This window comes from Altererythrobacter litoralis (assembly GCF_036324225.1).
Taxonomy (GTDB): Bacteria; Pseudomonadota; Alphaproteobacteria; order Sphingomonadales; family Sphingomonadaceae; genus Erythrobacter; species Erythrobacter litoralis_A.
This window is the reverse complement of the sequence record NZ_JAZDQV010000003.1, coordinates 17,501-72,399: the sequence shown is the minus strand read 5'-3', so window position 1 is coordinate 72,399 and position 54,899 is coordinate 17,501. Positions and strand designations below refer to the sequence as shown.

57 protein-coding genes and 1 tRNA gene (2 of these 58 running past the window's edge) are annotated in these 54,899 nt (G+C 62.3%); 30 read left to right on the top strand and 28 right to left on the bottom strand.

The window, feature by feature from the left end; genetic code table 11:
- Together VRS74_RS03990 and VRS74_RS03985 are read left to right on the top strand one after the other, a co-directional pair.
- Window positions 1-295: the end of an ABC transporter permease gene (locus tag VRS74_RS03990; RefSeq protein ID WP_354143950.1), read on the top strand. The gene continues 2,069 nt to the left of window position 1, outside the view; only the last 295 of its 2,364 coding nucleotides appear in the window; its start codon lies beyond the left edge, outside the window; its stop codon occupies window positions 293-295.
- Entirely contained in the window at window positions 295-1,452 is a 1,158-nt protein-coding gene (locus VRS74_RS03985; protein WP_354143949.1) for an efflux RND transporter periplasmic adaptor subunit, read from the top strand. The genes VRS74_RS03990 and VRS74_RS03985 overlap by 1 nt, the downstream gene beginning before the upstream one ends.
- Window positions 1,453-1,458: 6 nt before the next feature.
- On the opposite strand, the gene VRS74_RS03980 is transcribed toward VRS74_RS03985, so the two are convergent.
- From VRS74_RS03980 to VRS74_RS03965, 4 genes are read right to left on the bottom strand one after another with little or no spacing between them, the layout of a single operon-like run.
- Window positions 1,459-1,896, bottom strand: coding sequence for a DUF6691 family protein (locus VRS74_RS03980; protein ID WP_354143948.1), 438 nt, complete (start codon window positions 1,894-1,896; stop codon window positions 1,459-1,461).
- 4 nt (window positions 1,897-1,900) lie between these two features.
- Window positions 1,901-2,338, bottom strand: a complete 438-nt coding sequence (locus VRS74_RS03975) for a YeeE/YedE family protein (protein ID WP_354143947.1) — start codon at window positions 2,336-2,338, stop codon at window positions 1,901-1,903.
- 17 nt (window positions 2,339-2,355) lie between these two features.
- A complete protein-coding gene (locus VRS74_RS03970) occupies window positions 2,356-3,288 on the bottom strand; it encodes an MBL fold metallo-hydrolase (protein WP_435521366.1) in 933 nt (310 codons plus the stop codon).
- On the bottom strand, window positions 3,285-3,689 hold the full coding sequence (locus tag VRS74_RS03965; RefSeq protein WP_354143945.1) for an ArsR/SmtB family transcription factor: 405 nt from the start codon (window positions 3,687-3,689) through the stop codon (window positions 3,285-3,287). Before VRS74_RS03965 ends, VRS74_RS03970 begins: the two co-directional genes overlap by 4 nt.
- Window positions 3,690-4,088: 399 nt before the next feature.
- Between VRS74_RS03965 and VRS74_RS03960 the strand changes: the two genes are divergently transcribed.
- Window positions 4,089-5,219 (top strand): sensor histidine kinase, encoded by a 1,131-nt coding sequence (locus VRS74_RS03960; RefSeq protein WP_354143944.1) that lies wholly within the window; start codon window positions 4,089-4,091, stop codon window positions 5,217-5,219.
- Window positions 5,206-5,823 (top strand): response regulator transcription factor, encoded by a 618-nt coding sequence (locus VRS74_RS03955; protein ID WP_354143943.1) that lies wholly within the window; start codon window positions 5,206-5,208, stop codon window positions 5,821-5,823. The genes VRS74_RS03960 and VRS74_RS03955 overlap by 14 nt, the downstream gene beginning before the upstream one ends.
- A gap of 3 nt (window positions 5,824-5,826) precedes the next feature.
- Here the strand turns inward: VRS74_RS03955 and VRS74_RS03950 are convergent, their stop codons facing one another.
- Window positions 5,827-6,954: a L,D-transpeptidase family protein gene (locus VRS74_RS03950; RefSeq protein ID WP_354143942.1), complete on the bottom strand. Its 1,128-nt coding sequence runs from the start codon at window positions 6,952-6,954 to the stop codon at window positions 5,827-5,829.
- Window positions 6,955-7,032: 78 nt separating this feature from the next.
- Between VRS74_RS03950 and VRS74_RS03945 the strand changes: the two genes are divergently transcribed.
- The 4 genes from VRS74_RS03945 (at window position 7,033) to VRS74_RS03930 (ending at window position 10,453) form a co-directional block, all read left to right on the top strand.
- The gene (locus VRS74_RS03945; RefSeq protein ID WP_354143941.1) at window positions 7,033-7,671 is read left to right on the top strand and encodes a murein L,D-transpeptidase catalytic domain family protein; all 639 of its coding nucleotides are present in this window, start codon (window positions 7,033-7,035) and stop codon (window positions 7,669-7,671) included.
- A 126-nt stretch (window positions 7,672-7,797) separates the two neighbouring features.
- Window positions 7,798-9,123, top strand: a complete 1,326-nt coding sequence (locus VRS74_RS03940) for an erythromycin esterase family protein (RefSeq protein ID WP_354143940.1) — start codon at window positions 7,798-7,800, stop codon at window positions 9,121-9,123.
- The gene (locus VRS74_RS03935; protein ID WP_354143939.1) at window positions 9,120-9,782 is read left to right on the top strand and encodes a dienelactone hydrolase family protein; all 663 of its coding nucleotides are present in this window, start codon (window positions 9,120-9,122) and stop codon (window positions 9,780-9,782) included. Before VRS74_RS03940 ends, VRS74_RS03935 begins: the two co-directional genes overlap by 4 nt.
- Entirely contained in the window at window positions 9,779-10,453 is a 675-nt protein-coding gene (locus tag VRS74_RS03930; protein WP_354143938.1) for a phosphoribosyltransferase, read from the top strand. Before VRS74_RS03935 ends, VRS74_RS03930 begins: the two co-directional genes overlap by 4 nt.
- A 7-nt stretch (window positions 10,454-10,460) precedes the next feature.
- On the opposite strand, the gene VRS74_RS03925 is transcribed toward VRS74_RS03930, so the two are convergent.
- The 4 genes from VRS74_RS03925 to VRS74_RS03910 all read right to left on the bottom strand — a co-directional run bounded on the left by VRS74_RS03925 (window position 10,461) and on the right by VRS74_RS03910 (window position 14,816).
- Window positions 10,461-12,065 (bottom strand): MBL fold metallo-hydrolase, encoded by a 1,605-nt coding sequence (locus tag VRS74_RS03925; RefSeq protein WP_435521371.1) that lies wholly within the window; start codon window positions 12,063-12,065, stop codon window positions 10,461-10,463.
- Window positions 12,062-12,955, bottom strand: coding sequence for a ribose-phosphate diphosphokinase (locus VRS74_RS03920; protein WP_354143937.1), 894 nt, complete (start codon window positions 12,953-12,955; stop codon window positions 12,062-12,064). Before VRS74_RS03920 ends, VRS74_RS03925 begins: the two co-directional genes overlap by 4 nt.
- Window positions 12,955-14,439 (bottom strand): thymidine phosphorylase family protein, encoded by a 1,485-nt coding sequence (locus VRS74_RS03915; protein WP_354143936.1) that lies wholly within the window; start codon window positions 14,437-14,439, stop codon window positions 12,955-12,957. The genes VRS74_RS03920 and VRS74_RS03915 overlap by 1 nt, the downstream gene beginning before the upstream one ends.
- A 176-nt stretch (window positions 14,440-14,615) precedes the next feature.
- Window positions 14,616-14,816: a hypothetical protein gene (locus VRS74_RS03910; RefSeq protein ID WP_354143935.1), complete on the bottom strand. Its 201-nt coding sequence runs from the start codon at window positions 14,814-14,816 to the stop codon at window positions 14,616-14,618.
- A gap of 68 nt (window positions 14,817-14,884) precedes the next feature.
- On the opposite strand from VRS74_RS03910, the gene VRS74_RS03905 reads away from it, so the two are divergent.
- Both VRS74_RS03905 and VRS74_RS03900 read left to right on the top strand, forming a co-directional pair.
- Window positions 14,885-16,000, top strand: a complete 1,116-nt coding sequence (locus VRS74_RS03905; RefSeq protein ID WP_354143934.1) for an APC family permease — start codon at window positions 14,885-14,887, stop codon at window positions 15,998-16,000.
- Between the two features lie 9 nt (window positions 16,001-16,009).
- Window positions 16,010-16,177 (top strand): hypothetical protein, encoded by a 168-nt coding sequence (locus VRS74_RS03900; RefSeq protein WP_354143933.1) that lies wholly within the window; start codon window positions 16,010-16,012, stop codon window positions 16,175-16,177.
- A 16-nt stretch (window positions 16,178-16,193) separates the two neighbouring features.
- Here VRS74_RS03900 and VRS74_RS03895 read toward each other — a convergent pair whose 3' ends face one another.
- Window positions 16,194-17,438 (bottom strand): serine hydrolase domain-containing protein, encoded by a 1,245-nt coding sequence (locus tag VRS74_RS03895; RefSeq protein WP_354143932.1) that lies wholly within the window; start codon window positions 17,436-17,438, stop codon window positions 16,194-16,196.
- A gap of 155 nt (window positions 17,439-17,593) precedes the next feature.
- Here VRS74_RS03895 and VRS74_RS03890 point away from each other — a divergent pair, with 155 nt between their 5' ends.
- Window positions 17,594-19,279 (top strand): class I adenylate-forming enzyme family protein, encoded by a 1,686-nt coding sequence (locus VRS74_RS03890; protein ID WP_354144142.1) that lies wholly within the window; start codon window positions 17,594-17,596, stop codon window positions 19,277-19,279.
- 91 nt (window positions 19,280-19,370) lie between these two features.
- On the opposite strand, the gene VRS74_RS03885 is transcribed toward VRS74_RS03890, so the two are convergent.
- From VRS74_RS03885 to VRS74_RS03870, 4 genes are all read right to left on the bottom strand, one after another.
- Window positions 19,371-20,435, bottom strand: a complete 1,065-nt coding sequence (locus VRS74_RS03885; protein ID WP_354143931.1) for an acyl-CoA dehydrogenase family protein — start codon at window positions 20,433-20,435, stop codon at window positions 19,371-19,373.
- A 15-nt stretch (window positions 20,436-20,450) separates the two neighbouring features.
- Window positions 20,451-21,659 (bottom strand): acyl-CoA dehydrogenase family protein, encoded by a 1,209-nt coding sequence (locus VRS74_RS03880; RefSeq protein ID WP_354143930.1) that lies wholly within the window; start codon window positions 21,657-21,659, stop codon window positions 20,451-20,453.
- A 242-nt stretch (window positions 21,660-21,901) separates the two neighbouring features.
- Window positions 21,902-23,629: an N-acyl-D-amino-acid deacylase family protein gene (locus tag VRS74_RS03875; RefSeq protein WP_354143929.1), complete on the bottom strand. Its 1,728-nt coding sequence runs from the start codon at window positions 23,627-23,629 to the stop codon at window positions 21,902-21,904.
- A gap of 326 nt (window positions 23,630-23,955) precedes the next feature.
- Complete coding sequence (locus tag VRS74_RS03870) at window positions 23,956-24,672, bottom strand: IS6 family transposase (protein ID WP_354143928.1); 717 nt, start codon at window positions 24,670-24,672, stop codon at window positions 23,956-23,958.
- Window positions 24,673-24,910: 238 nt separating this feature from the next.
- On the opposite strand from VRS74_RS03870, the gene VRS74_RS03865 reads away from it, so the two are divergent.
- The 5 genes from VRS74_RS03865 to VRS74_RS03845 all read left to right on the top strand — a co-directional run bounded on the left by VRS74_RS03865 (window position 24,911) and on the right by VRS74_RS03845 (window position 27,174).
- Window positions 24,911-25,351 carry a hypothetical protein gene (locus VRS74_RS03865; protein WP_354143927.1) on the top strand — a complete coding sequence of 147 codons (441 nt, stop codon included), beginning with the start codon at window positions 24,911-24,913 and terminating at the stop codon, window positions 25,349-25,351.
- 7 nt (window positions 25,352-25,358) lie between these two features.
- Window positions 25,359-25,964 carry a hypothetical protein gene (locus tag VRS74_RS03860; RefSeq protein ID WP_354143926.1) on the top strand — a complete coding sequence of 202 codons (606 nt, stop codon included), beginning with the start codon at window positions 25,359-25,361 and terminating at the stop codon, window positions 25,962-25,964.
- A gap of 205 nt (window positions 25,965-26,169) precedes the next feature.
- A complete protein-coding gene (locus tag VRS74_RS03855) occupies window positions 26,170-26,649 on the top strand; it encodes a thermonuclease family protein (protein ID WP_354143925.1) in 480 nt (159 codons plus the stop codon).
- Between the two features lies 1 nt (window position 26,650).
- Window positions 26,651-26,833: a hypothetical protein gene (locus VRS74_RS03850; RefSeq protein ID WP_354143924.1), complete on the top strand. Its 183-nt coding sequence runs from the start codon at window positions 26,651-26,653 to the stop codon at window positions 26,831-26,833.
- 149 nt (window positions 26,834-26,982) lie between these two features.
- Entirely contained in the window at window positions 26,983-27,174 is a 192-nt protein-coding gene (locus tag VRS74_RS03845; RefSeq protein WP_354143923.1) for a hypothetical protein, read from the top strand.
- A 282-nt stretch (window positions 27,175-27,456) separates the two neighbouring features.
- Here the strand turns inward: VRS74_RS03845 and VRS74_RS03840 are convergent, their stop codons facing one another.
- From VRS74_RS03840 to VRS74_RS03820, 5 genes are all read right to left on the bottom strand, one after another.
- Entirely contained in the window at window positions 27,457-29,454 is a 1,998-nt protein-coding gene (locus tag VRS74_RS03840; RefSeq protein ID WP_354143922.1) for an AAA family ATPase, read from the bottom strand.
- Window positions 29,451-29,621: a helix-turn-helix domain-containing protein gene (locus VRS74_RS03835; RefSeq protein WP_354143921.1), complete on the bottom strand. Its 171-nt coding sequence runs from the start codon at window positions 29,619-29,621 to the stop codon at window positions 29,451-29,453. Before VRS74_RS03835 ends, VRS74_RS03840 begins: the two co-directional genes overlap by 4 nt.
- Window positions 29,622-29,720: 99 nt before the next feature.
- Entirely contained in the window at window positions 29,721-30,149 is a 429-nt protein-coding gene (locus VRS74_RS03830) for a hypothetical protein (RefSeq protein WP_354143920.1), read from the bottom strand.
- Complete coding sequence (locus VRS74_RS03825; RefSeq protein WP_354143919.1) at window positions 30,146-31,348, bottom strand: tyrosine-type recombinase/integrase; 1,203 nt, start codon at window positions 31,346-31,348, stop codon at window positions 30,146-30,148. The genes VRS74_RS03830 and VRS74_RS03825 overlap by 4 nt, the downstream gene beginning before the upstream one ends.
- A 138-nt stretch (window positions 31,349-31,486) precedes the next feature.
- Window positions 31,487-31,577, bottom strand: a tRNA-Ser gene (locus VRS74_RS03820).
- A gap of 208 nt (window positions 31,578-31,785) precedes the next feature.
- Between VRS74_RS03820 and VRS74_RS03815 the strand changes: the two genes are divergently transcribed.
- The 4 genes from VRS74_RS03815 (at window position 31,786) to VRS74_RS03800 (ending at window position 37,824) form a co-directional block, all read left to right on the top strand.
- A complete protein-coding gene (locus VRS74_RS03815) occupies window positions 31,786-32,610 on the top strand; it encodes a DUF1134 domain-containing protein (protein ID WP_354143918.1) in 825 nt (274 codons plus the stop codon).
- 83 nt (window positions 32,611-32,693) lie between these two features.
- Complete coding sequence (locus VRS74_RS03810; RefSeq protein ID WP_354143917.1) at window positions 32,694-33,869, top strand: amino acid aminotransferase; 1,176 nt, start codon at window positions 32,694-32,696, stop codon at window positions 33,867-33,869.
- A 34-nt stretch (window positions 33,870-33,903) separates the two neighbouring features.
- Window positions 33,904-34,410 (top strand): GNAT family N-acetyltransferase, encoded by a 507-nt coding sequence (locus tag VRS74_RS03805; RefSeq protein WP_354143916.1) that lies wholly within the window; start codon window positions 33,904-33,906, stop codon window positions 34,408-34,410.
- Between the two features lie 87 nt (window positions 34,411-34,497).
- The gene (locus VRS74_RS03800; RefSeq protein WP_354143915.1) at window positions 34,498-37,824 is read left to right on the top strand and encodes a S41 family peptidase; all 3,327 of its coding nucleotides are present in this window, start codon (window positions 34,498-34,500) and stop codon (window positions 37,822-37,824) included.
- Window positions 37,825-37,836: 12 nt separating this feature from the next.
- On the opposite strand, the gene VRS74_RS03795 is transcribed toward VRS74_RS03800, so the two are convergent.
- The 6 genes from VRS74_RS03795 to VRS74_RS03770 form a co-directional block, all read right to left on the bottom strand.
- Complete coding sequence (locus VRS74_RS03795) at window positions 37,837-38,454, bottom strand: riboflavin synthase (protein WP_354143914.1); 618 nt, start codon at window positions 38,452-38,454, stop codon at window positions 37,837-37,839.
- Between the two features lie 17 nt (window positions 38,455-38,471).
- The gene (gene ribD, locus VRS74_RS03790; RefSeq protein ID WP_354144141.1) at window positions 38,472-39,416 is read right to left on the bottom strand and encodes a bifunctional diaminohydroxyphosphoribosylaminopyrimidine deaminase/5-amino-6-(5-phosphoribosylamino)uracil reductase RibD; all 945 of its coding nucleotides are present in this window, start codon (window positions 39,414-39,416) and stop codon (window positions 38,472-38,474) included.
- Window positions 39,417-39,443: 27 nt separating this feature from the next.
- Window positions 39,444-39,917, bottom strand: coding sequence for a hypothetical protein (locus tag VRS74_RS03785; protein WP_354143913.1), 474 nt, complete (start codon window positions 39,915-39,917; stop codon window positions 39,444-39,446).
- Between the two features lie 66 nt (window positions 39,918-39,983).
- A complete protein-coding gene (locus VRS74_RS03780) occupies window positions 39,984-40,706 on the bottom strand; it encodes a M48 family metallopeptidase (RefSeq protein ID WP_354143912.1) in 723 nt (240 codons plus the stop codon).
- Window positions 40,703-41,146 carry a YcgN family cysteine cluster protein gene (locus tag VRS74_RS03775; protein WP_354143911.1) on the bottom strand — a complete coding sequence of 148 codons (444 nt, stop codon included), beginning with the start codon at window positions 41,144-41,146 and terminating at the stop codon, window positions 40,703-40,705. The genes VRS74_RS03780 and VRS74_RS03775 overlap by 4 nt, the downstream gene beginning before the upstream one ends.
- Window positions 41,134-41,739, bottom strand: coding sequence for an SCO family protein (locus tag VRS74_RS03770; protein WP_354143910.1), 606 nt, complete (start codon window positions 41,737-41,739; stop codon window positions 41,134-41,136). The genes VRS74_RS03775 and VRS74_RS03770 overlap by 13 nt, the downstream gene beginning before the upstream one ends.
- 85 nt (window positions 41,740-41,824) lie before the next feature.
- Here VRS74_RS03770 and VRS74_RS03765 point away from each other — a divergent pair, with 85 nt between their 5' ends.
- Genes VRS74_RS03765 through ssb form a run of 5 tightly spaced genes read left to right on the top strand, consistent with a single transcriptional unit; the run spans window position 41,825 to window position 45,816 of the window.
- Window positions 41,825-42,445 carry an ankyrin repeat domain-containing protein gene (locus VRS74_RS03765; protein WP_354143909.1) on the top strand — a complete coding sequence of 207 codons (621 nt, stop codon included), beginning with the start codon at window positions 41,825-41,827 and terminating at the stop codon, window positions 42,443-42,445.
- Between the two features lies 1 nt (window position 42,446).
- Complete coding sequence (locus tag VRS74_RS03760; protein ID WP_354143908.1) at window positions 42,447-43,124, top strand: COQ9 family protein; 678 nt, start codon at window positions 42,447-42,449, stop codon at window positions 43,122-43,124.
- 51 nt (window positions 43,125-43,175) lie between these two features.
- Window positions 43,176-43,415 carry a FeoA family protein gene (locus tag VRS74_RS03755; RefSeq protein ID WP_354143907.1) on the top strand — a complete coding sequence of 80 codons (240 nt, stop codon included), beginning with the start codon at window positions 43,176-43,178 and terminating at the stop codon, window positions 43,413-43,415.
- 8 nt (window positions 43,416-43,423) lie between these two features.
- Window positions 43,424-45,280, top strand: a complete 1,857-nt coding sequence (gene feoB / locus VRS74_RS03750) for a ferrous iron transporter B (protein ID WP_354143906.1) — start codon at window positions 43,424-43,426, stop codon at window positions 45,278-45,280.
- 14 nt (window positions 45,281-45,294) lie between these two features.
- Window positions 45,295-45,816, top strand: coding sequence for a single-stranded DNA-binding protein (gene ssb / locus VRS74_RS03745; RefSeq protein ID WP_354143905.1), 522 nt, complete (start codon window positions 45,295-45,297; stop codon window positions 45,814-45,816).
- Between the two features lie 261 nt (window positions 45,817-46,077).
- Here the strand turns inward: ssb and VRS74_RS03740 are convergent, their stop codons facing one another.
- Entirely contained in the window at window positions 46,078-46,611 is a 534-nt protein-coding gene (locus VRS74_RS03740) for a YceD family protein (protein WP_354143904.1), read from the bottom strand.
- Window positions 46,608-47,138, bottom strand: a complete 531-nt coding sequence (locus VRS74_RS03735; protein WP_354143903.1) for a ubiquinol-cytochrome C chaperone family protein — start codon at window positions 47,136-47,138, stop codon at window positions 46,608-46,610. Before VRS74_RS03735 ends, VRS74_RS03740 begins: the two co-directional genes overlap by 4 nt.
- A 177-nt stretch (window positions 47,139-47,315) precedes the next feature.
- Here VRS74_RS03735 and VRS74_RS03730 point away from each other — a divergent pair, with 177 nt between their 5' ends.
- From VRS74_RS03730 to VRS74_RS03710, 5 genes are all read left to right on the top strand, one after another.
- Window positions 47,316-47,774 (top strand): outer membrane protein assembly factor BamE, encoded by a 459-nt coding sequence (locus VRS74_RS03730; protein ID WP_354143902.1) that lies wholly within the window; start codon window positions 47,316-47,318, stop codon window positions 47,772-47,774.
- Window positions 47,775-47,831: 57 nt separating this feature from the next.
- Complete coding sequence (hslV, locus tag VRS74_RS03725) at window positions 47,832-48,392, top strand: ATP-dependent protease subunit HslV (RefSeq protein WP_354143901.1); 561 nt, start codon at window positions 47,832-47,834, stop codon at window positions 48,390-48,392.
- Window positions 48,393-48,406: 14 nt separating this feature from the next.
- Window positions 48,407-49,708 (top strand): ATP-dependent protease ATPase subunit HslU, encoded by a 1,302-nt coding sequence (gene hslU / locus VRS74_RS03720; RefSeq protein ID WP_354143900.1) that lies wholly within the window; start codon window positions 48,407-48,409, stop codon window positions 49,706-49,708.
- Entirely contained in the window at window positions 49,708-50,115 is a 408-nt protein-coding gene (locus tag VRS74_RS03715) for an ACT domain-containing protein (RefSeq protein ID WP_354143899.1), read from the top strand. Before hslU ends, VRS74_RS03715 begins: the two co-directional genes overlap by 1 nt.
- A 154-nt stretch (window positions 50,116-50,269) precedes the next feature.
- Complete coding sequence (locus tag VRS74_RS03710; RefSeq protein ID WP_354143898.1) at window positions 50,270-53,119, top strand: M16 family metallopeptidase; 2,850 nt, start codon at window positions 50,270-50,272, stop codon at window positions 53,117-53,119.
- Between the two features lie 12 nt (window positions 53,120-53,131).
- On the opposite strand, the gene VRS74_RS03705 is transcribed toward VRS74_RS03710, so the two are convergent.
- On the bottom strand, window positions 53,132-54,899 hold the 3' portion of the coding sequence (locus tag VRS74_RS03705) for an ABCB family ABC transporter ATP-binding protein/permease (protein ID WP_354144140.1). 50 nt of this gene lie beyond the right edge of the window; 1,768 of the gene's 1,818 nt are visible here — the last part of the coding sequence; the start codon falls outside the window, past its right edge; it ends in the stop codon at window positions 53,132-53,134.

Sequence of the window (54,899 nt, the reverse complement as noted above, 5' to 3'; positions counted from 1 at the left end):
GACATTGCGCGTGCTGGGCTATCACCGCAGGGAGGTTGCCCTGGTGCTGGTCGGCGAGATTGCCCTGCTGGTGGTCGTGTCAGTACCCTTCGGGCTGCTCATAGGTTACTGGATGGCGCAGCTGATGATGATGATGTTCAGTTCCGATCTCTTCCGCCTGCCCTTTGCGCCGACCAGCGCGACCTATGCCTATTCGGCAATCGTAGTGCTGATTGCTGCCGGACTCACCGCCGTGGTGGTGGCGCGGCGCGTGATGCGGCTCGACATGGTCCGCGTCTTGAAGGCGCGCGACTGATGCGCGAGCTAATCATGAAATGGCGCTGGGCACTCCTGATAGCTGCGCTGCTTGGCGCCGGGCTGCTCTATGGCCTGTGGCCGGAATCGACGCCGGTCGATGCGGGCGAAGTGTCTCGCGGCGAAATGTCGGTCGGCATCACCGACGATGGCGTGACCCGTGCCGAGGAGTTCTACGTCGTGTCGGCGCCCGTCACGGGCTATCTGGAACGGATCGAACTGGAACCGGGCGACAGCGTTGCGCGCGGCGCGCTGATCACAAGAATGACGGGTCGGCCCTCCTCGCCGCTTGACGAACGCAGCCGCGACGAAGCGCGCGGCTCGCTGGCTGCGGCAGTGGCTGCAGAAGCGGGTGCAAGTGCATCCATGGCGCAATCAACCCGCGACCTCGAACGGGCCGAAGCGCTGGCGGAAAGCGGGTTCGTTTCGAAAGCCCAGCTCGAAGGCGCGCGCACGCGGGTCGCCACCGATAGATCGGCAGTGGCGCAGGCGCGGGGCGAAATCGCGCGACTGCGTGCGATGATCGCCAATCCTGACGGGCGCGGATCCGGAGCGCCGGTGCCCGTACGCGCCCCAGCCGGAGGGAAGATCCTGTCGGTCATCAACGAGAGCGAAGGCGTGATCGCAGAAGGCACTCAGCTCGTCACCATCGGCAATCCCGAGGCGATCGAGCTGGTGGTGGACCTGCTCTCGCGGGAGGCGGTGAAGGTCAAGCCGGGTGACCGCGTTTCCGTGACGCAATGGGGCGGCCCCGAGCCGCTGGTGGGCCGGGTGCAGAGGGTCGAACCCTACGGACGGCTCAAGATTTCTGCGCTCGGCATCGAGGAACAGCGGGTCAATGTGATCATCGACCTGGTAGACCTGTCGGTGGCGCAGGCCGCGCGACTGGGCCATGGCTATCAGATCGACGCGACCATCGAATTGTGGCGTGACGAGAACGCGTTGCGGGTTCCGATCGGCGCCCTGTTCCGCGGCCCCGAAGGTGAATGGCAGGTTTTCGCCATCGAAAATGGCCTGGCCCGCGTCAAGTCAGTCGAACTGGGCCAGATCAATGACGAATACGCCCAGGTTCTGGGCGGGCTCGCGCAAGGCGACGAGGTTGTGCTCAACCCCGGCAATACCGTGGAAGACGGCAGCCGCGTCGCCCCGCGCGAATAGGCCCGATCAGATTGCCGGTTGGCCGCGGTGCTGCAAGTCGGACGTCAGCCGGTGGAGCCACATGCCCGCAAGCATCGCCGCCACGAACACCACAGGTTGCCAATTGCCGAACACCAGCCCGGCGATTGCCGGTCCGGGACAATAGCCTGCCAGCCCCCAGCCCGCGCCGAAGATCGCGGCTCCGGTGATCAGTTGCCGGTCGACAATCCGGTTCTCTGGGATGTGGAACTTCGTGTGCATGATGGGGCTGCGCAAACGGCGCGAGAACACATAGGCAATCGCCGCCGGAATCATCGCGCCGCCCATCACGAAGGCGAGCGCGGGATCCCAATTCCCGAACAGGTCGAGAAAGGCAATTACGCGGGCGGGATTGATCATGTCGGACAGGGCAAGGCCGGCCCCGAACAGAATCCCGGTAACAAGAGCGATGATTGTCTGTCGCATGGCGTCAGCCTCCCACCATGAAGCGCGCCAGCGCCACAATGGCGAACCCGGCAAGCATGAAGGTTACGGTTGCCGCAAGCGAGCGCGGCGAGAGGCGCGACACGCCGCATACGCCATGGCCGCTGGTGCAGCCATTGCCCATCCGTGTGCCGAAGCCGACCAGCACACCGGCGGTCACAAGGATCGGGATCGACGAAGTGACGATTACTTCGGGCTGGCGCAGCGAGGCGCTGACCAGCCAGGCGCCGATCGGAAGTCCGACGACAAAGGCAAGCGCCTGTAGGCGCGGCGTGCCGCTATCGGCAATGCCGACTGCGCGTGCGACCATCCCGCTGATCCCGGCGATGCGCCCGGAAAAGAGCAGCAGTACCGCAGCCGCGAGCCCGATCAGCAAGCCGCCCGCAAGGGCAATAAGCGGATCGAGGGGAGCTAATGTAGACATCTGGCCTGGCCCCTTTCTTACAGAGTGTTGAGCGGCAGCTTGAGGTAGCGAGTGCCGTTGCTTTCAGGCTCGGGCATGTGGCCCGCGCGCATATTGATCTGGATCGAGGGCAGGATAAGCCGCGGCATGTCGAGCGTCGCGTCACGGGCAGTGCGCATCGCGACGAAATCCTCTTCCGCCACGCCGTCATGGACGTGGATATTGCCCTCACGCTCGGCCCCGATCGTGGTTTCCCATGCAAACTCGTCTCGCGCCGGCGCCTTGTAATCGTGGCACAGGAACACGCGCGTCTCGGAAGGGAGCTCCATCAGCCGCCGGATCGAACGGAACAGGGTACGTGCGTCGCCGCCCGGGAAATCGGCCCGGGCCGTGCCATAATCGGGCATGAAGATCGTATCGCCGACGAAGGCCGCATCACCGATAAGGAAGGCGAGATCGGCGGGCGTGTGCCCTGGCACGTGGAGCGCGATCACTGCGGTCTCGCCCAGTTCGAGCGTCTGGCCGTCAACGACCAGCAGGCCGAACTGCGACCCGTCGCGCGCGAAATCGCTGCCTTCGTTGAATATCTTCCCGAACACATTCTGCACGGTCAGGATTTCGCGGCCTATCACGATCTCGCCGCCCAGCTTTTCCTGTAGGTAGGGGGCAGCCGAAAGATGATCGGCGTGGGCATGCGTTTCCAGCAAATATTTGATCGATAGCCCGTTGGAACGGACGTAATCGATCAGCTCGTCGGCAGACTCTGTCGAAGTGCGACCGGAGGGCTGGTCGAAATCGAGCACGGAATCCACGATCGCCGCAACCTTGGTAGCCGGGTCATGCACCACATAGCTCGCAGTAAAGGTCGGCTCGTGGAAGAAGCCCTTCACGATCGGGGCCGCACCTTCGCCGCCGAGGACGGCACGAACCTGCTCGATTGCCTGATTGAGGTGGGAATCGTTGCTCATCATTCGCATTCCTGTTCCTTGTTTGGCAATTGGTCGGGGACGGAGCCTGCTTGCGAGATGGAGGCACCCCGCTCGTTCATGGCCTCGGCCGCGTCGCAAAAAATGTCATGCAGAGTGTCGAGCAGGCGCCCTGCCTTTGGGTCTGCAACCCGGTAAAGCAGCGTCTGCGCTTCGCGCCGAAAGGCCACGAGGCCTTCAGCACGCAGCTTTGCCAAATGTTGTGAAAGCGCGGACTGGCTTAGCCCGATGCGAATGGCCATCTCGCCAACCGGCAGTTCGCCGGCCTCGGCCAAATGGCAAAGGATCAGCAGGCGCGGGCGGCTCGAGAGCATGGCCAGATATTCGGCGGCCTTGCCGGCATTGGCGCGCATCGCATCAAAACTGGTGAGGTTGCTCAGCTCCATGCGCTCTATATATAAGTTATTTCTAATTTAGTAAGCTCTAATATATAACGCGACACATGATGCCGCGCGGGCGCATGCAGCAAAGGGTAAGCCGCCCCGGCCTGCCTTGGGGGCAATAGGCCGAGGCGGCGTTGCGGCCAACCAGGTCGCGAGGTCGGCCTTGCAAGAGGGATCGGCGCGGGATCGCTTTCGCACCGATTCTTCCTGCTTCGTGCAATCTAGCGCCGGCCCGCGCCCCGCCGGATACGGAAACCTCCTTACTATCGACCCCGGTGCACGCCTGCTCTGACCGCACCGCGCATGCGGGGTGCTTCCGATTTTGCTAAGTGACTTGCGCTTTGGCCCGACTATTGTGGGAAGCGTGATGCCGCAAACGAACATGACCAATGGGAAGCCAAGATGCCCGGCATGATCACGGAAGGCGAAGGCAACCTTCACGCACTCATAGACACGGTGCCCGACGCTATGGTCGTCATCGACGAGGAGGGCTCCATCCGTACGTTCAGCATCGGCGCAGAACACATGTTCGGCTATGCCGAAGCCGAAGTGATCGGGCAGAACGTGAGCCTGCTAATGGCGCAACCCGATCGCGACCAGCACACTGGCTATATCGAGCACTATCTCGACACTGGCCGGGCGCAGATAATCGGCGCAAGCAGGGTCACTACGGCTCGCCACCGCGACGGGCACAGCTTTCCGATCAATTTGGCGGTTGGCGAACTCAAACGGGGAAGCCAGCGCGGCTTCGTCGGCTTCATGCGCGATCTCACCGAGAGCAGGCAAACGGAACGCGAACTGCTTACTTTGCAGGCAGAGTTGGCACATGTTTCACGTATCTCGTCGATGGGTTCGCTTGCAACTTCGCTCGCGCATGAGCTTAACCAGCCGCTCACGGCGGTGGTCAATTACTCCAATTCTGCCCGCGACCTTCTGGACGATCCGACTTCTGCAAATCTGGATTTGGCGCGTGAGGCGATGGATGAATGCGCTCGCGAGGCAATCAGGGCGGGCCAGATCGTGCACCGGTTGCGCGACTTCATCGCAAGCGGCGAAACCGAGCGACAGATCGCCAGCCTTCGGCGCATCATCCAGGAAGGCGCGGCGCTCGCGCTGATAAACGGGGACGGCAGAGGTGTCGATTTCGAGACCGAGTTCAGCGCTTCGTCCGACAAGGTTCTGGCGGACTCGGTCCAGATCCAGCAGGTGGTCGTCAACCTGCTACGCAACGCGCTGGAGGCGATGTCCGACGCCACCCGCAAGCAGCTGCGCATCATCGTCCGCGATGGCCCTCAGGGCTTGATCGAAGTCGCCATTGCCGACAGTGGCCCTGGCCTCACAAAAAGCGTTGCCGAACGCTTGTTCCGTCCATTCAACAGCACCAAGGCGCAGGGCATGGGGTTAGGCTTGTCAATCTGCCATACGATCATCACGGCGCATGGGGGGAATATCTGGGCCGAGCCTTCGAAGCTTGGCGGCGCTGCATTCCATTTCACCTTGCCGCTGGCGGAGGTCGACGATGGCGACGACTGAACACCCGGTCTACCTGGTCGATGACGACGAGTCCGTCCGCCGGTCGGTCGGTTTCATGCTCAAAACTTCCGGCTTCAAGGTCGAACTCTATGTCGGCGGGTTAGAATTCCTGCACGATGCGCGCCAGCTTGAACCGGGCTGCGTGCTGCTCGACATCCAGATGCCAGAGGTCGGGGGCCTCGAGGTGCAGCAACGGCTGCTGGAGCACGGCCTTGCTTTCCCGGTGATCGTCATGACCGGGCATGGCGATGTGAACGTCGCAGTGCAGGCGATGAAGGCTGGCGCGGTCGACTTCGTCGAGAAGCCCTTCGCCAAGGAAGCCCTGCTGGACGCCCTGAGCGAAGGCTTCGAACGACTTGAGCGCAGCGACCTCAAGACCGCCCGGCGCGAAGAAGCCCGGTTGCGGCTCAACGGTCTTACCGTGCGCGAACGCGACGTATTGGAAGGTTTGGTGGCCGGCCATCCGAACAAGACGATCGGTTACGATCTCGGAATCAGCTCGCGGACCGTAGAAATCCATCGCGCCAATCTGATGCGCAAGCTCGATGTGACCAACCTGTCCGACCTGCTGCGCATCGCCTTTGCGGCCGGGGTCGGTGAATGATCCTCAATCGGGCAAATTGGCTCTGATCGCCCCGTCCCGGTTATAAATGTCTGGCAGGATCTCGACCGCGCCAGCACTGTCGCGCACTGCCGTGAAATAGGTGATGTAGACTGGCACGGGTCTGGCGATTCTGACTGTGGTCGTCTTGCCCGAAGCGACGATGCTGTCCACGTCCTCTCTGGTCTTCACGCCTTCAAGCAGGGTCGCCGCATAACCGATGGCATCGCCTGTGCGGATGCAGCCGTGGCTGAAGGCGCGCACTTCCTCCTCGAACAAATTCTTGTTCGGCGTGTCGTGCATGTAGACCGAGAAACGGTTGGGCATCACCAGCTTCATCTGGCCCAGCGCATTGTTGGGCCCGGGACGCTGGCGATACTGTCCATTGCTCCAGACGTAACCCCGCTCTCGCGCGAGCGCGGGATTTCGCCGTACGAGCGCCCCCACGCTTTCGCGCACGATGCTGGCGGGGATTTCCCACCAGGGATTGAGGATCACCCCTTCGATCATGGCGTTGAACACCGGTGTCGGGGTCGATTTCTTCCCCACGATCACTCGCCATGTTTCCGCTTTCGCTCCGTCGCGCCACAGATCGGCCTCGAACCGCGCGGGATTGACCAGCACATAGTCGCTACCCAGCGAACGGGGCATCCAGCGCCAACGTTCCATATTGCGCGCGATCGCCTTGCGCCGATCCGCATCGGTCTCGTTCGCTAGTGCTGTCTTGAGTGCGGAATAGTCGGCATGCGCCGGGCGCAGCAGGGCGAAGAACGTATCGAGCGTGTCGTCCTCGACGGCCCGTTCGAGCATCGGTTCGAGCGCGATCTCACGGTCGCTGTCGACGATATTCCATCCCGCCCGCTCGGCTTGGGTAGCCGATCCCAGCAGGTGCGCACGCGCCAGCCGCAGCGCCAGCATCGTCGCTTCATCGTCGATCGATTGCTGGTCGCCCTCAACCACGGCGCGGTCGAGCGAAGTGGAAGACATCCTTGGCAAGGCATCGAGCGGGGCCGAATCGACCCAGCGCTTGAGCGTGGTGATGTCGCTGGATGACCATGTGCTGTCATTTACCTGCGCCGATGCGGCGGCAGTCCAGATCAGCAGCGCAATCGTCGCAATAAGGCTTCGCTTCATCCGTGAATCCGTCCCTTTGGCTTGCCGGAGCATAGGTCGGCACCCACATTAACGCAAAATGAGACAAGGGATCGCACCATGAAACTCAACCGACGCTACTTCATTGGCGCCTCGATCGCCATGACGGCAGGGCTAGCTGCGCCATTGACGCGGGCCGCGCCGAACACCCCACCAGCATTGCCGCCGGTGCCTGCCCAGCCCAAACTGGCCGAGCCGCCCGCATTGCTCCAGCAGGCACTGGCCGCGCTCGACAGGCACGGCGCACAGATCGCGCTCCGCGACCGCTTGGGTATCGCTGACTTCTCCGAGCATTCGAAGGAAATGCGTTTCCACATGGTCGACATTGAGGCCGGAAAGATCGACCGTTCCTATCTGGTTTCGCACGGCAGGGGTTCCGATCCGGCCAACACCGGGTTCGTCCAGCGCTTTTCCAACCGGCCTGGCTCGAATGCCTCCTCGAAGGGCAGTTTCCTCACTGGCGACGCCTATTACGGGAAGCACGGGCGTTCGCGCCGCCTTCACGGGCTCGAAGAGCAGAACGACCATGCCTTTGCCCGCGCAATCGTGATCCATGGCGCGAACTATGTCGATCGCGATATGGCGATCGACCAGGGGCGGATCGGGCGCAGCCTCGGCTGCTTCGCCTTTGAGCAGAGCGAGATAGGCGAAGTGCTCGAATTGCTTGGCCCGGGCCGCTTGCTGTTCGCGGCAGGCTGAAGCCAGCGCCACACACCTCTTCGTCGCCGGTAGGGCGATGCGCGTGATTGACCCCGATCAATGCATTTTCGCCTCATTTGGGCGATAAAGTATTCAATGTGATGGGTCGCCGCACGGAGATGAGAGGTGACAGCACACAACCCTATCAGGAAGGTTTCAGCCGACCTACCGGCGATCTTGCGGGCAAATGCCGAGCTATTGCCTGCGCCTGACTCGCGAGAATTTGCGGAGGCATTCGACCGTTTTGGCGATGCCCGGATCGTGCTGCTGGGCGAAGCTACGCACGGAACGCATGAGTTCTACACCGCCCGCGCGCAGATTACCCGTCGACTGATCGAACGCCACGGATTCAACATCGTCGCGGTCGAAGGCGACTGGCCCGATGTCGCCCGGATCGACGATTACGTCCGGCACAATGCACCGCGTCCGCGCAGCGGAGAGCCGTTCACCCGCTTCCCCACCTGGATGTGGCGCAACCAGGAAGTGCTCGCCTTTGCCGACTGGCTGCGCGGCCACAACAGCAAGCTGCCCGAAGCCGACCGCGCGGGCATGTGGGGCCTCGACGTCTACAGCCTGCGTGAGTCGATCCATTCCGTAATCGCCTATCTCGATCGGCATTGCCCCGAAGATGCCGATGAGGCCCGGCGGCGCTATGGCTGCCTGACCCCATGGCAGGACGAACCGCAGCATTATGGGCAGGCGGTGAAATATGGCGGGATGGCCAAATGCGAAGATGCGATGGTGGCCCAGCTCAATGCCTTGCTGGCTAAGCGCATGGAACTGATCGCGCGCGATGGCGAAAACTACCTCGATGCTGAACAGAACGCCCGGATCGTGCGCGCAGCAGAGCGCTATTATCGCGCAATGTACAATGGTACAGTCGAAAGCTGGAACCTGCGCGACCGGCACATGTTCGACACATTGCAGACGCTGATGGCGCATCGCAAGGACGCACGCGCAGTGGTGTGGGCGCACAATTCGCATGTCGGGAATGCCGCCGCGACCGCCATGGGCTGGCAAGGCGAGTTCAACATCGGCGAGCTGGTGCGCAAGTCCTATGGCGACCAGGCAGTGCTGGTCGGATTCGGCACCGATCGCGGCACGGTTGCCGCCGCATCGGACTGGGGCGCGAACATGCATGTCATGAAGGTGCTCCCGGCGCGCGATGACAGCTGGGAAGCCGCCTTTCGATGCACCGGTATCGCCCGCAGCCTCACCGATTGGCGCGGAGGCAAGAAAAAGGAGCTTGTCGACGCGCTCTCCAACGTGTTGCTCGAACGCGCGATCGGGGTCGTCTACCGGCCCCAGACCGAGCGCATGAGCCATTATTTCCAAGCGGTACTCGCCGAGCAGTTCGATGCATGGATATGGTTCGAGGAAAGCCGCGCCGTTACGCCGCTGGGCCCCGAGCATCCGCACGGCGCCCCCGAAACCTGGCCGTTCGGGCTATGAACGCGGCTCTGCCTCAGCCCGATTGTAGCGAAGTGACGCTGGGAGGCACGCTTGGCCTCAAGGCCTTCCTGGGCGTGCCTGCCGGTGCAAAAGGGCTGGTGATTTTCGCGCATGGCAGCGGCAGCGGCCGGATGAGCCTGCGCAACAATTATGTCGCGCAGCGCCTGCGCCATGCGGGTCTCTCCACACTGCTGCTCGACCTGCTTTCGCCGATTGAGGAAGCCGACCGGCGCAATGTGTTCGATATCGGCCTGCTCGCTTCGCGCCTGCGGCTCGCAGTCGACTGGGCCGCTGCCAACCCCACGACATCGGGGTTGAGCCCGGCCTATTTCGGGGCGAGCACCGGCGGCGGAGCAGCCATCCGCGCTGCGGCGGGCGATCCGCGCATCGCAGCCGTCGTTTCGCGCGGAGGCAGGCCGGGCCTTGCCGGTGCGGATGCGCTCATGCAGCTGCGTGCACCCACCCTGCTGGTGGTCGGCAGCCTCCACGGGATAGTGATCGACCTCAACCAGGCGGCAGCGTCCGCGATGCGCTGCGAGCACCATCTCGCGATCGTGCCGGGTGCCGGCCATCTGTTCGAGGAGCCGGGAACGCTCGATCAGATCGTCGAGCTCGCCAGCGCATGGTTCCTCCACCATTTGCGGGAGAATACGTCATGACTTCGAGCCAGGGCTATTTCAACGACCGGCGGGAGGCCGGGCGAAAGCTGGCCGACGCGCTCGCCGTGCTCGCACTTGCGGACCCGATCATATTGGCGCTGCCGCGCGGCGGCGTTCCTGTCGGCTATGAAGTCGCAAAGCAGCTCAAGGCCCCGCTCGACATATTGATGGTGCGCAAGATCGGCGCGCCCGGCCACGAAGAATACGGCATCGGAGCGCTGGTTGATGGCGCTTCGCCGCAAGTGGTGATCGACGAAGCAACTGCCCGGCTGGTGGGCGCGACCCCGGAGTATATCCAAGGCGAGGTTAAGCGGCAGTTGGCCGAAATCGAGCGCCGCAGAGCGGCATTTGGCTCAGGTCTTGCGATCCCCTACGCGGGGCGCACAGTGGTGGTGGTGGATGACGGGATTGCCACCGGCGGCACGGTCAAGGCGGCGCTCAAGGCGCTGCGCAAATCGGGCGCAGGACGGATCGTACTGGCAGTGCCGGTCGCACCGCGGTCCGCCCTGATCGACCTCGAGCCATGGTGCGACCGCATCATCTGCCTGTCCTCGCCAGAACCCTTCTATGCGGTGGGAGCGCACTACGCCGATTTTGGCCAGACGAGCGATACCGAAGTGGTCGATCTGCTGGCGAAGGCGCAAGAATCGAGCGAGGCCGGGGCCAAATAACCGGTAGCTATTTGCCGGTTTTGTGCTTCGCCCGGTGCGCGGCGTAGCTCCGCAGCACTTCCTTCATCTGCACAATGGCCTCGCGGCGATCGCGGTCGCTGCGCAACTCGCCGAGCTGCCGCTTCAGCGAAGTGGCAAAATCGGCATAGGCATTCTGCCAGTCGCGCCCGATGGCCTGCTCAAGATCGGCTCTTCCGGTTTCGGTACGTCGCGCGGCCTTGCCAGCAGCCAATTCGTAGCGCTCTCCTATCTGCGGCAGTCGTACGTTCAGTCCCGGACTGCGGCGTTGAAGCTCGCGGCGCATTCCTTCCATCGAAGAAGCTTCGCCATGATCGAGGAACAGCGTGCCTGCAATGGGCGAACGTTCTTCGATCCATTCGAGCAGCTCGTGCTGGTCTGCATGGGCGGAATAGCTGTCGATCCGCCGGATCTGCGCTCGCACGCGCACATCGGTGCCGCTGATCCGCACCGCCTGCGCCCCTTCGAGTATCACTCGCCCGAGCGTCCCCTCGGCCTGGTAGCCGACGAGCAAGATCGTTGAATCGCGCCGGTGGAGGTTGTGCGCCAAATGGTGCCTGACCCGGCCGCCTTCGCACATGCCGGACGCAGCCATGATGATCGCGCCCGACGTGGAATTGAGTTTGATCGATTCCGCGACGTCGGTCACGAAATGAAACAAGGGATCGTTGAAGATGTTGCGTTGGCCGGTATCTTCCAGCTCGCTCGTATAGCGGGAGAACACTTCGGTTACGCGATTGGCGAGCGGCGAATCCACGAAGACATGCACATTGCGGATCGCTCCGGTTTGCAACAGGGCGTGCAGGTCCAGCAGGAGCTCCTGCGTACGTTCCAGCGCGAATGCCGGGATAACAAGGTTCCCGCCGCGCACCAGCGAGGCTTCGACTTCGGCCTGCAGCAGCTTGCGCCGCTGCTCAATCGTCACCGGCTCACGTGCACGGTCGCCATAGGTGGATTCGCAAATCACGTGATCGAAGCCCGATGGCCCTGCCGGATCGAGCTGGAAGGCCTTGTTCTCCGGCCCCACATCGCCCGAACACATGACATGCACACCGCCCGCATAAAGCTCAACCGAGGCCGAGCCCAGGATATGGCCAGCATTCCACAGCCGCGCGCGAAAGCTGGGTGCAGGCTCGAAATAATGCTCCAGCTCGACCGGGCGGCACTTGCGCCAGGCCGCCATCGCATCCTCGCTGTCATAGACCGGCTCGAACGGTTCATCTCCCGCGCGGTCGCGCCTGCGATTGCGCCGCTCGGCTTCGTTTTCTTGGATCCGGCCTGAGTCCGCCAACATGTATTCGAGCAGGTCGGCCGTAGGCCGGGTGCACCAGATCGGACCTTTGAAGCCCTGTTTGACCAGCTTGGGCAGCAATCCGCTGTGGTCAATATGCGCATGGGTGAGCACCACAGCATCGATCTTACGCGGATCGAATGTGAATTCTGCAAAGTTGAGGCGTTCGAGCGTGCGCGATCCCTGGAACATCCCGCAATCGACCAGGATGGTGCTGTCACCATGGGTGAATTCCATGCAAGAGCCCGTTACGGTGCGCGCCGCACCGTGAAACGCAAGCGAGAGCGCGCCATCGGCCATCATTCGTTCTCCAGCCACCCCTGATCGAGAATTGCCCCAGCAAGCAGCCCGGCAAGCGGGATCGTAGCGGTCGGCCCCTGCACCGAGTCAGTCGAACGGATGCGGTCGATCCCTGAAGCGGCGAGTTCCGCCAACTCCGCATTATTCGACAGGCAGTGCGTGACTATGGCGTCGACTCCCGCCGCGCCCGCTTCGCGCAACAGCCTCGCCGCGCATTGCAGCGTTCGTCCGCTGGAGATGACATCGTCGACCAGTATGGCGCGACGTCCGGTGACGGCGCCAAGGCCTTCAAAGGCGATCGATACGTCGCGATCGCCATGGCGTTGCTTTTCGCCCAGCAGGACGTCCAGGCCCATCGGCTGCGCAATCGCCTCGACCCATTGGCGCGATTCCGCATCGGGGCCGACCAGCACAGGATTGTCGGCACGGTCGATGGCCTGCGAAAGGACCGGCGCAGCCGAGAGGCTTACTGCATCGGTCCCCGACATGACTTCATCGAGCGAGGCGATCCGGTGCAAATGCGGGTCGACAGTCAGCACACCGTCGAAATGCTGCGCCAGCAGCGCACCGATGACCCGCTGGCTCACCGCCTGACCAGGCTCGAAGGCCATGTCCTGCCGCATGTAAGCCAAGTAAGGCGCCACCAGCACCACCCGCGCAGCGCCATTATCGCGCAGGGCGGATGCGGCCAGCAAGATCTCGACCAGCTTGGCGTTAGGATCGTCGAGCGAGCGATAGAGCAGAGCGATCGACGGCGCGCGAGCCACTTGCACCAGGCTTTCGCCATCAGGGAAGCGGTGCAGACTGATTGAGCTGATATCGCAGCCGAGGGCCCCAGCGAGGCGAGCGGCAGGAGCATATTCTTCCGCAAAGGCGAACACCGCGCCCGCCACTAGCCGATCTCGTAACCCGAGTTTTCTTCGGCGCAGTCACAGCCAAAGCCAAGCCCCGCTTGGGAACCGGCGTAAATGCGGTAGAGCGTATCGCCCTTGCTGACCTGCTCGCCGATCTTGTGCATCAAATAGAGCCCCGCACCCTGGTCCATCGGAGCACCGGCCTGCCGAGCCACCTTGGCGATCCGTTCGCAATCGATAGCGACAATCCGCCCTGATCGGTGGGCCTTCACTTCGTGCTGGAACCCCCCAAGCTCGGGCATTGCAGGCTTGCGCCCCTGCGCCTCAATGATCCGCTCCATCGCGGCCAGCGCTTCACCCGAAGCGAGCAGTTCGAGCGCGCGCGAATAGCCCTTCCCGCCTTCGATCGCCGGATCGAAATCGAGCACGTGCCCGGCGAGAGCCACTGCATGGTCGCGCAGGTCCTCGGGCGCGTCGGGCTCGTTGCGCAAGACCGCCAGCACATCGCGAGCCTCGAGCACCGGCCCTACCCCGCGCCCGACCGGCTGGCTGCCGTCAGTGAACACGATCTTGGTCACAAGCCCCATGTGCCGCGCGACATATTCGAACAGCTTGCGCAGACGAACCGCATCGTTCTGGCTGCGGACCTTGGCGGTCGGCCCAACCGGGATATCGATCACCAGATGGGTAGAACCCGCCGCCACTTTCTTCGAGATGATCGACGCGACCATCTGCTCGAATGTGTCGAGCCTGAGCGGGCGTTCGACAGAAATCAGAACGTCATCCGCAGGTGAGAGGTTGACCCGCCCACCCCAAGCCAGAACCGCATGCTCCTTCGCGACAATCTCGGCCATCTTCTCGGCGCTGAGGTTCACTTCGGCCAGCACTTCCATCACATCTGCCGTGCCGCAGGGTGACGTGATCGCGCGGGAGGAAGTCTTCGGGCAGATCAGGCCATGCGCGGCGACGATCGGCACTACGATCATCGAAGTGCGGTTGCCGGGAATGCCGCCAATGCAATGCTTGTCGACCACCAGCGGCGCGTTCCACTTGAGACGGTTGCCGACATTGACCATCGCCCGCGTCAGCGCGAGCGTCTCCGGCGTGCTCATGAACCCGGCACATGCGACAAGGAATGCAGCGATTTCCATCGGGGAATAGCGATGCGCCGCTATATCGCCGATAATCGCACCGACTTCCGCCTCGCCGAGTGTGTCACCGTCGATCTTGCGTCGCACATAATCGAGGCTGGCTGGTGGGCGCGCTTGCGCGATTTCTACTTCGGTACCTTCAGACAGGTTGAGCCGACGATAGGCCTGTTCGCCGAGGCCGATTTCGCCATGCCCGATGATCCCTTCATCATCGACAAGCGCCAGTGTGGCGAGGATTTCGCTGGAACCGCCAGTGACGCGGATCTTGCGCAAAGCCTGGAATTGTTCCGCGGAATAGCCATTGGCGTGACGCAGCAGAAAGGCCGTGTTTTCCGGGTAGGTGTCGATCGGGAGGCGCCGGATGCGGAGCAATGAACCCTCATGGTTTTGGGCGCGCGAAAACGCGGCCATGGTCTAGATAGGCCTACATGCTGTGGCTAGTCTTGTTTCATGTCAAATTTTGTAAGTGCCATAGTTCACCGGCGCCCAATTCAGGTGAATTGGACGCCGTCGCTAATCAGAAGCGAGTTCTTGGTGGGCTCGGGACCCTAAAATTCCTGAGTCAGGCTGACCTCGAATCCGTTCTCGTTGCCCGACCCGCCAATTGCGACCGTCGCGGTTCGTTCTGTACAAATCAAAGAAGTATGTACCGCCTGCGCAGGCGCGGTCAGGAGGAATTGAGGCGACAGTAAGGCGAAGGCCACGAGTACGATCCGCAGATATGCGGAAATTGTCGAATGCAGCGCCATAATTGCCCCCTTCGCACCGATACGCCATCACGCGCGCGACCAGATCAAAAATCGCGAAGGTGATAGGGATGACCATGGCCGGATCTGTGATCGGAGCCGGCATCCTGCGGACTCCCGGCGTCGTCGCGAACGAGGTTCCGGTGTTCTGGATCGCCATGCTGCTGTGGGCGCTGGGCGGCGTCTATGTGTTCCTGTCAGTCAATGTCGCCGCGGAACTGACCGTGGCCCTCCCCAAGGCGGGAGGCATTTATGTGCCGGTGCGTGAAGCCTTTGGCGACAGCATGGGCCTGTTGGCGGGATGGGCGGTATGGGCCGGCTATGCCGCCGGGGGCGCAGCACTGACGCTGGCTTTTGCGGATTTCCTCGGCAGTGTGGTGCCGTTGGTTGCGGCCAACAAGCCGACCGTGGCGGTCATAGCGATGCTCGCGGTGACCCTGCTCAACCTGCCCGGCGTCGAAGAGGGGCGCGTATCGAACATCCTCGGCCTCGCGATCAAACTGAGCCTGCTGGCCTGTGTCGTGATCGCGGCCATAATGGCGGGTCCGGCAGCCCCTGCAACCGGCGATGCGCCTCTCGGCCTCGCCGGGGAGGGAAGCATTATCGGATGGGTCGCGCTGATCACGGCATTCCAGATCGTGCTGGGGGCATATGACGGATGGCAGGGGCCCACCTTCTTCGCCGAGGCAGACGAGAATCCCGCCTGCAACATCCCGCGCGCCTTCTTTCGTTCGGCTGCCATCATCTTGGTCGTCTATCTCGTCATCAATTTGTGCGTTTTCACCGTGCTCGACCTTGATCTGATGCGGACATCGGAATTGCCGGTCGCAATGGTGGTCGAAGGCTTGCTTGGCCCCGCTGGGCACACCCTGACCGGCCTTGCCGCCGCGATCATGGCACTGTTCACGCTCAACGCACTGGTGATGACGCACCCGCGCATTTTGTTCGGCCTGGCCCGCGACGGGCTGTTCCTGCACCATGCGACTTACGTGAACCGCGGCGGCACCCCTTGGGTGGCCATGCTGATCGGCACTGCCATCGCTATCCCGATGATCCTGACTGGCGGCTATGTGTTCGTTTTCAAGATACAGGTAGCTGCAGCGATTCTTGCGTCCGTGCTTTACAATGCAGCCTATTTCACCTTGCGCTGGACCCGGCCCGACCTGCCGCGCCCGTTCCGCGCCTAGGGCCATCCGGTGCTTCCTGGACTGATACTGGCGATCACCGCTGCCCTCCTGGTAGCAGTAATCGTCGCCGATCCGGAGAGCGGATTGTGGGTCGGTGGCCTGATGGCGATCTGCATTCCCGTGGGACTGCATCTCGGCCATAAGCGGCGCGTCGCGAAAGCGACCGGGCCCGACTGAGGCCAAACTTTGCCCGCTAAATCCGGCTGTCGTTAAGCGCAGCGTAGATCAGCGTCTTGAGCTGGCGCCGGATTGGATAGGTGCTGGAGGGGTAGACCTGCGTCATGAACACGCAGGTGATGCCTTCCAGCGGATCGACGAAAAATGCGGTCGAATAGGCACCGCCCCAGTAGAACTCGCCGAGGCTCGAGGGCATCAGCGTCTTGGCCGGATCGATCACCATCGCAAAACCCAGGCCGAAGCCGGTCCCGGCATTGTTGCTTTCGGAGAACAGGCTGCTCGAGATCTGGGTCAGGTCCGCTCCGCCCGGCAGACGGTTGGTCCGCATCAAACGCAGCGTCTTGGGGCTGATGATGCGCGCACCGTCGAGTTCGCCACCGTTGAGCAGCATCTTTGTGAAGCGGTGATAGTCGGCGATCGTGCCGCACAGTCCGCCGCCGCCGCTGTCGAACCGCCCCGGTTCGTTGAGCTTGCTGGTCGGGCCGGCGTCGATCATCTTGGGTGGGCCGCCGGGAGCATATTGATAGGCATCCACCAGCCGGTCCTGTTGCCCCTCGGCAATGCCGAAAGCGGTATCGGTCATGCCCAGCGGGCGGAAGATATGCTCACGGAAATAGTCGCCCAGCCGCATGCCGCTGATCCGCTCGACACAAATGCCCAGCACGTCGGTCGCAATCGAATAGTTCCAGCCCTGCCCGGGCGCGAATTCGAGTGGCAGGTCGGCCAGAATACGGATGACGTCATCCGAAGTGTGGCGGCTGCGCGCAAAGTCGAGATTGTGCTCGCGATAGACCGCGTCGATGTTGGTGCGGTTCTGCAACCCATAGGTCAGCCCGGACATATGGGTCAGCAGGTCCACAAAACGCATCGTCGGTGCGGGAGTGCCGGGCGCGAACGGAATGCTTCCGCCGCCCCCGCCATAGACCTTGAGGTCCTTGAACTCGGGCAGGACCTTGGTGACCGGCTCTTCCAATGCCACCTTGCACTGCTCGACCAGTTGCATGAAAGCGATCGACGTGAGCGGCTTGCTCATCGAAGCGATGCGGAAGATCGCATCGTCGCGCAGCGCCTCGCGCCCTTCCCCCATCCTTCCGCGTGCATCGTAGTAGACCGGCTGCCCGTCGCGCGCGACCATAAGCTGCGTCATGGGCAAGCGGCCGCTGTCCAAATAGCTCGCCTGCAGGAACGGTCCGATCCGCTCGAGACGATCTGGGTCGAAACCGAGCGAAGACGGATCAACGCAGGCAAACGGACTGGTCATCATCTATTCCCCAATAGCAATGCTTGTGAGTGACGGCCTTCGCACCTAGCATCCGGTTTGCGAAAGTCACACCGGATTGAGAGAGAGGCGAGTTGAGCGACAAAACCAGTTCCGCGACACTGTCGTTTTGGACAAAATCAGCAGGCTGGCCAGCGATGTCGCTGGGCGAGATCGAAGCCACGCTATGCGCGCCAGGGCAGCGCTTCGAAATGGAAACGGTCGAGATCCGCCGCGTGCCCACCCGCGTATGGAAGTATGCGCCGGCTTCGCTCAGGGTGTTGGCCGATCACGCCCGCAGCCACGGCCAGCGGCTTATGACGATCTATGATGACGAGCGGATCAGCTATGATGCTTGGTACCGCGCGGTCGCTACTTTGGCCGCCGAACTTCACCGCCGGGGCGTGGCGAAGGGGGACCGCGTTGCGCTCGCCATGCGCAACCTTCCCGAATGGCCGGTGGTATTCTTCGCCGCGACGACCATCGGCGCGATCTGCGTTCCGCTCAACGCCTGGTGGACCGGCCCCGAACTCGCCTACGGCCTAGCCAATTCGGGCGCGAGCACGCTGATCAGCGATGCCGAGCGCTGGGATCGGATCGCTCCTCACCGGTCCGAATGTCCCGAACTTCGCACCGTCCTTGTATCCCGTGCTGAGTCGCTGGAGGGCGGGACCGAGAGGCTGGAAGACATCATCGGCACACCGCATGACTGGGCGGGCCTGCCCGAAGCGACGATCCCCGATGTCGAGCTGTCGCCCGACGATCCGGCCACGATCTTCTACACCAGCGGGACCACCGGCCATCCGAAGGGCGCACTGGGCAGCCATCGCAATCTCACCACCAACATTTTCTCGACCGCCTATGCCGCTGCACGGTCAGTCATGCGGCGCGGCGAGGAGTTGCCTCCACCCGCTCCAAAGGTCGGGCTGACCGTGATCCCGCTATTCCACGTCACCGCATGTTCGGCCGGGCTGATGGGACAGCTCTTCGCCGGGCACACGATCATCTACATGCACCGCTGGGACGCGGTGAAAGCCTTCGAGATCATTGAGCGCGAAAAGGTCAATCTGGCAGGGGGCGTTCCCACGATCGCCTGGCAGATGATCGAACACCCCGATCGCGCAAAATATGATCTCTCCAGCCTTGAATCGATTTCCTATGGCGGTGCGCCCGCCGCCCCCGAACTGGTGCGCGAGATCTACGAGATCTTCGGCGCAATGCCGGGCAATGGCTGGGGCATGACCGAAACCATGGCGACGGTCACCAGCCATGCGGGCGAAGACTACCTCAACCGCCCCGAAAGCTGCGGGCCGCCGGTCCCGGTGAGCGACCTCAAGATCACTGACGACAAGGGCCATACCCTTCCCACTGGCGCAGTCGGCGAATTGTGGGCACGCGGGCCGCAAATCGTGATGGGTTATTGGAACCGGCCGGAAGCCACCGCGGAAACCTTTGTCGACGGCTGGGTGCGAACCGGAGACCTCGCCCGGCTCGACGAGGAAGGCTTCTGCTATATTGTGGACCGCGCGAAGGACATGGTGATCCGCGGGGGTGAAAACATCTATTCCTCCGAAGTGGAGAACGTCCTCTACGACCATCCGGCGGTGACCGACGCGGCGCTGATCGGCATACCCCACAAGACGCTGGGCGAGGAACCGGCGGCAGTGGTCCATCTTGCGCCCGGCATGTCGGCAAGCGAGCAGGAACTGCAGGATTGGGTCGCCGACCGGCTGGCCAAGTTCAAGGTGCCGGTGAAGATCGTGTTCCTAAGCGAAACTCTGCCAAGAAATGCCAACGGCAAGATCCTCAAGAAGGATCTGGGGGCGCTGTTCGAAAACGGCTGACGCGGACGAACACCCTGACCTAGCCAGAAGTGATGACGGGCCCGGACACATTCGTCCGAGCCCGCCCTCAAACTGCGTTATGCCGCCCGGCTCAGTAGCCGTTGAGCCTGGCGTGCCGGTCTTTCAGGAAGCCGCTGCTGCCCCAGCTTGCTTCGAGCACGCGGGCGCGCTTGAGGTAGAAGCCGACGTCATATTCGTCGGTCATGCCCACGCCGCCGTGGAGCTGGATGCCTTCGCGGCTCATCAGGTGCAGCACGTCATTGGCGCGGGCCTTGGCGAGGCACGCCGCCTCCGGCACCTTGAAGCCAGTGTCGAGCGCAGTGAGGCCTGCTTCGACCGCGGTGCGCATCAGTTCAAGGTCGGTATAGAGGCCCGCCATCCGGTGCTGGAGCGCCTGGAACGTGCTCAGCACCTGGTTGAACTGCACGCGCTGCTTGAGATAGGCGAGCGTGGTGTCGAACACAGATTGCGCCATGCCAAGCATCTCGGCCGCGGTAAGAATGCGCGCCCGGTCGAGGATCGCCTCGGCAAGATTATCGCCGCCATCGGCAAGCTTTTCCGCCTGTGCCGAAGCGAAAGTGACTTCGGCATGATCGCGCCGGTCGACCAGCTCGCGGTCGGACAATGACACGCCCTCGCCCTTCTCGACCAGGCAGACGCCGTCGCTCGCCAGCACGATGAACAGGCCCGCCCCGTTCGCTTCGTGCACGAAGGATTTGGTGCCCGAGAGCTTGCCGCCCGAAACGCTTGTTTCGGCAACTGCGCCGCGATGCCGCGGGCCTTCGTCGAAGGCGAGCGTACCGATCAGTTCGCCGCTGGCAAGCTGAGGCAAATACTTCTCCTTCTGCGCCTGCGAACCGCCCAATGCGATCGCACTGGCGGCGAGCGATGAAGCGACCAGCGGGCTGGCGGTAAGCGTCTTGCCCAGCTCTTCGACCACCAGGCCAAGGCTCATCCAGCCGAAATCGGTGCCGCCGAATTCTTCCGGAACGATTATGCCGGTCCAGCCCATCTGGCCCATTTCGGCCCATTTCGAGGCGTCGAAATCGAGGCCTGCGTCGCGCACCTTGCGCCATGCGTTGACCGGACTTTCATTTACTGCCCATTCGCGCGCCATGTCGCGCAGCATGGACTGTTCTTCATTGAGGACTGCCATTGTCTCCGCGCTCCCTTACTGGTGATCGAGCATGCCAAGGATACGCTTGGCGATGATGTTGTTCTGGATTTCGGTCGAGCCGCCATAGATCGTGGTGGCCTTGCCGAAGAGCCAGCCGCGGACGTGCTCCAGCTCTTTCTGCGTGAAGCCTTCGCCTTCCCAGCCCAGACCGCGGAAGCCCATGATCTCGATCAGCAGCTCGGCGCGCTGCTGGCCCAGCTTCGACCCCACGTTCTTGAGGATCGAGCTGATTTCCGACACGCCGCCCTGCGCCTTCGATTCCTCGATTGCGCGGCGGGCAGTGAGAAGGAAGGTGTTCCACGCGATCTCGTAATCGGCGATCCGCCCGCGCAAATCGGCATCGGCCAGCTGGCCGTTTTCGTCGGTGCCGAGATAATCCTTGGCGATCTTCGACAACGGCTGCGCATTAAGCATCGCCGCGCCGCCGCCCGAGATATTCGTCCGTTCGTGCTGCAGCAGGCGCTTGCCGATGTTCCAGCCCTGCCCTTCTTCGCCGACAAGGTTTTCCTTGGGCACCTGCACATCGGTGAAGAAGGTTTCGCAGAACGGGCTCATGCCGCTGATCATCTGGATCGGCCTGACTTCGACGCCGGGCGCATCCATGTCGATCAGCAGGAAGGAAATGCCCTTGTGCTTGTCGCTTCGATCGGTGCGAACCAGGCAGAAGCACTTGTCGGCCCATTGCCCGCCGCTGGTCCAGGTCTTCTGGCCATTGACGACATAGTGATCGCCCCTATCCTCAGCGAAAGTCTGAAGGTTTGCGAGGTCAGAACCGGCATTGGGTTCGGAATAGCCCTGGCACCAGCGGATCTCGCCGCGACAGATCGGGGGGATATGCTCCTGCTTCTGCGCTTCATTGCCATATTCGAGCAGCGTGGGGCCGAACATCATCACTCCCATGCCGCCGATCGGGTTCCATGCACCCGCCATGGCCATTTCCTGCTCGAGGACGCGCGCCTGCTTCTTGGAAAGGCCGCCGCCGCCATATTGCTTGGGCCAAGTGGGAGTGCCCCAGCCGCGGCTGCCCATCGCGACACGCCAGGCCTTCTCCGCCTCGTTTTCCTCGGTCGGGCCGTCGACCGAACGCAAGGCGTTGCCCTTGCCTTTCAGCTCATCCGGGAAATTCGCCTTGAGGAAGGCTTTGACCTCCCCCCTGAATGTTTCGAGGTCATCATCAGGCCGCGTACCGGCTGCCGTTGCCATTGTCTCTCTCCTTTTGCCGCATGGCCCCGAACCGGACGTTCGCCATGCTTTCAATTGCGGGCTGCCGTGCTGAAAATGCTCGATTGTCGCAAGCAGCGCTCAAACCGCTTACACCCAAGAGCCGAGAAGGGCGCAACCCCAAATTCCGATAAGGCCGGTTGCAGCTCGGCATGTCTCGCCAATCCCGGGTGGCGGAAACCGAAGTTGCAGTGCAGCTATCCGCCAGCTTTCCGATCGATCGCCTAGGCGGCGGCCATTTCGCCGCTTCGCACCAGCCGTCCGGGAAGCGCGCCCGTGTGGACCCCATTGCGATAGGTTACCTTGCCCGACACAAGAGTAGCGACGATACCGTCAGCCTTCTGGTGCATGCGTTTGCCGCCGGCAGGCAGGTCGTACTCGATGGTCGGGACATGGAGTTTCAGCGCGTCAAGGTCGATCACGTTCAGGTCGGCCTTCATCCCTTCGGCGATCCTTCCGCGATCGGTCAGCCCGACCAGCGCCGCCGCCCGGCTGGTGAGTTCCGCAATAGCATCCGGCAGGTCGATCCGTTCATCAGGAGCGGCATCGCGAACCCAGCGCTGCAAATAGAACGTCGGGAAGCTGGCATCGCAAATCAGGCCATAATGGGCGCCGCCATCGGCCAGGGCCATGACGGTGTGCGAACTCCCCAGCATTTCGCGAACCGGCTTCAGATTGCCCTGGGTGTAGTTGGCCGCAGGCAGGTAGAAGACGACATGCCCGTCATTGCCCAGCAAGGCATCGTAAGCATATTCGTCGAGCGACAGGCCCGCCGCCTCGGCACGCGCATCGACGCGGTCTTGCTGTTGCGGTTCGTAATTCGGCGTGTCGTCCCACTGATAGGCAGCGCGGAAGGCTGCGATGAGCATCAGCGTGGTCGGATTGGTATCTTCGGGCTGCTCAGTAAGCAGTCTTGCCCGGAACGACGGGTCACGCATTGTCGCCACGCGCTCGGCAAGCGGCAGGCGCGCGATCTCCTTGTAGCTGGGGTGGCTGCTGAAATGGTGCAACGAAAGATCGAGCCCGAAGAACATCCCAACCGGGCGCGGCGCAACCTGGCCATGCATGACGAGCCCGTCCTCGGCCGCTTGTTCCAATCCCGCCAAATGGTGGCGCCAGCCCTCGCCCGGCTGGTTGGGCACATCGAGCAGAGTGAAGGATACTGGTCGGCCCGACTGCTCGGCCACCTGGCGCAGGATCGGAAATTCTACTTCCGCCGGTTCCGCGGGAGCGGGAATGATCTGGAACACGCCGCCATCGGCGTCGTTCAAGCCTGCCGCAAGAGCGCAGAGCTCATCGACATCCGAATAGAGGCTGGGCGCCAGGTCACCCGCCTTGGTGCGGTGCATGACATTGCGCGAGGTGGTCACGCCAAAAGCGCCCGCTTCGATCCCTTCGGCCACAAGTTTGCGCATGGCGGCCAGATCGTCGCCCGTAGGGGGCTCCTTACTGGCTGCGCGATCGCCCATCACATACACGCGCAGCGCCGAATGCGGGATCTGCGTGGCAATATCTATGTCGAGTTCGCGCTGTTCGAGTGCATCGAGGTATTCGGGAAAGGTCTCCCAGTTCCACGGCAGCCCTTCGACCATCACGACTTCAGGAATGTCCTCGATCCCCTCCATCAGCTTGACGAGGGTGTCGCGCTGTTCGGGACGACAAGGAGCAAAGCCGACCCCGCAATTGCCCATCACCGCCGTAGTAACGCCGTGGCCGGATGAAGGCGAAAGACGGTTCTCCCAAGTCACCTGGCCATCGAAATGGGTGTGAACGTCGACAAAGCCGGGCGTGACGATCTTGCCGGTGGCATCGATCACTTCGTCGGCATCGCCGTCAACCTGGCCGACTGCCACGATCCTTCCATCCCTTATGGCCACATCGCCAATCTGTGGTGGCGCGCCAGTTCCATCATGAATGGTCCCGCCCCGGATGATCAGGTCAAATTGCGCCATGCCCGTTCCCTCTCGACTTCTCCGAACCTGCGTCCGCCATCGCCTGCAAATGATCCCATATGGCAGCGGGCGCGGCAAACCGTTTCTGCCGTACCGCGGAACTTGCCGCCCCTCTCCTTTCGACTAGTCGGGGCTGGTCCGAATGCTGTTCTCGCCACGCGATCCGAAACTGGACATTGATGGAGTCATAAGCCTAGTTCGAAACCCGTGCTGGAAAGAGAATAGCAGAATGAAGGCCTGGCGCTTTGCGGTCGATCGTAGCGGTGCTGTCAGTCTAACGCTAACTGCTCTCCACTTGTCAGAGCTTGCCCTTCCCATACGTTGGTTCAGGCCATGAGGTTTTGCCACTCAGCCAGGGCGGCTGAGCGGCTTGCTTTGTAAGTCTGCCTATCGGTGAGATGGCGGTCTTGGTTGAAGTGATTGTGGACGTTAGCATGAACTGAGGCGAACTTCTGTAACGACTTCATCTGCCGAAATCGTTGCATGGCACGCTCTCTTCGTCGGAACGGCAAGTGCGAATTCTCAACCCGATTGTTGAGCCAGCGGCCCATCTCGCGGCGATCTTCAATTCCCAGATCGCGCATCGCTGCGGGGTATGATCTCAGGCCATCTGCGACGATCGCTTCGACCCTCCCGTGTCGCTTTAGTGCCTTCCTGAAGAAGCGCAGAGCGGCAGATTTGTCGCGCTTCTTTGTGACATAGCTTTCCAGGATCTCACCTTCGTGATCGACCGCCCGCCAAAGGTAATGAGTTTCGCCATTGATCTTCACAAAGACCTCATCGACATGCCAGCGCCAGTTTCGGAAACCGCGCATCCGGCTTATGCGCTGGCGCTGGATGTCTGCTGCAAACATAGGGCCAAATCTGTTCCACCAGAACCGAACCGTCTCGTGACAGATGTCGATCCCGCGCTCGGCCAGCAGGTCTTCGACATTCCGCAGGCTCAGCGGAAAGCGGACGTACATCATCACAACCAGGCGAATAACCTCAGGCGTTGAGTTGAAATAGCGAAAGGGACTAGCTTGTTTCTTGGGTCTGGGCATCCCATCGCACTACCCTCACCACCTGATCCGTCAATCAGGTGCATTTGCGCTGACAGTACCCCGGAGGTCCTTGGAGGACCCGCGTTGCGCATTTACTTTCATTTTACAAATGATATCTTCGCCATGCGACCCGAGGGAATTGGCACCTCCAGTTCCTTGACTGGCTCTGAGCGGGCTGACCCACAGGATGCCCGTTCGAATTTTTGTGTTTGTCACGTTCGCAGTAAGGGAGCTGAATATGCGCGATCTTATCGTAGCAACTTTAATTGCAGTGATGGCTGTTTCCAGCCCGGCAATGGCGCGGGAGCGCGCGGAAGGCGCAGCAGATCCGAACACTTTAACGCACGGGATGGTGCAGCTCACGCTTCGAGTTGGTCAGACTAAGCAACTCGAAGTTCTTGAGGCGTTTGGTGCACCTAATATCACGACGATTGATGCAAGCGGTCAGGAAGTTTGGGTCTTCGATAGGCACGCTACTGTAACTAGTGATTCCAGCGGCGGATTTTCGATCGGTATCGGCGCGGGCGGCGGCGTTGGCGGCGCTGGCGTAGTCGGCGGACTTGGCTTCGGCAAACGAAAGTCCAAGAGCGAGAGCAGCCAAAGAACTATGACGCTGATTATTAAATTCGATGCGGGGAAAGTCGTGTCCGATTTCCGTAGTCGCTCGAGCGCATTTTAGGGAGGTGATGATGAAGAAGAACTGGATTGCGGCAGCAACCTTGGGAGTCGCCGTGGCCATAAGCGCGACACCCGCTGTTGCGAAGAAAAAGCCAGAGATGACAGCACTTCAAATCCAGCAGCTTCAAAGCAAAGACTTCGAGGCATCGAAGGATTTGACCTTTGCTGCCGTCATGACCGTGCTCCAAGATGCAGGGTACCGTATTCAGGCGGCGGACCGTGATACTGGGTTGATAACTGGCGTAGGCACTTCATCAAGCAAGATGACGTGGCTTCCATTTGTCGGTTTCGGAAGGAGCAAGAAGACCCCAGCTGTCAGCGCCTTTGTTGAAGAGCTTGCGCCAGGCATTACTCGCGTCCGATTGAACTTCGTTTTGGCAAAGGTGAAGTCCAACTCTTATGGGGCCGGTCTAGGTGACGAAGAAGCAATCCTCGATGCTGTGGTGTACCAAGACGCGTTTGAAAAAATCGGGCAAGGCGTTTTCATTCGTCAATCGATGGCGGTGACGGCGGCTACGATGAAACCTCCCCAGTCCGCATTGGCATCAGATTCTGCGACTATCGCTGCAGAAACGACGGAGGCGGTTGCGCCTGCTTCAGATCCGCAAGATTAGTGGCGCCGCCGTTTAGGCGGTTGGGTGAACAATCTTTCAAATAACGGGAATAACTGGCGACTGTTCTGGGGGCAAAGGTTCGATCCTGATGCGGTCCAGAAGGCGTTCTAAGTTTCGCAAGCTGGGCGTGCGAGAACTTCGCCGAGAGCCAAAGGTTGTGCGCTTCGAAACGCGCGGGTGGAAAAAGGAGCGCCGAAGGCAAACCATGTTACTTGCAGGCGGCGCATTTCTGGCCAGCGTAGCGGCTGGGGTAATATCTCTTTGGATCTGGCCAGCCGACACAGATTCAACAGCCACTCAGTCAGCGATCGGTCTTTTTTCCAGCCATGACACTGACCAGCCATCGATGGAGCTGTGCGGAAGTGGCCAGCGGTATTCCTGTGTGGTCGATGGCGACACCATTTGGCTTCGAGGGGAAAAGATCCGGGTGGCCGACATAGACACGCCGGAAATCGGCACTCCCGGTTGCGACTACGAATATCAGCTTGGAATGCGCGCCACATATAAGCTGCGCGATCTACTCAATGCTGGGCCATTCAGTGTCGAGCGTATCGGCTCGCGCGATCAGGACGGCTATGGCCGCAGCCTGCGTGTCCTGACACGGAATGGCCAGTCCATTGGCGACATGCTGGTGTCCGAAGGGTTGGCAAGAACATGGACAGGACGCCGGGAGCCGTGGTGCTGATATGAATAACGCCGACCTAGCCGCCCGTGTCGAAGGTGCTTATCGCAAGTGCGCTGACCTGCGCGAGCGTAGCAATGGCGATGGCACGTTCACAATTGACGGCGCAAAAATGATGGCGCTGATCGAACTTCGAAACCTAGCGCCGGAAATCGTGCTGGCGCTTGACGTAGATCAAAGACTCTAGCCCAGACATGGCGCAATCAGTCACTGCGACCCGAAGGAAATGGCCTAGCCAGTTCCTCGACTAAAGCCCCGAGCGGACTGTCCCAACCAATACCCGCTCGGGGTCTTTATTTCACCCACCATTCAGCCGCCCAGGCATAACCTGCTGGCATGAATGACGACCACACCGCGACCCAGATCGAAGGCCCACGACACGCATCGGCGCTGGCCTTGCTCACTGAGTTGACCGTCATCTTCGACAATGCCGCGAAGTCAGGCTTGGAGCGGATAGACAGCGAAGGCGATAAGGTGTTCGACCTCGGTTATTGGTCGAGCGAATGCAGGCGGATTGCCTCTCTCTAGCCAACCATCCGGCAACAATACCGCTTGCGAATCGAACCGCTTGAGTTAGCCTGCCTTCCTTAGAGGGGGGAGGCTAGGCATTCCACTCACCCTCGACCAGAAGACCCCGATCGCCACCCTATCTCCTGCGGTCGGGGTCTTTTGATTCCCACCGTGCAGCCAACCACCGCCCAACTCCTGAGTAGGCCAACACCACCCCAGTCGGAGCGGGACATGGGACATGCCTTTAGGCATGTGTCCCGTCCGTCCCGCTATCTTCCGCTTCTGCATCGGGACATTCTGCTAAATGTCCGCGACATGTCCCGCTGTCCCGCCGTTCACTAGCGACGTGCGCTGACAATCAATCTCCAAGGCAATTGTCGCGTCCCGCCAGACGTAAAAGTCGTTCTCGACGGTCACGAGGCCAAGCTGTTGCAGCTTGTCGCGTAGCCTGCCGAAGGCTTTGCGTTTGGTGTCTGGGCTGTCGCCTGTGTGCTGGGCGTAGAATTCCTTCCGCCAATCCTCCAGGTGCACAGCAATGGAGCCATCGCCGTTGTCAGTCCCGCTGTGGGCAGCCGCGTCGATGAAGGCATTGCGTGCCAGGCGCTGTGTGGGTGTCAGGCCATCCTGCTCTTCAGGCGCATCTGTAGACTCCAGCACAGCGCTTGATACGTCTTCACCCAGTTCGACCGTCTTGAGTTCGAAGACCATTGGCCTTGGCGGTTCAGCGTCCTTCATCTTGGTGTTGCTCAAGTGAACTCTCGTGCGCTTCTTCACGACCATGTACTCGCAATCTAGCGCGCCCTTGAGTGCCATTGCACCTCGTGCACGCCCCTTCTCGGCATGGCCCGTGTGGTGAACGATGAGCACAGTGCAGCCGCTGAAATGAGCCTTCATTTCGTCCACTGCGGCCACAAACTCGCTCATGTCCTTGGTGCTGTTTTCGTCGCCTGAGCCGAAGTTTCGCGCCAAGGTATCGATGATAATTAGTGCGGGATTGCCGCACTGTTCAGCCAAGCCTGCCACAGCTTCGGTCACTTGAGCGGCGCTGTCAGCGTCGAGCAACTGGGCGGCGCGGTTGGACTTGAAGAGCGGGATGTCCCGCAAGCTTTCAATGCCCCGATCCTTAGCCCAAGCTGCCATTCGGCGGGTCAGGCCGTTGTGGCCTTCCCCAGCTATGAAGAAGACGGGGCCTTGCTTCACGGCGCGCCCATGAAACTCCTCGCCTGTCGCGACCGACATGCCCAGATCAATGGCTAGAAAACTCTTGCCGCAGCCGGGATCGCCGAAGATCAGGCCGAGGGAGTCCGTTTCAATCAGCCCGTCGATCAGGAATTCAGGCGCGCAGTATTGAAGCTGGCCAACCGGGGTGAAGTGGAAAGCAGGTTTGGTTGTTTCCTGAGAGTCGCGCTGGCCTCCTTCAGCCTTGCGGGCATTGTCGATTGCGCGTTGTGCTGCGCGTTGCGGGTCATCCTGATCCAGACAATGGGCACTTACAGTGTACCGAGCGTCGAGCAGAATGTTGGTGATCTGCGCATCCGACCAGCGCTCGCGGATTGCCGCACAGGCAAAGGCGAACGCATCGTCGCTACGGTCCTGACCCTTCGGAGCCATTGCGAGCGTATGCAGCCCAGCGGGTAGCTGGGGAGCGCTGTTCGCAGCCTCTTCGAACGGCGTATCAGTAGGCAGGGCTGCCGCGATCTGGTCGAGCGTGAACGCCTCCCCGCTGTCCTCCTGCACCCAGCTTGCCAAGGCTGGAACCCTGCCTGCATCGCGTTTCTTCTTGTTGGGATAGTTCACAAAGCCTGGTACACGCATAAGACGGTCGATATTGTGGCATTTGTCGGCCCCAAAGTGGTCGCGGATCGCAACGTTCACCGCCTCGACTTGCTCTTGGGTGTATGCCTGCCCATCCAGCCGCCAGAAGGCCTGTAGGCCGTTTCCGCTGTCAATTACCAAGCTGGGCTGTGACGCAAGCCCCTGAAGGTCTGCAAGCGCCTTGTTCCGGTCCCATGCGCTGCCATCCTTGGGTGGGTCGATGTCAACGTGGACAAAGCGGGCGTGTGTGATGTCAGCCTTTGTAGGCTTCTTGTTCACGCCAGCCCGAACCCCATTGACGGTCCAGTAGACGTTCTTCCCCTGACCGTTCTGGGCGGTCGCCCATGCGATGGCAGTTTCGATGTCGATGCCAAAGGAGCGACCAATCGTCGCACCGTCGGGTATGATGGCGACAAGGTGGATTTGGTCGCTAATCGTCTCTGCAAAGAACGACCGGGCCATATCGGAGTCGGGTTCAATCATAACCGACCTCCGCCGACCAGAGCCTCGATGCTCTCAACGGTGATGAGAGTTCGCGTGCCAATCTTTAGAGTACGCAGACGCCCTGCATTGATCAGCTTGTAAATCGATGACCTGGAAAGGCTTAGCGCCGTGCACGTGTCGGCAATCGAGAGTGTAATTGGAGACATCTTTTGATCCTTCCGCGTTCGTAAGGATCTCCCCAAATACAGATATCGATGTGCTTCGCAGCAAGTGCCTATGGAAGAACTTGAAGCAGGTTTTTCCAGCTAGTTTTGATCATTTCGCTCATTTATCTTTTTGCGCAGACGTTCTGACCATTTCTGACGTTCTGCCTCCTCCACTCCCAAGATCTCCGCAACTCTTAGGCGGCACGCTTCCTTCGAAGCCCCTTTCCAGTCTGGATCGCCGCAGACATGGTCGTATGCTCTGAGCGCCCACTCCAAATCCAAAGCTGTGTCGTAGCCTTTCTTTCTTCGACTTAGGTCTCTCAGTGTTCCGGCAAGTCTGACGCCAACCTCCTCATTGCCAAAGTAGTCCGCATGCTCACAGATTTGAGCCAGACATTCGAGGTCATTGGTCTCCTGAAAATTGTGCCACTGCTGATCGATAATGCTTTTGCGCATATTGCGATTCAGTTCTTCAGGAGTGCTTCCCCAGGCTGAGCCTCTCGTTTGGATACCGCCCTTCTTGCTCATGCTCCGCCCTCACCAAGAAACCTCGCCCAATCTTCCATCAATGCGCGTCGCTTTTCGAGGAGGTCCCCGCGCCGGTAGGCAGCCTCGACCTTGTTAGCGATTGTGTGGGCGAGAGCCATTTCTACGGTCTCGCTCGAATGGTGAGTTGTTTCTGCCGCCCAATCACGGAAAGTCGAACGGAACCCGTGAACCGTGTAGTGCCCTAGGTCCATGCGTTTGAGCACTGCCGAGAGTGTCATGTCAGAGAGTGGCTTGCCCTTCTGTCCGGGAAACACAAGCGGAGAGTTTGCCAGTCGAGGCATGCCTTTGAGGATTGTTTTTGCATCCTTGCTTAGCGGAACACGATGTTCTCGCCGGGCTTTCATCCGGTCAGCTGGCACAATCCAAAGACCAGCATCCAAGTCTATCTCGTCCCATTTAGCGTGCCGAGCCTCACCTGAGCGAGCGGCTGTCAGGATAGAGAACTCAAGCGCTCTCGCGCTTATGCCTTTGCGCCCCTTCAGTTCAGCCATGAAAGCCGGAACGTCCTCAAATGGCATCGCCGGATGATGGCGGACCTTCTTGACCTTGCTGATCGGTGGAAGCACGGCCTCCAGCCCACCCTTATAGACTGCAGGGTTCTCTCCTGACCTCCAACCCATGAGCTTGGCGGCATTGAGCACATTCTCGATCCGCATGCGTACCCGGCTGGCAGTCTCGCTCTTCTTGCTCCAGATCGGTTTCAGGATTTCTACGATATGCTCTGCTGTGACATTCGCCACAGGCAGATCACCAATAACTGGGTAGGCGTAAGTCGCGAGAGTGTTCTCCCATTGCTGGGCGTGCTTGGGATTGGTCCAGCTGGGCTTGCGGCTCTCGATCAGGTTTTCAGCAGCCTTGCGGAAGGTAACTTCCTCTCGCTTGCGAGCTATCTCGGCGCGCTTACGTTGTTCGCGTTCGGCTTCTTTCTCTGCCCTCCTTTCATCGAGCGGATCAATGCCAGCCGCGACCTTCGCCTTGAGCACCGCAGCCTTGGCGCGCGCCTTGACTGGTTCCAACGTCTTTAGTGAGCCAAGACCCATCTCGCGCCGCCTGCCATCAAGCTGGAATCGGAAGACCCAGCTTTTGGAGCCGCTGTCTTTGACGCAAAGATAAAGACCGCCGCCATCTGCATGCATGCCTGGCTTGGCGTTCTTGATCTCAAGAGCCGTCAGTCCCACCAGTCATCCCACCACTTAGGGCGCAACTTTGGACAATCAGCCAAATACACCCGGAAACGCAGGTAGATACAATCTACTAGAAAGGCTTCGTTTTCAAGCCTCCAGATGGATGAAGGAGATCAGCAAAATATAGGGAAGTGGCGGAGACGGAGGGATTCGAACCCTCGGTACCCTGATAGAGTACGGTTCCTTAGCAGGGAACTGGTTTCAGCCACTCACCCACGTCTCCGCAAGACGCATGCATTTCCGGCTGCGAGGGGCGCGCTATAAAGCTGCGAAGTTGAAGCGGCAAGTATCTCCCGCAAAAAAGCGCATGCCGCACTTTGGACTCGCTTCGCCGCATTTTCGATTCGGTTCACCGCCGCGCAATTGTCGAGCCGCCACCATAGGATTCTGATGCAAATTGGAAGGGCCCATCCATGGGCCGGGCAGAGACAATGAAGAAGACACTCACCGGGTATTTCAAACAAATCGGCATCGCGCTGGCGGCAGGATTCGCGCTGGCTGCGGCACCTTCGGTTGCGCAAGAGCTCCAGTCGATCGATCCCGACAACGCCTATGACGCTCCGATCGATGGCGATCTGGCGGCACCGCAAACGCAAACGCAAACGCAAACGCAAGCGCAGGCGCCTGCGGTGCCTGCCGACCAGACCGGCAACGATCTGGTCGCCTTCGGTTCGACCGAGCCGCAGGAACCGCAGCAACTTCCTCCGGCAGATGGTCCGGCCGATGCAGCTGCGCCTGCCGAGGAGACTGCCACTGCGGCGCAGGGCAGCGAAACCACCTATGGCGAGGACGATTTGATCGGCGCGGCAGAAGGCGTGTTCGGCAAGGGCGCCGAGGGATTGGCCAAGGTGATCGAGGACCTGCTGAGCAAGCAGGGCGAGCCCAATGCCTATATCGTTGGGCGCGAAGCCGGCGGCGCTTTCGCGATCGGCGTGCGCTATGGCTCGGGCACGCTGCACCACAAGGTGGAGGGGAATCGCCCGGTCTATTGGACCGGCCCCTCGATCGGTTTCGATGCCGGGGCCAATGCCGCGAACACATTTGTGCTGGTCTATAACCTCTACGATTCCGAGGAGCTTTACGAGCGTTTCCCGGCTGGTGAGGGCCAGGCCTATCTCGTCGGCGGGCTACACGTCAGCTACATGCGCAAGGGCGATGTGGTGCTGATCCCGATCCGGGTCGGTGCCGGCCTGCGGCTGGGCATCAACGCCGGTTACATGAAATTCTCGAAGAAGCAGCGCTGGCTGCCCTTCTGACCTGATCCCACCTGTGGGTCGCGCTGGGCCGCAACAGGGATTCCCTGTTGCGGCCCTTCGCGTCTCGTTGCATGGCGCACCACATGCTCGAACGACTCACACCGCAAGCCCCTGACGCGCTGCTCGCGCTCATCAAGCTCCACGCCGCCGACCCGCGCACGGACAAGATCGACCTTGGCGTCGGCGTCTATCGCACCGGGCAAGGCGACACGCCGGTGTTCGCGGCGGTAAAGAAGGCCGAGCAGATCCTGGTCGATCAGCAGGACAGCAAGTCCTATCTCGGCCCCGAAGGCGACATGGGCTTCGTCAATGCGCTGATGCCACATATCTTCGGCTCGGATGCAACGATGGGCGGCCGTATCACCGGCATGCAGACTCCGGGCGGCACGGGCGCGGTGCGTCTTGCGGTGGCGCTGGCGCCGAAGGCCGGCGTGAAGCAGTTACACCTTGGCAAGCCCAGCTGGCCCAACCACGCGCAGATTCTCAACGACATCTCGCTGGACGTGGTGTGGTTCAACCATGCACGCGAGGACGGCACCGCCGATCTTGATGCCGTGCTCGAAGCCATTCGCAGCGCCGGTTCCGATGCGGCAGTCCTGCTCCACGGTGCCTGCCACAATCCCACAGGGATCGATTATACGCCCGAGCAGTGGAATGCGATCGCGGATGCCTTTGCCGAAAGCGGCGCATTCCCGATCATCGACCTCGCCTATCAGGGGCTTGGCCATGGGATGGAGGAAGACGCCTATGGCCTGCGCCGCATCCTCGCTGCCGTGCCCGAAGCCTTCATCGCCTATAGCTGCGACAAGAATTTCGGCGTCTATCGCGACCGCGTGGGCGCGTTCTACGCCATGACGCGCGAGCCGGAGGATCTCGACACCGTATTCTCCAATGCCAATGCGCTGGCCCGCGCGGCCTGGTCGATGCCGCCCGATCACGGCGGCGCTGCGGCGCGCATCATCCTGCGCGACCCGGCGCTGACCGAGCTTTGGCTCGACGAGCTGACCCAGATGCGCCAGCGCATGCGGCAGGTGCGCGAGCGGCTGGGCCAGGCCGGAATGGCAGGCAGCGTGGACCTTGCTCCGCTCGCTCACCAGAACGGCCTGTTCTCCATGCTTCCGGTCACGCCCGAACAGGTGAAGCAGCTGCGCGAGGAGTACGCGATCTACATGGCCGGTTCGGGCCGGATCAACATTGCCGGCTTGACGATGGGCAATATCGACAAGTTCATCGGCGCGGTCGCCGCGGTCACTGGCTGAAGTGGACCGGCAGCCGGTCCTCGAAGGGGAGCGGTTGCGGCTCCGGCCGCTGGCAAGCGATGACCGGGATGCGCTGTTCCGCGTCGCATCGGATCCGCTGCTGTGGGAGCAGCATCCGATCAATGACCGGTGGCAGCTCGATGTGTTCGGCGCCTTTTTCGACGACGGGCTACGCAATGGCGGCGCGCTGGTCGTGACCGAGCGCGCAAACGGGCGGATCATCGGCAGTTCGCAATATCGCCCGACAACGTTCGATCCCGAGGCCATAGAGATAGGCTGGACCTATCTTGCGCGCGAATATTGGGGCGGCGCCTTCAACCGCGAGTTGAAGCGACTGATGCTGGATCATGCGCTGGCGAGCGTGCCGCGCGTTCTGTTCCGCGTGGGTTCGGCCAATTGGCGCAGCCGCAAGGCGATGGAGAAGATCGGCGGCGCGCTCACCGACATGGTCGAGGAGGGCGAATACAAGGGCCGCTTCGTGCAGCACGTCGTGTACGAGATCACCCGCCAGGGTTTCGCCAAGGGGCCGCTGGCCGGTTGACAGGCGCACAGTAGGGCCATCGAAGGCCTTGCAAGCCCGAATTCGCTTCCGCATGCTGATACCAATTGAATCAGGGGTATCAGACGCATGAACCGTTTTCGCATGATCGCGGTTAGCCTTGCCGCGCTTGCCGCCTCTTCCGCCGCTGCGGAGGAAGGGTTCTATCAATATCCCAGTGCGAGAGGCGACGTGCTGGTATTCGCCAGCGAGGGCGATCTTTGGCGCAGTTCGCGCAGCGGCGGCAGTGCCGTGCGACTGACCAACCATGAAGCGGAAGAAACCGACCCCGCACTTTCGCCCGACGGCACGATGGTGGCCTTCAACGCCAGCTACGACAGCGGGCAAGACGTCTATGTAATGCCCGTGGCGGGCGGTGCGCCGCGCAGGCTGACATTCGAAGGCGGTGGCCTGCAGACCGTGGGCTGGACGCCCGACGGCAAGGTCATTTTTTCCTCGCGCCTGGCAGGCGGCGGGCAGGGCGAAGTCCTTTACACGGTCGACCCGCGCGGCGGCGCGGCCGACCCGATTCCGCTCTGGCGCGCGAACGATGCGACCTTCGGGCAGGACGGTCGCACGATCTTTTTCTCCCGTCGCGGCCTGGCGGCCCGCGCACGCGACAATGCCGTGCTGTATCGCGGCGGCGGGATGGCGCAGCTGTGGAAGTGGGATAGCGGTGCTCGCGAAGAAGCGACCCAACTGCTCGCTGACTTCGGCGCACCGATCCGCCAGCCCATGGCCTATGGCCGACGCATCTACTTCATCTCGGACAAGAGCGGGGCTGATGCCATCTGGTCGGTCTCCGAAGACGGCACTGGGGTGGTCCAGCACTCACCGGAAATGCCTTTTCCCGTGCTGCAGGCGAGCATCGACGCGGGGGAAATCTTCCTGCAGAACGGCGCTGACCTGCATGTCTATTCGATTGCGGCGGGCACGCTCAGGAAGCTCGCGCTCGACATAATCACCGATCGCGAACAGACGCGGATCCGCTCGATCGAGGATCCGCTGGGCCTGCTTGAAGCGGCGCGGATTTCGCCATCGGGGGAAAGCGTTGCGGTGACAGCGCGCGGGCGCGTCGCGCTCGGTGCTCCGAAGCAGTTGCGGCGCGTCGAATTTGCGACCCCGATGGACGCCCGCGCGCGTGAAGCAGTGGCCGGCCCCAAGGGCGATCAGGTCTTCCTGATTCTCGATCAGGGTGAACACGGCGATCTCTATCGCATGCCCGCCGACGGATCGGGCCAGCCCATCGCCGTCACCAAGGGATATGACGCGCATATATGGTCGTTTGCAGTGTCGCCCGATTCCAAGACGATCATCGCCTGGGACATCCAGTCGCGCCTGCAGAAAGTCGATGTCGCAACCGGGCAAACCACCCTGCTTGCGAAAAACGACACGGGCGATGATACCCCCTTTTCCGGTGTCGTGTTCTCACCCGATGGCTCGCACATCGCCTATGCCGAGACGTCGCGCGAGAATGGCGGCAACACAGCCGATATCTACGTCCAGAACCTCGCCACTGGCGCGCGGGTGAGGGCGACGTCGGGCAAGTACAATGATTACGCGCCGGCCTTCGCGCATGACGGGGCATGGCTCTATTTCATCTCGGATCGCAATTTCGCTTCCACGCCCGGCCACCCGTGGGGCGATCGCAACATGGGCGTGTCCTTTCCCGATCGCGGCGAGATCTACGCGCTCCAGCTCGATCCTTCCGCTGAATTCCGCTTCCGCGAAGACAATGAGCTGACGCGTTCGACCGACAAGGAGGAAGGCGACAAGGACGCGGCGCCGAAGGGCGGCAAGGAAGCCGAAGGCAAAGATGCCAAGGAAGAGAGCAAGGCGGCGAAGATCGTGATGAATGGCCTCGCTGAGCGGCTCTACAAGGTCCCGGCCAAGCCGGGCGCGGGGCGCACGCTGCTGGCAGCCAAGGACTTCCTCTTCACCTATATGGGCGAGGATGTTGTCTCCATCGCGATCGACAAGAGCGATCCGAAGACGGAGACCTTTGCCAAGGGCGCGCGCGGCATCGATCTATCCGCCGACCGCAAGACGGCGCTGGTCGTTACCGGAGCGCCGGGCAAGCCAGTGCTGTCGCTGGTGCCTGCAGCGGCCAAGATGCCCGAGAAGCTGGAGCCCAATCTTGTGCGGCTCAAGGACTGGCGCCTGTCGGTCGATCCGGTTGCAGAGTGGCACCAGATGTTCGTCGACGCGTGGCGGCTCCACCGCGACCTCGCCTACGATCCGGCGATGCGTGGCGTCGACTGGAATGCGGTGCGTGCGCGGCACGAGCCGCTGCTGGGCAGGATCGGCCACCGCGCCGAGCTCAACACGATCCTGGGGCAGATGGCTTCGCAACTCGGCATCCTGCACAGCCAGGTTCGCCCGGGCGATTTGCCGGAGGATTCCGAAAACGGCGAGATGGCCTATCTCGGCGCGCAATACACGCCGGTTTCCGGCGGCTTGCGGATCGACAGCATCTACCGTTCAGAGGCCGATCTCGTGGCGCAGCGTCCGCCGCTCAGCAGGCCGGGGGTCGATGCGAGGGTTGGCGACGTGATCCAGCGTGTCGACGGCCGGCCGGTCTCCTCGCTGGCCGAGCTGCGCCTCGCACTGGGATCGAAGGCCGGGCAACAGGTCCGGCTCGATCTCGCGCGGGGAACCGGCACGGTGAGCACGATCGTTGAGCCGATGAACATGCGCGGGGCGGTCACGGCCAGCTATAACGACTTCGTCGAAACCAAGCGGGCGGCCACGGACCAGATGTCGGGCGGCAAGATCGGTTATCTGCACCTGCAGGCGATGGGAGCGGGCGACGTGGCAAGCTTCGCGCGCGACTATTTCCCGCAGATCAACAAGGATGGCCTCATCATCGACGTCCGCAACAATGGCGGCGGCAATGTCGACAGCATCCTCATCTCGATGCTGCTGCGGCGCGCATGGGCGTTCTGGGCCGATCCCAGCGGCACCGGCGTTGCTACAACCAATATGCAGAACGCTTATCGCGGGCATGTGGTGGTGCTGATCGACGAGCGGACCTATTCCGATGGCGAGACCTTCGCCGCCGGCGTCAAGTCGCTCGGAATCGGGCCGCTGGTCGGCACGCGCACTGCGGGTGCGGGCATCTGGCTCTCCGATCGCAACCGCCTGACTGACAATGGTGCAGTCCGCATCGCCGAAAACGCGCAATATTCGATCGACGGGAAATGGATCATCGAAGGTTACGGGGTTGGGCCGGACTACGAGGTCGAGAACGGTCCCTATGCGACCTTCCAGGGCGAGGACGCGCAATTGCAGGCCGCGGTTTCGATCCTTCAGGAGAAGATCAGGCAGGAACCGGTCCGCCCGCTTGTCCCGCGCGGCTTGCCGCCGCTTGGTACGCCCGCATCGGATGTGCGGCCACTGGGAGATGGAGCCCGCTGAGCGGGCCGGGACTTATCCGGCCAGCGCCTGCATCCGCTTGAGGTAGCGCACCAGCACGTCGATCTCGAGGTTGACCTTGTCGCCGGTACGCAGCGCACCCAGCGTGGTCACTTCGCCGGTGTGCGGGATGATGTTGAGCATGAAGGTGCAGGCACCGTCATGCTCGTCGCGCAAATCGTTGACCGTCAGCGACACGCCCTGCACTGTGATCGAGCCCTTGGGCGCGATGAAGGGGGCGAGGCTCGCGGGCGCGCGGATATCGACCCGCCAGCTGTCTCCATCGGGCTCGGCGCGGGACACTTCGCCGACTGCATCGACATGGCCGGTCACGATATGCCCGCCGATCTCGTCGCCCACGCGCAGCGAAGGCTCGAGGTTGAGCCGCGCCCCTTCGGCCCACATACCGGGTACGGTGCACGAAACCGTCTCGCCTGACACGTCCACGTCGAACCAGGCTTCGCCCGCAGCGCCGCCTCGGTCGACCACTGTCAGGCACACGCCCGAACAGGCGATCGAAGCGCCAATGTCGACCCGCGCGGGATCGAGCGGCCCCGCGATGCGCAGGCGCAGATCGCCGCGCTGTTCTGCCTTCGCGATAGTGCCGATGGCGGTGACGATCCCGGTGAACATGGCTGTTGGCCCCTTTCTCAGACGCGCTGATAGGCGGCGAAGTGGTCGCTGCCAAGCTGGCGCTGTTCGACCATGCGCCAGCGGCCATGCGCATGGTCGAGCCGGTCGAGCCCGATATCGTCGAGCGCGCGAAGCCCGTCTCCGATCAGGATCGGTGCGCGATAGATTTCTATCCGGTCGACCAGGTCAGCCTCGATGAAGGCAGAGGCGGCCTGCGATCCGCCTTCGACATAGAGATATTGCACATCCGACAATTCGTGAATCTCTTTGGGCGAAGCTATGGCGCGGACGCCATCGGGGGCAGGCCCGCGGGTCATCACGATCCGCTCCGGGCTGCGCTCCTCTAGCCCCGGCAGCCGCACGTCGAGCCGCGGCGCATCTGCGCGCCAAGTGCCGCCGCCGACCAGGATCGCATCGTGCATCGCCCGCCGCGCATGGACATGCCCGCGCGCGATCTCGCTGGTGATCCAGCGGCTTTCGCCGTCCTTGCGGGCGATGCAGCCGTCGAGCGACATGGCGAGCTTGAGCGTGACATGGGGGCGGCCATGTTCCTCGCGAACCAGGAAGCCGGCAAGGCTTTCCCGCGCCTCTGCATCGTCAAGCACGGTCACTTCGATCCCGGCATCGGCGAGCCGCGTAATGCCCTTGCCGCTGGTGCGCGGATCGGGATCGCCCATGCCGATCACCACCCGTGCGGGCGAGACTTCGGCCAGCACATCGGCGCAGGCCGGGCCGCGCTCGCTGCGATGCGCGCAGGGCTCGAGCGTGACATAGACGGTCGCGCCTGCCGCACCGCCCGGGGCAAGCTGTGCCAGCGCATGCGCTTCGGCATGCGGGCGACCACCGGGCTGGGTCCAGCCGCGTGCGATCACGATCCCGTCACGTACGATCACGCATCCGACGGCGGGGTTGGGGCGAGACAGTGGGCGAGCGCGAGCGCCAAGGCATGCTGCAGCCCCCATCCAGCGCGCGTCGTCAATCAAGGCGAATCAGTCCTCTTCCCGTTCCGCCGCATCGGCGGCGCCCGGCTTGACCCGGTTGGCAAGAATCTCCTCGCGCCGGGCGGCTTTGGCAGCTTCCTCGCGAGCGCGCTCTGCCATCGCTTCGCGTTCCATCGTCTCGACGTCAATGCCCGTCGCCGAGCCCAGCGTGCGATAGAGCTCGCGCTTGCGCGCCTCGATCACCGCGCGTTCGGCGCGTAACTTGTCCTGCTTTTCCTGGTTGGCGAGGTTTTGGGCCATGATCTCTGCATCGCTGCGATCCGCCGCGAGCGTCGAGATATAAGTGACCTTGGGCCGCTCGGGCTCCTTGGTGCGCGCTTCGCTGCCCGCCCACGCCAGTATGGCCAGGGCCGGAAGGGTGGAGGCAATCAGGATCGGCAAGCGATAGGGCTGGGGACGCCGGAGATAGTCCCAGAAATCGGCCAGTCCGGGGCCGGGATTGTAACGTTGGAGCGATCGCATTGAGCGAACATAGGGCCGCAGGGCGCGCGATGCCAGAGATTCGCGCCAAGTCGCGTGGCGAATGCGTCAGCCGAAGCTGGCGTAGAGCGTGCGGCCGTGCTGCTCTAACCAGCGGTCTGCCTCGGCGATCTCACCTTCGTAGATGTCGCCCAGCAAAGCGTGGAAGGCGGGGCTGTGGTCGAAATGGACGAGGTGTGTCACTTCATGCGCCACGACCGAGCGGCGCACGAAATCGGGCGCCTGCACCAATCGCCAGTTGAGCCGGATTCGCTGCCGGTCGGAGCAACTGCCCCAACGGCGATGCGCCCGCGACAGCGCCACCGGCACCTGCTCCAGCCCGGCTGCGGCGCAATAATCCGCGCTGTCGGCTTCGAACAAAGACAAAGCCTCGCGCTCGAGCCAACGCGCCAGCCGCCGCTCGAGCGCATCGAGCGGCCCGCCCAGCACTATGCTTTCACCGCGCAGCGCCGGGCGGCGCGAAGCGGCGGCATGCCATTCGATCCGCAGGCTTTCGCCGCGATAGGCGATTGTCCCACCGGGTTCAGGGGCGCGACGTTCGGGCAGCTTCGCCAATTGCGCGGCAAGCCAGTCGCGCCGGGCATGCGCAAAAGCGATCGCTTCGCGGCTGCGCGCCCAACCCGGCAGGGTGATCTGTACGGCACTGGCATCGGCGGCGAGCCGCAGCGTGAGCCGTCGGGCGCGGGCATGGCGCTTGAGCATGATCGGTAACACGCGCCCGCCGATCTCGATTTCGGGCTCGATCATCTCGCGGCGCAGCCAGTCGATCACTCGCTCCCCCATTCGACGATATGGTGTTCGAGCGGCCCGGCTTCGACCTCGCTCACAACGCGGCCTGCCACGGAAACGCCCTCATGCTTCACCGCTTCGCGATCGCCCGAGATCAGATAGTGCCAGCCGGGCAAGGGGCGGTCATCCGCGCGCAGGCGATAGGCGCAGGTGCGCGGCAACCATGGCACGTCCTGCACGATCTTCAGCGTCAGCCGCAAGCAATCGGCCACGAAGGCCTTGCGGTTGCGATAGTCGGTGCATTGCGCCGTGCGCGTATCCAGCAGCTTGCACGCGACATTCGTGTCGCTGATTTCGCCGGTATCCTCGTCCTCGATCTTGTGCAGGCAGCAGCGGCCGCAGCCGTCGCACAGCGCTTCCCATTCCGCCCGGCTCAACTCGCCGAGCGGCAATTCCCAGAAGCGGTCCCTCAGCTCACCCATTTCGCCAATTCGGCTGCAACGGCTTCGGCGCCCAGGTCGGTCGGCAGCGTGGCGAGCGGCTCTCCCTTGGGCCCGAACATGTAGACGATGTTCGAATGATCGACGAGGTAGCCGCCACCCGGCGTCGTCTCGCCGCGCGAATAGAACACGCGGAAATTGCTGGCGGCCTGCTTCACTTGCTCGGGAGTGCCGGTGAGGCCGATCAGATCGGGCGAAAAGGCGGCGGCGAATTCGCCCACCACTTGCGGGGTGTCGCGTTCAGGGTCGACCGAGATGAAGATCGGGGCGATCTTCGCTGCGAGTTCGGGCGACTTTTCTGCGAAAATCCGGTGGCCCTGCATCATGCGTTGCGTATCGGTGGGGCAAATATCCGGGCAGAAAGTGAAGCCGAAATAGACCATGCGATAGCGCCCGTCGAAGTCGCTCCAGCGGACAGTTTCACCGTCCTTGTTGACCAGTTCGAACGGGCCGCCGATATCGGCCCCGGCCAGCGGCGGCTCGGCAGCGGGTGCCTGCGCGGCGTCGCAGCCTGCCAGCGCCAAAGCGGCGGCGGCAATCGGAACCCAACGGAATTTGCGGTTTTGGTGAGGCATGGTGTCTCGGTTCATGGTCTGCTAACCGGCTATCGTGAACAGCCGGTGATGTAGGTTGTGACAGGGTTTTTGAAAGGATGACAGCGTGACGCGTCCCGTTTTGCGCAGGATAGCAATGATCGGCGCCTTGCTGGGTGCAATTGCTGCAACACCGGTTGCGGCACAGATGTTTTCGGAAGGCTACGAGTTCCTCAAGGCGGTGAAGGACCGCGACGGCGACGCCGCGACCGAAGCGCTCAACCAGCCCGGAACCACTATTGTCAATACGCGCGACCTGACCACCGGCGAAACCGCGCTGCATATCGTGACCGCGCGGCGCGACGTCTTGTGGATCCGCTTCCTGACCCAGCGCGGCGCAAATCCCAATATCCGCGACAAGAAGGGCGTCAGCCCGCTGCAGATGGCAGTGACTCTGGGCTTCACCGATGGGGTCGAGGCGCTGATCAAGGCTGGCGCGGAAGTCGAAGTGACCGACGGCGCGGGCGAAACCCCGCTGATCGCGGCAGTGCACCGGCGTGACGCCGGGCTGGTGCGATTACTGCTGGAAAAGGGCGCCAACCCCGATCGTGCGGACAATTCGGGCCGCTCCGCACGCGACTATGCAAGGCTGATGAGCGGCGCGAACACCATTCAGGCCGAGTTCGACCGGGCCGATGCCGCGCGCGAAGCCAAGGGCACCTCGGGCGATTACGGCCCGCGAATCTGACATGAGCCAGGCTGCCAAAGTGACCGATCCGGCCGAGATGACGCTCGACGAGCTGCGGCTTGCGCTCGCGCCCGAAATCGCCGCCGCGGCAATCTTTGACGGGTGGAGCGATGCGGCGCTGCTGCATGCCGCCGAACTGGCAGGGGTTGATAGCGATGTCGCGCGGCTCGCCTTTCCGGGCGGCGCGATGGACATGATCGAAGCGTGGATCGACACGATCGATGTGGCTATGGCCGAAGCGCTTCCCTCATCGAAGCTGGCCGAAATGAAGATACGCGAGCGGATTCGTTCGCTGGTCCAGTTCCGGCTTGATGCGGTTGCTGGGCTTGAAGAGGCATTGCGTCGCTCGCTGGCGGTGATGGCGCAGCCGCAGAACGCCGCCAGCGCGCTCAAGACCGGCTGGCGCAGCGCGGACCAGATGTGGCGGCTCGCCGGCGATACCGCCACCGATTACAATCATTATACCAAGCGGGCGATCCTCGCTTCGATTTACGCCGCGACGCTAGCGGTGTTCGTTGACGACGAGAGCGAGGGCAAGCAGGCGACCCGCGACTTCCTAGATCGCCGGATCGAAGGCGTAATGCGCTTCGAGAAGGCCAAGGCGCGCTTCACCAGCGGAGAGCGGGACTATTTCAGCGTCACGCGCTTTCTTGGCCGCCTGCGCTACCCCTCTCGTTGACGCAATTGAGAATCGGTTGCAATTAGCTGCGCTCTCTGGCAGCGCGACAACATGACTCTCGATCAACTTCCGCGCGGAGCCAGCGCCACAATCGCGTCGGTCGACTGGGATGCGATGGCACCTGAAGAAGCGCTGCGCCTGCGCGCGCTGGGCGTGGACGACGGGGCCGAAATCACCATTGCGCATCGCGGTGTGTTCGGCGGACGCGATCCGATTGCGGTTACGCTGGGCCGCATGACCATTGCGCTGCGCCGCGTTCACGCCGCCGCGATGCAAGTGGCAAAGGCATAGGTTCGAAGATGGGTCCAATTCGCACCATTGCGCTGGTCGGCAATCCTAATGCCGGGAAAAGCGCGCTGTTCAACGCTCTCACGGGCGCGCGCCAGAAGATCGCCAACTATCCGGGCGTCACGGTCGAGCGCAAGGCGGGGCGGCTGCAACTGCAATCGGGCGAACCGGTCGAACTGATCGACCTGCCCGGCAGCTATAGCTTGGCGGATACCACCAGCCCCGATGAGGAAGTGACCCGCAAGGTGGTGCTGGGCGAATTCGAGGGCGAGGCGCGGCCCGATGTGATCGTGGTGGTGCTCGATGCCGCCAATCTCGAACAGCACCTGGTGTTCGCGCAGGAAGTGATCGCGCTGGGGCGGCCGACCGTGGTCGCACTCAACATGGTCGATCTTGCCGAGCGTGACGGGCTCGTGCTCGATCCGGAAGCTCTGGGCCATGCGCTGGGTGTGCCGGTTGTGCCGACCGTGGCTGTGCGGCGTCGCGGTCTTGTCGAACTCGCAGCCGCTCTGGGCGAAGCGCGGGTCGACGATCCCGGCCATGCGGACGAGCGCCGCATCGGTCATCTTACCCTGCCGGAGCGAAGGCTGGCAGCGCAGAACATCGCCAAGGCTGCGATCCTGTCGGAAAGCGATTCATACCGGCTCAACAGCGGGCTCGATCGCGTGCTTCTCAACCCCTGGCTGGGGCCCTTGATCCTGTTTGCACTGCTGTTTGTGATCTTCCAGGCGGTGTTTGCATGGGCAACCCCTTTCGCAGACGCGCTCGATGGCGGTGCGGGCGCGCTGTCCGACTTGGCACGGGCGAGCATGCCTGAAGGTATCGTGCGCGATTTCATTATCGAGGGCGTGATCGCTGGTGTCGGCTCAGTGGTGGTGTTCCTGCCGCAGATCGTGATCCTGTTCTTCTTCATCCTGGTGATGGAAGCCTCAGGCTATATGGCGCGCGCGGCCTTCTTGATGGACCGGCTGATGGCGGGCGTTGGCCTGTCCGGGCGCAGCTTCATCCCGCTGCTGTCGAGCTTTGCTTGCGCCATTCCCGGGATCATGGCGACGCGCAGCATCGCCGACCCGAAGGACCGGTTGACGACGATACTGGTGGCGCCGCTGATGACCTGCTCGGCTCGGCTGCCGGTCTACCTTGTAATCATCGGGGCAGTGATCCCGAACACCCGCGTTGCGCCCTTGATCGGGCTGCAGGGGCTCGTGCTTTTCGGTCTTTACGTCGCGGGAATCGTTGGGGCAATGGTTGCTGCGCTGCTGCTGCGGCGTACTGTGACCAGGGGCAAGGCGAGCGGTTTCATTATGGAACTGCCGCGCTACCAGTGGCCAATCCTGAAGGATCTGATGATCGGTCTGTGGCAGCGCGCCTGGGTGTTCCTGCGCCGCGCTGGCACGATCATCTTTGCTGCGACTATAGTGCTGTGGCTGCTGCTGACTTTCCCGCGTGCAGGGGAAGGCGAAAGCCAGGTCGACGCGTCCTTCGCAGGCCAGATTGCGGGCGCGATGCATCCGGCGTTCGAACCGATCGGCTTCAATCGCGAGATGACGCTGGCACTGGTTCCCGCCATGGCGGCGCGCGAAGTCGCCGTGTCTTCGCTGGCGACGACCTATGCGGTCGATTCGGAAGACGAGAACCGCACACTCGAGGCGCTGCGTGGCAAGATCGCCGATCTGTGGGGCCTCCCGACAGCCTTGGCGTTCCTCGCTTGGTTCGTATTCGCGCCGCAGTGCATCTCCACCATCGCGGTCGCCCGGCGCGAGACGAATGGGTGGAAATGGCCCGCCTTCATGGTTGGGTATTTGTTCGCGCTCGCCTACATCTTCGCAGGAATCACTTATTGGGGCGCGATAGCCCTGGGACTGTAGCGAAGGAAAATTGAATGGCCGGGTCACTCAACAAGGTAATGCTCATCGGTAACCTGGGGGCCGATCCGGAAATCCGCAGTTTCCAGAACGGCGGCAAGGTTGCGAACCTGCGCATTGCGACCAGCGAGACCTGGAAGGATCGCAACACCGGCGAACGCCAGGAACGGACCGAGTGGCACAACGTCGCCATTTTCTCGGAAGGCCTGGTCGGCGTGGTCGAACGCTACCTCAAGAAGGGCAGCAAGGTTTACATCGAGGGCCAGTTGCAGACCCGCAAGTGGCAGGACCAGTCGGGGCAGGATCGATATACGACCGAAGTGGTGATCCGCGGCATGAACGGAACGCTCACCATGCTTGACGGCGCCAGCGGCGGCGGCGGGCAGGGCGGTGGCTTCGGTGGAGGCCAGCGTTCGGGCGATGCTTACGGCGGCGGCGGCAGCCAGGGCGGCGGCTGGGAGCAGGGTGGTGGCAGCTCGGGCGGCCAGTCGAGCGGCGGTTCGAACTATGACGACCTCGATGACGATATCCCGTTCTGAGGGCGGCCGATAAGCGAGTTTTTCGCTCAACTACGGATAATTGCGTATTCCGAATCCGGCCCGGCGGCGGTTATCCGATAGCCGTCGGTCACAGAGTAAACGTCGTTTTGAACCAATGCTCACGCAACGGTTTTGGTCCGAGGTTTACCTAGAAGTGACAGACCGGGCTTGCGGTGTTTCCCAAGACATTGTGCTGAGGTGCAACGGACCGGGGAAACGCCGCAAGTTTCCTTTTGGGGCCGATGTCACGGCTTCTCTTCCCTAATCGCCTTTCAATGCTTTCAAGGCTTCGGCCAGCGGTCCCGACGGTGCGTCGTCACTGATGATGCCGGCCTTTTTGCGTGCGGCATCGGCATTGGGCCCTTCCGCATAGGGATCGATCGCGAGCCCCAGCGACTGGGCCACGGCCTCGCCAAGATCGAAGCTCTCCCCTGCAAATTCGATCTCGTCCCGCTCGTCGCCGCTGAGTTCGATCTCGATCTCCTCATCTTCCGAGAGAGCTGGATCGATCCGCCCTTCTTCGACGAAACGCAGCGCAAGCGGCTCCTCTATCGCAGTCTCGTATTCCTCGCCCGAGATTGCGCAAGCCTGCACGATTCGCGCGGTGAGCGTGCCCTTAGCGAGCACTGCCTTTGCTTCGCGGTCTAGTTCGACCTCCGCGCGCAGCGAAAGGATGTTGGGCAGGCCGAATCGGCGGGCCAGCGCAGTCCGCTCTGCTTCGGTTGCTTCGATCACGATCGCATCGGCGGGCAGGTAGCGGGCCTTGATCGGCCTCGAAACTTCGCTCGCGCTCATGCCGTGGTTTCCCCGAATGCGATGTCTCCTGCGACCAGCGCATCACCCTCGATCGTTGCCAGAAGATCGTGCAGTGCCTGGAGCTTCGATGCAACGCAGGCAGCTGACCCGCCTTCCGCGAAGCTGACATTGCGCTCTATCGCGGCTTTGAGCTTGTCCGCATCGGCACCGGCGAGCGCCGGGCGATAGGCTCCCAGCCTGCCGCCAAGCACGCTCATCAGCCGGCCCATGTGCTTGCCCACGACCACGTCATTGATACCGAATTCGCGCAACTGCCCGTCCATGTCCTCGACGAAGAACTCGCATAGCAGCGCGCTTTCGGCATGCTTGCCAGTGGCCTCGAGCCGAACCGCGACCGCGCTCAGCACCGCGGTGATCATGTCGAACCGGCCATCGACTTCGTCTGCCACCCGGCATTCGGCATACCAGGCAGGATCGCGCGCGATCGCGACGACCTTGTGCCACAGCGGGCGGACCTGTTCGCGCGGGTCGGTGGCTGTGCCGAAAAGCCAGGAAAGAAAAGACATGTCTTGCAGCTCCGTGGCGGCGTTCAGCCGCAATTCAATTCACTATGCCCAGTGGCAGCGATACGCGGCGTTGCATGCCGCGCGCCATCGCCCTAAGGCACGTGGCCGACATATAGGAAGGGTTGCGGTGCGGGCAATGCGCCAGAGACCCGGAAGCCAAGAAGGTTATCGTTTCGGATGTACAGAGCGAACGCGTTCAAGATCGGACTGGTTGCGGCAATGGGGATCGGCCTTGCCGGTTGTTCATCGATCCGCGAATCGCGCGGCTATGTGGTCGATGCGATGCTGGTCGATGCAGTCCAGCCAGGGCTCGACAACCAGCGCTCGGTCGAGATGACGTTGGGGCGGCCCAGCTTCACCAGCGATTATGGCCAGCCTACCTGGTATTATGTGTCCAGCGTGACCGCGCGTCGCCCATTCGAAGGGACGCGGATCGCTTCGCATTCGGTTCTGGCGGTAAAATTCGACACTGCGGGCAATGTGGTTTCCGCTGATCGCAGCGGGATCGATCGGGTGGTCCGTCTCAGCCCCGATGGCGACAAGACGCCCACTCTGGGCCGCGAACGCGGCTTCCTGGAAGACCTGTTCGGCAATATCGGCCAGGTCGGCGCACCGGGCGCAGGCGCGGGGCAATAAGCGCGCTTTTCGCGCAGCTTGCTTGACCGCCACTTCCGGCTCCCCATATGCCGGAGCATGGACACGGATAAGACAAGCCACGGCCTCGTCCAGTGGCACGGCACCACCATCGTTGGCGTGAAGCGCGGTGACGTCACCGTTATCGCAGGCGATGGACAAGTCTCGATGGGTAACACTGTGATGAAGCCCAACGCACGCAAGGTGCGTCGCATCGGCGAGGGAGGCAAGGTAATCGCCGGTTTCGCCGGCGCCACCGCTGATGCATTCACCCTGTTCGAACGGCTTGAAAAGAAGCTCGAGCAATATTCGGGGCAGTTGCTGCGCTCTGCGGTGGAACTCGCCAAGGACTGGCGCACCGACAAATACCTGCGCAATCTCGAAGCACTGTTGATCGTCGCCGACAAGGACACGTTGCTGGTGCTGACCGGCAATGGCGATGTGCTTGAGCCTGAAGGCGGGATAACCGCGATCGGGTCGGGCGGAAACTATGCGCTCGCCGCCGCGCGCGCTGTGGCCGACTATGAAGAGGACGCCGAAGTGATCGCGCGCAAGGCCATGCAGGTCGCAGCCGACATCTGCGTATTCACCAACGGCAATGTGACCGTCGAGAAGATCTGAGATTGCCACTAAACATGACTGAAGCACTCACCCCCAAGGCGATCGTCGCCGCTCTCGATGAGCACATCATCGGCCAGAAAGACGCAAAGCGCGCGGTTGCCGTTGCATTACGCAATCGCTGGCGACGCCAGCGGCTCGGCCCCGAGCTGCGCGACGAAGTGACTCCCAAGAACATCCTGATGATCGGCCCGACGGGCTGCGGCAAGACCGAGATCAGCCGCCGCCTGGCCAAGCTGGCCGAAGCGCCATTCGTGAAAGTCGAAGCGACCAAGTTCACTGAGGTGGGCTATGTCGGACGCGATGTCGAACAGATCGCGCGCGACCTCGTCGAAGAAGCGATCCGGCTCGAGAAAGAGCGCCGCCGCGAAGCGGTGCGCGAGGCCGCGAGCAAGGCGGCGATGGACCGACTGCTCAACGCGCTGGTGGGCGAAAGCGCGTCCGAAGCGACACGCGAAGCGTTCCGCCAGCGGATCGTCGAGAATGCGATGAACGAGACGGAAGTCGAGATCGACGTCGCTGAAGCGCCGCAGATGCCGTTCGACATGGGCGGAATGGGCGGCAATGTCGGGATGATCGACCTGTCGGAATTGTTCGGCAAGGCGATAGGGCGTAAGCCGACCAAGCGGCGCAAGCTCAAGGTGCCCGACGCCTGGGACAAGCTGGTCGACGAAGAGGCCGAAAAAAGAATGGACCAGGACGATGTCGCACGTGTCGCATTGCAGAATGCCGAGACCAACGGGATCGTATTCCTTGACGAGATCGACAAGATCGCAGTTTCCGATGTGCGCGGTGGCAGTGTCAGCCGCGAAGGCGTGCAACGTGACCTGCTGCCGCTGATCGAAGGGACCACTGTCAGCACCAAATACGGCCCGATGAAGACCGACCACGTGCTCTTCATCGCTTCGGGCGCATTCCACATCGCCAAGCCTTCGGACATGCTGCCTGAGCTACAGGGTCGCTTGCCGATCCGGGTTGAGCTGCGCGCGCTGACCGAAGAGGACTTCGTGCGAATCCTGAAGGAAACGCGGGCAAACCTGGTCGAGCAGTACAAGGCTCTGCTGGGCACCGAGAAGGTCACGCTCGATATAACCGACGATGCCATCTCCGAAGTTGCGCGGATCGCTGCTCAGGTCAACGAGAGCGTCGAGAATATTGGCGCGCGGCGCCTGCAGACGGTGATGGAACGACTGCTTGAAGATATCAGCTTCGAAGCCGAGGAGCATAGCGGCGAGCGCGTGACGATCGACGCCGAATATGTCCGCGATCGGCTGGCCGACCTCGCCGGCAACAGCGACCTCTCGAAGTATATCCTCTGATGGCGGGAGGAACTGTTTCGGGCCGGGAAGACATGCTGGCGCAGATGGCGCCGCGGCTCGATCCGGTCCGTTACTGCTTCATGGTCGTTACCCCTTCCACCGCGCCACTGGCGTTGGGCGCGGCGATCGGCACGTTCCGGGAAGACGAAGGCGTGACCGCGATCGTTCCCGAGGATGTCGCGGACGAACTGGGCGAGGAAGGCCCGGCCTTCGCGCGGATCACGCTGATGGTGCATTCCTCGCTGGAAGGATTCGGCCTCACCGCCGCGGTGGCAAGCACGCTGGCGGAGCATGGCATCGCCTGCAATATGATCGCTGCCTATCACCATGACCACGCCTTCGTTCCTGCCGCCGAAGCCGAGCGAGCGCTTGCCTTGTTGAGCGACCTGTCCGCGTCCTACCGTTAGTTGGCGGCGGCTTCGGGATAGCGAGCGACCGCGCTACGTCCTGCGTCGATGAGTATCGGCCGTTCGCAGGAAGCAATGCTTCTTGTGGTTGATCCGGAACCGCTGAAGGCGGCAAGCCGTTGGAGTGGCAATTTAGTTAAACGGGGACAGTTTCATGATCGTGAAGGGATTGCTTTCGGGCGTGGCTATGGCCGCGATTGCGCTGGCCGGGCCGGCGCTGGCGGATGACCATGGAGAGGGCGCCGCTACCACTCTGAGCGCACCGAAGATCGAGTATACCCGTTGGGTGCTCGGCAATGGGCTGCAGGTCATCGCAATTCCCGACAATTCGACCGCCAATGTCACCACGTCGCTGTGGTACGAGGTGGGCGCAAAGCACGATCCCGAAGGCCGTTCGGGCTTCTCGCATCTGTTCGAGCATATCCTCAGCCGCCAGACGGTGAACATGCCTTACAACATGATCAACAAGCTGACCGAGGATGTCGGCGGGGTGCGCAACGCGTCCAACTGGGTCGATCGCACCAATTACTACGAGACCGTTCCGGCCAAGTATCTGGAGACAATGCTGTGGACCCATCGCGAGCGCATGGCCTTCCCGGTGGTCGATAGCCTTGTGTTCGAACGCGAACGTTCGGTTGTGAAGGAGGAACTGCGCCAGCGCGTGCTCGCGCCTCCCTATGGTCGGCTGCAGCGCTTTGTTACGGCGGAAAACGCCTTCGACGTCCTGCCGATGCGTAGGCCGGGGATCGGCAGCATCGAAGATCTGGATTCGGCCACGCTCGACGATGCTCGCGCCTTCCATCAAGCTTACTATGGGCCGGACACGGCGACCTTGATCGTTGCAGGCAATTTCGAGCTCGAAAACCTGCGCGCGCTCGTCGATCGCTATTTCGCCGATATCCCGCGCCGGGCCAATCCGGTGAGCCTGGAGATCGAGGGAGAGGAGCCGGTGCGGACCGTTCCCCGCACGGTCAATGCGACTGCGCCCAACGTTCCGCTTCCCGTCGTGGGCAGCCTGTGGAAGGCGCCGGCGGTTACCCACCCTGATGCGGCCGCGATCGAAGTATTGGGTGCCATCCTCTCGCGCGGCGACAACAGCCGCATGCACGAAGCGCTGGTGCGCAGCGGCATGGCGGTCAACGCGTCGCATGGCGAACAGATGTCCGAAGACGGCGGCTTCATCAGTTCATCCGTAGTGCTCAGCCCTACTGCGTCGCTCACCGATGCGCAGGCAGCTCTCGACCGCGTTATCGACCGGGTCCGCAGCGAACCTGTAAGCGAGGCCGAACTGCGCGAAGCCAAGAACGAGATTTTCGCTTCCGCCCTGTCGTCGCGCCAGACCGCGCAAGGCCGCGCCTTTGAACTGGGCGAGGCGCTGGTCTCGACCGGCGATCCCGATGCGGCGGACAAAAGGCTTGCGGCAATCGCCGCAGTGACGGTGGCTGACGTGCAGCGCGTAGCGCAAACATGGCTGCGGCCCGAAGGCAAGGTGACGATCACCTACACGTCCGGGAAGGATGATCCCTCCACCTATGCCAACCCCGCACCGATGCCCACTTTCTCCAGCGTCCCTCCCCCAAGCGGCGAACCGCTGGCCGTGCGACCCGAGGGCGAACGCGATGCTCCGCCGCCGCCAACCGCGGCGCCTAAGGTGGAGCGTGCACAATTCGTAGAGTCGACGCTGGCAAACGGCATCCCTCTGGTGAGCGCGCAAACGAGCAATGTTCCGATCGCGACAATCACACTGGTGTTTCCTGGCGGCAGCGCGACCGATCCCGCTGGAAAGGCCGGGCTGGCGGATATGGCAGCCACGGTTGCGGACAAGGGTACCGCCACTCGCAGTGCGACGGAGATCGCCGCCACGCTTGAATCGCTCGGTGCCCGCCTCGGCTTCAGTTCCAGCGAGGATGGCAGCTTTGTCAGCCTGACTGCGCCGACGGCAAATCTGAAGCAGGCCGGGGCGGTGCTGGTCGACATCTTGCAGAACGCGAGCTTTCCCGATGAGGAGTTCGAACGCGAACGCAAGCGCGTGCTCGATGGACTTTCCGCTACGCTGAAGAACCCCGGCGCGCTGGCCGATCTGGTCGCGGCCAGAGTGATGTATGCCGACGCTCCATATGGCCGCGTTGCAAATCCTGCGAGCATTCCAGCCATTACGCGCGACGACCTGGTCGCCCATCGGGAAGCCTATTGGCATCCCGGCACGGCACGGATCGTTGTCAGCGGAGGGCTTTCGGCGGAAGACGCCAAGTCGCTTGCCGATAGTCTTTTTGGAAGCTGGACCTCGAGCCGGCCCTTGCCGGTTGCGATTGCCGATCCGGCCGGCGCCGCTCCGGCGCCGCGTACCGTAGTGATCGACATGCCCGACGCGGGCCAGGCCGCAGTGGTAGCGGGGGTTCGCGCCCTTTCGCGCAACAATCCCGACTTCTACAAAATGTGGCTGGCCAACACGGTGCTCGGATCGGGCAGCAATGGCCGGTTGTTCGAGGAAGTTCGAACCAAACGCGCGCTGAGCTATGGCGCATACAGTGCGCTCGGCACACGCGCCGATGACGCCACGCTGACCGCACAGGCGCAAACCAAGAATGAAACCGCCGATGAAGTGGCGGCCGTGTTCTTCGAACAGTTTGCACGACTGGGCGCGGAATCGCTCGATGAAGACACGTTGCAGAAGCGCCGGTTGTTCCTTGGCGGAGCGCTCGCGCGAAGCCTTGAAACCAGCAATGGCTTCAACGGCCAGGTCGCAAGCCTGCTGCTCCGCGGACTGGCTCCGCAAGAGGCATTTGGTGTGGCTGAGCGGCTGGCGCAGGTCAGCCCGGCGGATGTTGCGCAGATGGCGCAGGCCTACCTTGCGCCCGACAATGCCTCGCTCGTGATCGTGGGCGATGCGCAATACTTCATCGATGACCTCAAGGCGCTGCGCGGCGATGTGGAAGTCGTTCCCTTCGACCAGCTCGACCTCGCGAGTGTGGACCTGCACAAGGCAGCAAGCGACGGGGAGTAATCTCGCAGCCGGTTATTCGGCCGCATCGGCCTCTTGCTCGCGTTCGGCCGCCTGGCGCGTCCACATCTCGGCATAGAGGCCGCCCCGCGCCAGCAACTCGCTGTGTCGTCCGGCCTCGGCCAGCTTGCCCTGGTCGAGCACGAGGATCCGGTCTGCATCGGCGATGGTGGACAGCCGGTGCGCAATCGCGATGGTGGTGCGGTTTCGCGATACGCGCCGCAGGGTTGCGAGAATGTCCTGCTCGGTTCTCGAATCGAGCGCGCTGGTTGCTTCGTCGAGCAGCAGGATCGGCGGGTTCTTGACCAGCGTTCGCGCAATCGCGACGCGTTGCTTTTCGCCCCCTGAAAGCTTGAGGCCGCGCTCGCCCACTTCGGTCTCGAAGCCCTGCGGCAATTGCTCGATGAATGGCAGGATCGCCGCATCCCGCGCCGCATTGATTGCGTCCGCCTCGGTCGCTGCGCTGCTGCCATAAGCGATATTGTAGCCGATCGTGTCGTTGAACAGCACGCTGTCCTGGGGGACGATGCCGATCGCTGCGCGCAGGCTCTCTTGCGTCACTCCGGCAATGTCCTGTCCGTCGATCAGGATGCGGCCTGCTTGCGGGTCGTAGAAACGGAACAGCAGCCTCGCGATGGTGCTTTTGCCTGCCCCGGAAGGGCCGACGATCGCGACATGCGAACCGGCGGCAACTTCGAAGCTCAGGCCTTTCAGGATCGTGCGATCGGATTCGTAGCCGAACACCACATGGTCGAAGGTGATATGCGGGCGGTGCACCACCAGCGCAGGGGCGTCCGGCCGATCTTTCACCTCGACTGCGGTGTCCATCAATTTGAACATCGCGCCCATGTCGACGAGGCCTTGCCGGATCGAACGGTAGACAAAGCCGAGCATGTCGAGTGGGCGGAAGAGCTGGATAAGATAGGTGTTGACCAGGACCAGGTCGCCGACTGTCAGCATGCCTTTGCTCCAGCCCCACACCGTATAGGCCATCGCGCCCGCCATCAGGATATTCGTTATGAGCGACTGGCTGATGTTAAGGAGGCCGAGCGAATTCTCGGACTTGATTGCTGCCTCGGCATAGGCGCCGGCGGCCTGGCTATACCGGGCCTGCTCGCGCGCTTCGGCGCCGAAGTATTTCACAGTCTCGTAATTGAGCAGCGAATCGACGGCTCGGTGCAGCGCCTTGCCGTCGAGATCGTTCATCTCGCGCCTCAACTGAGTGCGCCATTCGGTGATCCAGCGCGTCACCGCAATATATACGACGACTGTGGCCCCGGTCGCAGCGACCAGTTCCCAACCGAAATTGATATAGAAGATCACGCCCACTGCGACCAATTCGATTGCGGTGGGCGCGATGTTGAACAGCAGGAAGAACAGCATCGTGTCGATGCTCTTGGTCCCGCGTTCGATGACCTTGGTGACTTCGCCGGTGCGGCGCGAAAGATGGAAGCGCAGCGACAGGCTGTGCAACCTGCGGAACACATCCTGTGCAAGATGCAGCGTGGCTTGCTGGCCCACTCGCTCGAAGGCGATGTTCCTCAGATTGTCGAACGCGACGCCAGTGAAGCGGCCCAGTCCATAGGCCAGCACCAGTGCAAGCGCGACCATCGGGCCGCCATTGGCAGGGGTCGCCATCGCGTCGACCGCGTATTTATATGCGAAAGGCAGGGCGAGAGTGACGGCCTTCGCTGCGAGCACGAAAGCCATCGCCGCGACTATGCGACGCCTCAGCGAAGGGGCGTCGCGTGGCCACAGATACGGCAGGAAGCGCCGCATCGTT

What these genes read in the sequence shown, in the direction of transcription:
- VRS74_RS03730 (WP_354143902.1), top strand. Translation starts at nt 47,316, where the DNA reads ATGTACAGAGCGAACGCGTTCAAGATCGGACTGGTTGCGGCAATGGGG.
- VRS74_RS03895 (WP_354143932.1), bottom strand. Translation starts at nt 17,438, where the DNA reads ATGACCAGTCCGTTTGCCTGCGTTGATCCGTCTTCGCTCGGTTTCGAC.
- VRS74_RS03800 (WP_354143915.1), top strand. Translation starts at nt 34,498, where the DNA reads ATGAACCGTTTTCGCATGATCGCGGTTAGCCTTGCCGCGCTTGCCGCC.
- VRS74_RS03960 (WP_354143944.1), top strand. Translation starts at nt 4,089, where the DNA reads ATGCCCGGCATGATCACGGAAGGCGAAGGCAACCTTCACGCACTCATA.
- VRS74_RS03980 (WP_354143948.1), bottom strand. Translation starts at nt 1,896, where the DNA reads ATGCGACAGACAATCATCGCTCTTGTTACCGGGATTCTGTTCGGGGCC.
- feoB (WP_354143906.1), top strand. Translation starts at nt 43,424, where the DNA reads ATGGGTCCAATTCGCACCATTGCGCTGGTCGGCAATCCTAATGCCGGG.
- VRS74_RS03955 (WP_354143943.1), top strand. Translation starts at nt 5,206, where the DNA reads ATGGCGACGACTGAACACCCGGTCTACCTGGTCGATGACGACGAGTCC.
- VRS74_RS03715 (WP_354143899.1), top strand. Translation starts at nt 49,708, where the DNA reads ATGGCGGGAGGAACTGTTTCGGGCCGGGAAGACATGCTGGCGCAGATG.
- VRS74_RS03860 (WP_354143926.1), top strand. Translation starts at nt 25,359, where the DNA reads ATGATGAAGAAGAACTGGATTGCGGCAGCAACCTTGGGAGTCGCCGTG.
- VRS74_RS03760 (WP_354143908.1), top strand. Translation starts at nt 42,447, where the DNA reads ATGAGCCAGGCTGCCAAAGTGACCGATCCGGCCGAGATGACGCTCGAC.
- VRS74_RS03975 (WP_354143947.1), bottom strand. Translation starts at nt 2,338, where the DNA reads ATGTCTACATTAGCTCCCCTCGATCCGCTTATTGCCCTTGCGGGCGGC.
- VRS74_RS03985 (WP_354143949.1), top strand. Translation starts at nt 295, where the DNA reads ATGCGCGAGCTAATCATGAAATGGCGCTGGGCACTCCTGATAGCTGCG.
- VRS74_RS03840 (WP_354143922.1), bottom strand. Translation starts at nt 29,454, where the DNA reads ATGATTGAACCCGACTCCGATATGGCCCGGTCGTTCTTTGCAGAGACG.
- VRS74_RS03830 (WP_354143920.1), bottom strand. Translation starts at nt 30,149, where the DNA reads ATGAGCAAGAAGGGCGGTATCCAAACGAGAGGCTCAGCCTGGGGAAGC.
- VRS74_RS03735 (WP_354143903.1), bottom strand. Translation starts at nt 47,138, where the DNA reads ATGTCTTTTCTTTCCTGGCTTTTCGGCACAGCCACCGACCCGCGCGAA.
- VRS74_RS03865 (WP_354143927.1), top strand. Translation starts at nt 24,911, where the DNA reads ATGCGCGATCTTATCGTAGCAACTTTAATTGCAGTGATGGCTGTTTCC.
- VRS74_RS03935 (WP_354143939.1), top strand. Translation starts at nt 9,120, where the DNA reads ATGAACGCGGCTCTGCCTCAGCCCGATTGTAGCGAAGTGACGCTGGGA.
- VRS74_RS03850 (WP_354143924.1), top strand. Translation starts at nt 26,651, where the DNA reads ATGAATAACGCCGACCTAGCCGCCCGTGTCGAAGGTGCTTATCGCAAG.
- VRS74_RS03965 (WP_354143945.1), bottom strand. Translation starts at nt 3,689, where the DNA reads ATGGAGCTGAGCAACCTCACCAGTTTTGATGCGATGCGCGCCAATGCC.
- VRS74_RS03880 (WP_354143930.1), bottom strand. Translation starts at nt 21,659, where the DNA reads ATGGCAACGGCAGCCGGTACGCGGCCTGATGATGACCTCGAAACATTC.
- VRS74_RS03795 (WP_354143914.1), bottom strand. Translation starts at nt 38,454, where the DNA reads ATGTTCACCGGGATCGTCACCGCCATCGGCACTATCGCGAAGGCAGAA.
- ssb (WP_354143905.1), top strand. Translation starts at nt 45,295, where the DNA reads ATGGCCGGGTCACTCAACAAGGTAATGCTCATCGGTAACCTGGGGGCC.
- VRS74_RS03810 (WP_354143917.1), top strand. Translation starts at nt 32,694, where the DNA reads ATGCTCGAACGACTCACACCGCAAGCCCCTGACGCGCTGCTCGCGCTC.
- VRS74_RS03835 (WP_354143921.1), bottom strand. Translation starts at nt 29,621, where the DNA reads ATGTCTCCAATTACACTCTCGATTGCCGACACGTGCACGGCGCTAAGC.
- VRS74_RS03755 (WP_354143907.1), top strand. Translation starts at nt 43,176, where the DNA reads ATGACTCTCGATCAACTTCCGCGCGGAGCCAGCGCCACAATCGCGTCG.
- VRS74_RS03775 (WP_354143911.1), bottom strand. Translation starts at nt 41,146, where the DNA reads ATGGGTGAGCTGAGGGACCGCTTCTGGGAATTGCCGCTCGGCGAGTTG.
- VRS74_RS03910 (WP_354143935.1), bottom strand. Translation starts at nt 14,816, where the DNA reads ATGGCGCTGCATTCGACAATTTCCGCATATCTGCGGATCGTACTCGTG.
- VRS74_RS03785 (WP_354143913.1), bottom strand. Translation starts at nt 39,917, where the DNA reads ATGCGATCGCTCCAACGTTACAATCCCGGCCCCGGACTGGCCGATTTC.
- VRS74_RS03740 (WP_354143904.1), bottom strand. Translation starts at nt 46,611, where the DNA reads ATGAGCGCGAGCGAAGTTTCGAGGCCGATCAAGGCCCGCTACCTGCCC.
- hslU (WP_354143900.1), top strand. Translation starts at nt 48,407, where the DNA reads ATGACTGAAGCACTCACCCCCAAGGCGATCGTCGCCGCTCTCGATGAG.
- VRS74_RS03970 (WP_435521366.1), bottom strand. Translation starts at nt 3,288, where the DNA reads ATGATGAGCAACGATTCCCACCTCAATCAGGCAATCGAGCAGGTTCGT.
- VRS74_RS03905 (WP_354143934.1), top strand. Translation starts at nt 14,885, where the DNA reads ATGACCATGGCCGGATCTGTGATCGGAGCCGGCATCCTGCGGACTCCC.
- VRS74_RS03925 (WP_435521371.1), bottom strand. Translation starts at nt 12,065, where the DNA reads ATGATGGCCGATGGCGCGCTCTCGCTTGCGTTTCACGGTGCGGCGCGC.
- VRS74_RS03870 (WP_354143928.1), bottom strand. Translation starts at nt 24,672, where the DNA reads ATGCCCAGACCCAAGAAACAAGCTAGTCCCTTTCGCTATTTCAACTCA.
- VRS74_RS03890 (WP_354144142.1), top strand. Translation starts at nt 17,594, where the DNA reads ATGTCGCTGGGCGAGATCGAAGCCACGCTATGCGCGCCAGGGCAGCGC.
- VRS74_RS03815 (WP_354143918.1), top strand. Translation starts at nt 31,786, where the DNA reads ATGAAGAAGACACTCACCGGGTATTTCAAACAAATCGGCATCGCGCTG.
- VRS74_RS03770 (WP_354143910.1), bottom strand. Translation starts at nt 41,739, where the DNA reads ATGCCTCACCAAAACCGCAAATTCCGTTGGGTTCCGATTGCCGCCGCC.
- VRS74_RS03945 (WP_354143941.1), top strand. Translation starts at nt 7,033, where the DNA reads ATGAAACTCAACCGACGCTACTTCATTGGCGCCTCGATCGCCATGACG.
- VRS74_RS03885 (WP_354143931.1), bottom strand. Translation starts at nt 20,435, where the DNA reads ATGGCAGTCCTCAATGAAGAACAGTCCATGCTGCGCGACATGGCGCGC.
- VRS74_RS03930 (WP_354143938.1), top strand. Translation starts at nt 9,779, where the DNA reads ATGACTTCGAGCCAGGGCTATTTCAACGACCGGCGGGAGGCCGGGCGA.
- hslV (WP_354143901.1), top strand. Translation starts at nt 47,832, where the DNA reads ATGGACACGGATAAGACAAGCCACGGCCTCGTCCAGTGGCACGGCACC.
- VRS74_RS03875 (WP_354143929.1), bottom strand. Translation starts at nt 23,629, where the DNA reads ATGGCGCAATTTGACCTGATCATCCGGGGCGGGACCATTCATGATGGA.
- VRS74_RS03845 (WP_354143923.1), top strand. Translation starts at nt 26,983, where the DNA reads ATGAATGACGACCACACCGCGACCCAGATCGAAGGCCCACGACACGCA.
- VRS74_RS03710 (WP_354143898.1), top strand. Translation starts at nt 50,270, where the DNA reads ATGATCGTGAAGGGATTGCTTTCGGGCGTGGCTATGGCCGCGATTGCG.
- VRS74_RS03950 (WP_354143942.1), bottom strand. Translation starts at nt 6,954, where the DNA reads ATGAAGCGAAGCCTTATTGCGACGATTGCGCTGCTGATCTGGACTGCC.
- VRS74_RS03855 (WP_354143925.1), top strand. Translation starts at nt 26,170, where the DNA reads ATGTTACTTGCAGGCGGCGCATTTCTGGCCAGCGTAGCGGCTGGGGTA.
- ribD (WP_354144141.1), bottom strand. Translation starts at nt 39,416, where the DNA reads ATGGGGGCTGCAGCATGCCTTGGCGCTCGCGCTCGCCCACTGTCTCGC.